Here is a 56,729-nt window from a genome sequence, read left to right on the forward strand (position 1 = left end):
CAGGGCCACGGCGTTGGTGCGGTTGGTGACCAGGCCGCGGGCGACCGAGTTGGGAACGTAGTTCAGTTCCTTGATCGCCGCAAGCACCCTCTCGCGGGCATCGGCACTGACCAGCTCCGAGCCGTTGACGACACGGGAGACCGTGGTGCGGCCCACGCCGGCGCGGGCGGCGACCGTTTTGATCGTTGGACGGCGGTTGCCGGTCATGTACTCCCCCCTCGGCGGCCGCGGCGGCGCTGCCTGCCGCGGAGGTGACCTGCGGCAATTCTGACAGACGCCAGGGCCGGCGGAGCACCCCCGGGTCTCCGGGAGGCGAACGCGGCGCAGGGTCGGTTGCGACAAGTTGCTTTCAAGTTATTGACAGACCGGCCTCCTTCCCACGAGTCTTCGAGTCGCCGGTGGGAACGTGCCCACCAAAATTGGGCACGTTCCCACCCATTGTTCGAGCCGCTGTCTTTCATCGCTGTAGCCGCTGTAGCCATCGCAGTAGTCATCGCAGAACTCGTCACTCCGATGTGTCAGCGCCGTCGCTAGGAGGAGATCCATGGGCACTCTCGGTTCGTTGCGCAGAAAGGCGGTGGCGACGGCCGCGGCCGTCGGCGCTCTCGCGCTCGTCGTCGGCTGCAGCAGCGGTGACGACTCGGCCACCGGTGGTGGCAAGAAGGACGGCAAGGTCACCATCACCATGGGCATGTACGGGGTGATGGGCATCAAGGAGACCGGCCTTCTCGAGCAGTACGAGAAGGAGAACCCCAACGTCGACATCAAGGCCGAGATAGCCGGTGACGAGCAGACGTACTACACCGCCCTGCAGACCAGGCTCGCCGCGGGCAAGGGCCTGAAGGACATCCAGGGCATCGAGATCGGCCGGGCCAAGGAGATCACCGAGACCCAGGCCGACAAGTTCGCGGACTTCTCCGACGTGCCGGGCACCGACCACTTCCTGCCGTGGAAGGAGTCCCAGATCAGCACCAAGGACGGCAAGGTGCTGGGCCTGGGCACCGACATCGGCCCGATGGCCGTCTGCTACCGCAAGGACTACTTCGAGAAGGCGGGGCTGCCCACCGACCGCGAAGAGGTCGCCAAGCTGTGGGCGGGCGACTGGAACAAGTACGTCGAGGTCGGCCGCACCTTCAAGAAGGGCTTCAAGGACGGCGACGTGGCCTACATGGACGCGGCCAGCGGCCTGTTCAACGCCATGGTCTACGGCTACCCCGAGCAGTACTACGACGAGAACGGCGAGCTGATCTACGAGACCAACCCGGCCGTCAAGGAGGCCTGGAACCTCTCCGCCGACGCGGCCGAGGACGGCCTGACGGCCAAGCTCCGCCAGTTCCAGCCGGGTTGGGACCCCGGCCTGGCCAACGGCACCTTCGCCACCGCGGTGTGCCCGGCCTGGATGCTCAGCCACATCAGTGAGAAGGCCGGCGACGCGAACAAGGGCAAGTGGGACGTCGCCAAGGCCCCCAAGGGCGCGAACTGGGGCGGCTCCTTCCTCGGCGTGGTCGAGCAGAGCCCGGTGAAGGAGGAGGCCAAGAAGCTCGTCGCCTGGCTGACCGCGCCCGAGCAGCAGGCGCACATCTTCAAGGAGATCGGCAACATCCCGTCCTCCCGCGAGGCACTGGACAGCCCCGAGGTGAAGAACGCCAAGTCCGAGTACTTCAGCGGCGCGCCGATCGGACAGATCTTCGGGGCCGCCGCCCAGGAGATCCCGGACAAGCAGGTCCTCGGCCGCAAGGACGGCACGATCAAGGACACCTTCTCCCAGGGCCTGGCCCTGATCGAGCAGGGCGACGCCAAGCGTGACGAGGCGTGGAAGACCACCGGGGAGCGCATCGAGAAGGCGGTCGGCTGACTCTCCGCTCCCGAGGCCGACCGGGCCCGCCCGCGTCCAGGACCAGGTCCTGGCCGGCGGGCCCGGCGCCCGGCTCACACATCCGCTCTCAGGAAGGAAGTCCGGTGGCCACCTCCACCACCAAGGCCCTGGCCGGGGACGAGCCTCCGCGGCCCTCTCCCCGCCCGGGCGGCGAGGGCACCGCCCGGCGGCGCGGCGCGCTCTGGCACCGGCTCGACATCAAGGGCGCCCCGTACGCGTTCGTCGCGCCGTTCTTCATCATCTTCGCCGCGTTCAGCTTCTACCCGCTGATCTACACCTCGTGGATCTCCCTGCACGACGTGGAGCTGGCCACCCTCGATGTCATGGAGTGGGTGGCGTTCGACAACTACGTCGAGCTGTGGGGCGACTCGCGGTTCTGGAACGCGGTGCAGAACACGATCACCATCGGCGTCATCTCCACGGTGCCGCAGCTGATGATGGCGCTCGGCATGGCGCACCTGCTCAACTACCGGATGCGCGCCTCGCTGTTCTTCCGGGTCGCCTCCCTGGTCCCCTACGCCACCTCGGTCGCCGCGGCCGCCCTCGTCTTCACCATGATCTTCGAGCGCGACTTCGGCATGATCAACTGGGCGCTCGGCTCGGTCGGGATCGACCCGGTGGACTGGGAGGCCGACAAGTGGCCCGCCCAGGTCGCGATCTCCACCATCGTCATCTGGCGCTGGACCGGCTACAACGCGCTGCTCTACCTGGCCGCGATGCAGGCCATCCCCGCCGACCGCTACGAGGCGGCCTCCCTCGACGGCGCCTCGCGGTGGAAGCAGTTCATCCACGTCACCATTCCCGGAATCCGCTCCACCATCGTCTTCACCATCGTGCTCTCCACGATCGGCGCCACCCAGCTCTTCGGCGAGCCGCTGATCTTCGGCCAGGGGCCCAACGGTGTCACCGGCGGCGCGGACAACCAGTACCAGACGCTGGGCCTGCTCCTGTACGAGGAGGGCTGGAAGAACTACCAGATGGGCCGCTCGGCGACCGTCGCCTGGGCGATGTTCATGCTGCTGGTCCTCGTCTTCGTCGTGCAGCGCGTCATCAAGCGCCTGCGCTCCCGCACGTCCTGACCTGGAGTCGCGATGACCACCCAAAGTCTCCCGGCCCGGACCGACGCCCCGGCCCGGACCTCCGCCGCGAAACCGGCCGGCCGCGGTGGCCGCCGGCTGCTGCGCCAGCGCGCCGGCCGCCAGCACCACGCCGGCCCGCTCGCCTACGTGCTGCTCGCCATCATGGCGATCCTGTCGATCTTCCCGCTGTACTGGACCATGGTGGCCGCGTCCACCGACAACACCCGGGTCAGCCAGACGCCGCCCCCGTTCCTGCCCGGTCCCAACCTGTTCAGCAACCTCGCCCGGGCCTGGGACGAGGCGGCGATGGGCAAGGCCATGGTCAACAGCCTCATCGTGGCCGGGGTGATCGCCCTGTCCACGGTGCTGTTCGCGACGCTCGCCGGGTTCGCCTTCGCCAAGCTGCGGTTCAAGGGGCGCAACGCCCTGCTCATGCTGGTGATCGGCACCATGATGGTGCCGCCGCAGCTCGCCGTCGTGCCGCTGTTCATGATGATGGCCGACCTCGGCTGGTCGCAGCAGCTGCCCGCCGTCATCTTCCCGACGCTGGTGAGCGCGGTCGGCGTGTTCTTCATGCGGCAGTACCTGACGGAGGCGCTGCCGGACGAGCTCGTCGAGGCCGGACGCGTGGACGGGGCGCACTCGCTCAGGATCTTCTTCAGCATCGTGCTGCCCATCGCGCGCCCCGCGATGGCCGTCCTGTTCATGATCACGTTCGTGCACGCGTGGAACGACTTCTTCTGGCCGTTCGTGGTCCTCGACATGACCAACCCGACGGTCCCCGTCGCGCTCACCCAGCTCAGCGCGGGCTACGTGCGCGACCAGTCGCTGATCATGGCCGGCGCGCTGCTCGGCACCCTGCCGCTGCTGGCGATGTTCATCGTCTTCGGCCGCCAGATCGTCAGCGGCATCATGGCGGGAGCCGTCAAGGGCTGACCCGCCGCCCCGCCCGCCCGCCACCCCAAGCACCCCCACCCGAAAGGACTTACGTGGTCACCGCAGCACAGCAGACCCCGTCCGCCCCGGACGCCGCCCGCACCTTCCCGAGGAACTTCCTCTGGGGCTCCGCGACCGCCTCCTACCAGATCGAGGGGGCCGCCGCGGAGGACGGACGCACCCCGTCCATCTGGGACACCTACGCCCGCACCCCCGGCCGGGTCCGCAACGGTGACACCGGTGACGTCGCCACCGACCACTACCACCGCCGGAGCCAGGACGTCGCCCTCATGGCCGAACTCGGCCTGGGCGCCTACCGCTTCTCCCTCGCCTGGCCCCGGATCCAGCCCACCGGCCGCGGCCCCGCCGTACAGAAGGGCCTGGACTTCTACCGGCGGCTGGTGGACGAGCTGCTGGAGAAGGGCATCCAGCCCGTCGCCACCCTCTACCACTGGGACCTGCCCCAGGAACTGGAGGACGCCGGCGGCTGGCCCGAGCGCGCCACCGCCGAGCGGTTCGCCGAGTACGCGGCCCTGGCCGCCGACGCCCTCGGCGACCGGGTGAAGACCTGGACCACCCTCAACGAGCCCTGGTGCAGCGCCTTCCTCGGCTACGGCTCCGGCGTGCACGCGCCGGGCCGCACCGACCCGGTCGCCGCGCTGCGCGCCGCCCACCACCTCAACCTGGCGCACGGTCTGGCCGTCCAGGCGCTGCGCGAGCGGGTCCGCGCCGACGCCCAGGTGTCGGTCACCCTCAACATCCACCACGTCCGCCCGCTCACCGAAAGCGAGGGCGACGCCGACGCGGCCCGCCGGATCGACGCCCTGGCCAACCGGGTCTTCACCGGCCCGATGCTGAACGGGGCCTACCCCGAGGACCTGCTGAAGGACACCGCCGCGCTGACCGACTGGTCCTTCGTGCAGGACGGCGACCTGCGCCAGGCCAACCAGCCGCTGGACTTCCTCGGCGTCAACTACTACACGCCCACCGTCGTCTCCGAGACCGACGGCAGCGGCGCCCACACCTCCGACGGGCACGGCAACAGCCCCCACAGCCCCTGGCCGGGAGCCGACCGGGTCGCCTTCCACCAGCCGCCCGGCGACACCACCGCCATGGGCTGGGCCGTCGACCCCACCGGCCTGTACGACCTGCTGCGCCGGCTGTCCGCCGACTTCCCGCGGCTGCCGCTGGTCATCACCGAGAACGGCGCCGCCTTCGACGACTACGCCGATCCCGAGGGGAAGGTCAACGACCCCGCCCGGATCGCCTACGTCCGCGGTCACCTGGCCGCCGTGCACCAGGCCATCCTGGACGGCTCGGACGTGCGCGGCTACTTCCTGTGGTCCCTGCTGGACAACTTCGAGTGGGCCCACGGCTACAGCAAGCGCTTCGGTGCGGTCTACGTCGACTACCCGACCGGCACCCGCATCCCCAAGGCGAGCGCCCGCTGGTACTCCGAGGTCGCCCGCACCGGCGTACTGCCCGGCGCCTGACCGGGCCGGTGCGGTACCCGACAGCCCGCCCCGCCGGGTGCCGCACCGATGTTCCGCCCCCGTCCTCCACCGTACCGGCCGAGGACGGGGGCGGACGCGCACCCGCCGCCGGCTCAGTCGAGCGGGGCGAGCGTGAGCCTGGCCTCGGCCGGGTTGCCGTCGTGCACCAGTGACTCGTGGTTGCCGACGTCGTCGAAGGCGAACGCGTACGCCTTCCCGTCGGCCATGCGCTCGTGGATGATCCGGGCGTAGTGGTTGGTCACCGGGTCCCGGTAGAAGTCCGCCGCCGAGGGGTCGGGCTGGTTGGGGTTGGTCAGCAGCGTCGAGCGGTTGAAGCCCGCGCACAGGGTGCGGGAGATCGGGCCGCGCACCTGGTCGTTGGGCGCGTCCAGCAGTCGGTGGCAGCCGAAGACGCTGGAGGCGTCGGGCTTCTGGAAGCTGGTGACGACCGCGCCGGAGGTGTTGGTGAAGTTCATGACGTTGCCCGAGACGCGTCCGAAGTACTTGGTGTCCGGACGGTCGCCGAAGGGCGTGACGGTGAGGGTGGTCGTCGCGTACTTCTGCCAGACCCGGTTGATGTAGTCGTCCATGACCGACGCGGGCAGCGCCCCCGTCTCCACCCCGTACAGGGGTGCCAGCGCCCGCAGTACGGTGCCGTCGGGCCGGGTCTGGATCAGCCCGCCCCAGCCCGGCTGGGCCCGCAGCGCGTCGAACACCCCGCGGTAGCCACCGGCCTTGAGCTGTCCGGCGCTGGTCACGCCGCCGTCGGCGCGCTGCACGCCGACGGAGTAGGGCGCGGAGAACATGTCGACCTGGGTGCTGTTCAGCCACAGCCCGCCGTCGTTGAGCGTGTACTCGGACCAGTTGAAGAGGATGTTGCGGTTGGGGTCGCTGGGGTTCTGCACGGCGGGCTGGACCAGGCCGCCCGTGGTGAGCCGGAAATCCAGCTTCTGGCCGTAGGAGAAGTAGATGCGTCCCGACAGCTTCGGGATCCGGATGGTCTTGGTCTGTCCCGCGGCCGGTCCGGGGATGGACGCGTCCGGTGCGGGAGTGGGGGGATTGCCGCCGGCGGGCCAGGCGTGGAAGGTTCCGTTCTCGTCCGCCCAGCCCTGCTGACCGGTCGTCAGCGAGGTGCCCAGGTTGTAGATGTGGACGGCGTCGCCGCGGGCGGAGTTGTTGGTGATCTTCAGGGGGATGGTGGCGGGCACCGCGGCGTCCGCGGGCGGTGCGGCTGCGAACGAGAGCAGGGCACCGGTCAGGCCTGCGGCCGCGGCCACGGCGAGCAGACGGTGTCTGAGTCGGGAAAGCACTCTCCACCTCCGTGCGGGTGTGGGGGAATTGGTCCGTACCGATTCTGAGAGCGCTCTCAGCGTTGCGCCGGGGCGCGTTCATGTCAATGTGCGCGGCGGAAGAACGCGGGGCCGCCTTCCGTCGCCACGGCCGGACCTACCGCGACGCGGCGCGCCCGCCCCGGCTCGTGCCGCCGTTCACGGCGGGAGCGGCCACGGCATAGTGCCGGACTCCGTCCGCACCACGCCGCTCCGCCCCGGGCCACAGGCAGTCCAGGACCGAGGCGGACGGCGGGAACAGCGCGGACGGGACCGACTCGCGGGCGAACCACTCCCAGCGCTCGATCTTGTCGGGCTCGGTGACCCGCGGCGTACCGGCCGCCCGTTCGGTGACGGCCGCGGCGGTCACCCGGGTCAGCCCGCCCACGCCGTCGACGAGCACGGCCAGCACCCGCACCGCCGCGGGAGCCGCGACGAGTCCGGTCTCCTCCGCCAACTCCCGGGCGGCGGCCGTCTCGAAGTCCTCGCCCGCGTCGACCTTGCCGCCGGGCAGCTCCCAGCGTCCGTCGTGACCGAGGCCCAGCAGCACCCGTCCGGCGGGGTCGAGGACGGCGAGGCCGACACCGGTGAGGCTCTGGGCGGCGGGGCGGGCGCGTTCGGGGCGCTCGGCGCCCGGTGCGGAGGAGTTCACCGGCTCATTCCACACCGTGGCGAGCCCCGGCGGCCACCGGGGGCAGCACGGCGGCCGCGTCGTGGAACGCCCGGCGCAGGCCGACGATCCCGTCGCCCGTCCTCGTCGGGTGCACCCGGTTGGTGAGCAGCACGGCGTAGCGCCGCGCGGCCGGGTCGACCCACAGGCTGGTGCCGGTGAAGCCCGTGTGGCCGTAAGACTCCGGGCCGAACACCTCCCCGGCGGGGGAGCCGACCGGGTCGCGGCCCTGCCAGGCCAGAGCGCGCCGCAGCGCCAGGCCGTCCGTGTGGGCGGCCGTCATCAGGGCCAAGGTGTCGGGCCGCATCAGGCCCCGGCCGCCGGCCGCGAGGGCGGCGCCCAGCCGTTCCATGTCCGCGAGGGTGGAGAACAGGCCCGCGTGCCCGCCGACCCCGCCGAGCACCACCGCGTTCTCGTCGTGGACCTCGCCCACCACCCGGCGGCCGCGCCAGGGGCAGTCCTCGGTGGCCACCGCCCGCGCCCGGCGCCCGGCGTCCGGCCGGAAGACGGTGTCGCGCAGGCCGAGCGGCGCGCACACCAGCCGCTCCACCAGCGCGTCCAGCGGCTCCCCGGCCGCCGCCTCGGCGATCAGGCCGAGGACGATGAACCCCTGCGAGGAGTACTGGACCCGGGTGCCGGGCTCCGCGGTCAACGGCAGCAGCCGTACCGCCTCCAGCAGCGCCGCACGGGTGGGGTGATCGCGGTACAGCGGCACCTGGCCGGGTATCCCCGAGGTGTGCGTGAGGAGTTGACGTACCGTCAGCTCCTCCTTGTCGCCGCCCCGGTAGTCCGGAAGGTGCGCGCCCACGGTGTCGTCGAGGCCGAGCGCGCCGCGTTCGACGAGCGCCATGACCACGAGTCCGGCGATCGGCTTGGTGACCGAGGCGAGGTCCCACACGTCGTCGCCGTCCAGCGGCGGTCCGTCCCAGCCACGGGTGCCGACCGAGCCCCGGTCCAGCGGCCCCTCGGGGCCCCCGACGGACCAGGCGGCGCCGGAGAAGATCCGCTGTTCCCGTCCTTCGGTGAGCAGTTCGGCCAGGGCGCTCACGCCTCCTCGCCTCCCCGTACCGTGTCCACCACGCCGAGTACGGGGGTGCGTGCGCCGAGCCCGGCGGACACGGTGCGCGCGGCGGCCCGCACCATCGGCCCGAACACCTCCACACTGCCGGGGTCGAGGGTGAAGGTCAGTCCCGCGATGCCGATGGCACCCACGGCCCGGCCCTCCGCGTCCAGCACCGGAGCCGCCACCGACCGCACGTCCGGCTCGTCGTACTCGTCGTCCACGGCGTAGCCGCACAGCGCGGCCCGCGCGAGCACCGTCCGCAGTACGGCGGGGTCGGTGGGCGTGCTCGGCGTGCGCGCCTCCAGGTCCGGCGCGTCCACGACGGCCTCGGCCTCCCCGGCGGGCAGCGCGGAGAGCATGGCGAGCCCCACGCCGCAGGTGTGGAGCGGCGCCCGGTGGCCGGGCCGGGTGCCCATCCGGTACTCGCGGGCCGGCTCCGACTGCTCCAGGTACACGGCGTCCGACGCGTGGCGCACCGCGTAGAACGCGACATGGCCGGTGCGCCGGCGCAGGTCGGCGAGGGCGGGCCTGGTCAGCTCCAGCACCCGGCTGTCGCTCAGGGCCGCCGCCGCCAGGCCCAGCAGTCGGGGCCCCGGACGGTAGCTGCCGCCCTCCGCGGGCTCCGCGAAGCCGTACTCCGCCATGGTCCGCAGGTGCCGGTGGACGGTCGGCTTGGTCAGTCCGGTGCGGCGTGCGATCTCTCCCAGCCGGTGAGGTCCGCCGGGCTGGACGAGCGCATCGAGCACCTCCATCGCCTTGTCTACGGGGCCCTTCACGAGTTCCTGGTCGACCGACCGGGTGTTGACCGCTTTCACCATGTCGCTTAGCTTAACCCAACCGCATTCCATCTGACGGAACGGAGGTGTTGTTCAATGGAACGAAGTTTTCAGGGGCGCACGGTGGACCGCAGCCGTCCCAGCCGACGCCGGGTCCTGCGGACCGGTGGTCTGCTGCTCGGAGCGCTCAGCGCTCCCGCGCTCCTGAGCGCGTGCGGCACGACCGCCGCCGCGGACCGGGCCGGCAACGTCCTCAGGGTCTCCCAGACGGGCGACCCGAAGACGCTGGACCCGCAGAAGCAGGGCGACATGGTGTCCATGAACGTCCTGATCAACATGTTCGACACCCTCACCACCCGCGGCCGGGACAACCGGCTGCACCCCAGGCTCGCCCTCTCCTGGAAGGCCACCGACGCGCGCACCTGGCGCTTCGTCCTGCGCCCAGGGGTGACCTTCCACAACGGCGAGGTGTGCGACGCGCGCGCCGTGGCGTTCAGCATCGAGCGGCTGCTCGACCCGGCGACCAAGTCACCGATCGTCGAGCTGCGCTTCGTCGAGGGCGTCACCGTCGTCGACCGGCTCACCGTCGACATCCACACCACCGTGCACGACCCCATCCTGCCCGCCAAGCTCTCCCTGTTCGGCGGCGTCGTCGTGCCGCCCCGCCACCTCGCCGACGTGGGCGACGCGGCCTTCGCCGACCACCCCGTCGGCACCGGTCCCTTCACCTTCGAGAGCTGGCAGCGCGACCACGAACTGCGGATGCGGGCCCACCCCGGCCACTGGAACGGACGCCCGGCCGTCGACGGCCTCGTCTTCAGCCCCGCCCCCAACGCCTCGTCCTCCCTGGCCGCCCTGCAGAGCGGCGGCGTCGACCTCGTGGCCGGACTCACCCCGGACGCCGCCCAGCAACTCGACGGCTACGGCGGCATCACCATCGACGGCTACACGGGGATCCGCACCGCCTACCTGTCCCTGAACACCCTGGAACGGGGCCCGTTGCAGGACCGCCGGGTGCGCCAGGCGCTCAACCACGCGATCGACGTCCCGCTGCTCATCAAGGCCGTGCTCGGCGGCAAGGCCACCGAGACGCCCGCACTCGTCCCGCGCGGCTCCTTCGGCTTCGACCCCACCGTCAAGCCCTTCACCCGCTCCCTCGACACCGCGCGGCGGCTGCTCGCCGAGGCCGGTCACCCGCACGGCTTCTCCACCACCCTCACCGCCTCCAACGTCGACGCCAACGTCGCCGAGGCCCTGTCCGGACTCCTGGCCAGGGCCGGGGTGGACGCCCGCGTCAACCTGCTCGACCCCGGCACCTACTCGGCCCGCCTCACCTCCGACAACCGCGGTGCGCTCGGCCCGATCTACCTCGCCGCCAGCACCGTCTGGACGATGGACGGCGCGAGCATCGTCCAGTCCAACGTGCGCAGCGACCGCCGCCAGAGCCGCTGGCACTCCGCCGAGGCCGACCGCCTCATCGACGCCGAGGAGCTCTCCGAGGACCCCCGCAGGCGCGAAGCGGCCTTCTCGGACCTGCAACGGCTGATGCGCCGGGAAGCACCCTTCGTCTTCCTCTACCAGATCGACAACATCATCGCCCGCAACGACCGGCCCCGCTGGACGCCGGGAGCCGCGGGCGTCCTCTCGATGGAGAGCGCGGAGGTCTCCCGATGAGCGCCCTCACCCTGGACGAACCACCCGCCCCGGCGGCCGCCCCGGCCCGCCGCACGGACCGGACGGGCCCGCTGCGAGGGGTGCTCAAGCGCCTTCTCACCGCTTTGTTCGTGCTGTTCTGCACGGCGACCGTCGCCTTCTTCCTCGTCCGCCTGTCCGGCGACCCGGTGAAGATCCTGCTGCCGCCGGACGCCACGGCCGAACAGGAACAGGTGCTTCGGCACTCGCTGGGCCTGGACCAGTCCCTGTTCGCCCAGTACCTCGACTACCTCTGGGGACTGCTCCACCTCGACTTCGGCGACTCCCTCGTCTACGGCCAGCCCGTGGGCGAGATCCTCGCCGACCGGCTGCCGGCCACGATCGAACTGGCCGCCGCCGCGCTCGCGGTGACCCTGGTCGTCGCGATCCCGGCGGGCATCGTCGCCGCCATGCGCCGCGGCCGGGGCACCGACAAGACCGTGATGACCGGCGTCCTGCTCGGCCAGTCCACCCCGCCGTTCTGGGTCGGCATCCTGCTCATCCTGGTCTTCGCCGTCTGGCTGCGCGCCCTGCCCGCCTCCGGCTACGGCACCCTCGCCAACCTGGTCCTGCCCGCCGTCACCCTCGCCGTGTACTCCGTCGCCGTCGTCGCCCGCCTGCTGCGCTCCTCGCTGATCGACGTGCTGTCCTCCGACCACATCCGCAGCGCCCGGGCCAAGGGATTCGGGCCGCTGAAGGTGGTGCTCAGGCACGGACTGCGCAACGCCTCGCTGCCGGTGGTGACCGTCGTCGGCCTGGAGGTCGGCAACCTGCTCGGCGGGGCGATCCTCACCGAACGGGTCTTCTCCTGGCCGGGCGTGGGCCAGCTGACCGTCGAGGCGATCTCCAACCGCGACTTCCCGCTCGTCCAGGCCACCGTCCTGTTCTTCGCCGCCACCTTCGTCGTGGTGAACCTGCTCGTCGACCTCTCCTACAGCTTCCTCGACCCGAGGGTGAGGACGTCCCGATGACCGTCATGTCACCGGCCGCGACAGACGTGACCCCGGACAAGAAGCCGTCCGCCGGCTCCGGATCCGTCGTCCTGCGCGGCCTGCTGCGCAACAAGCTCGCCGTACTGGCCCTCGCCGTGCTCGTACTGCTGCTGTTCGCCGCCCTGTTCGCCCCACTGATCGCCCCCTACGACCCCAACGCCCAGAACCTCCTGCTGCGGCTGCGGCCCCCCGCCTGGCAGGACGGCGGCAGCGGAACCCACCTCCTCGGCACCGACCAGCTCGGCCGCGACATGCTCTCCCGCGTCGTCCACGGCGCCCGGGTCTCCCTGCTCGTCGGCGCCGGCGCCGCACTCCTCGCCGGTGTCATCGGTACGGTCGTGGGCCTGGCCTCCGGATACTTCGGCGGCTGGGCCGACCGCACCCTCATGCGGCTCGCCGACGTCCAGCTCGCCTTCCCCTCGCTGCTGCTGGCCCTCGCCGTCGTCGGCTTCCTCGGCTCCGGCCTGTGGGTCGTGATCGTGGTGCTCGGCTTCACCGGCTGGGTCTCCTACGCCCGCGTCGTGCGCTCCGAGGTGATGTCGCTGCGCACCCGCGACTTCGTCACCGAGGCCCGCGCGATCGGCGTCACCGACGTCACCATCATGCGCCGCCACTTGCTGCCCAACGTGATGGCGCCGCTGGCCACCATCGGCACCCTGCACGTCGCCGCCGCCATCGTCGCCGAGGCCTCCCTCAGCTACCTCGGCCTGGGCGTTCCCAAGGAGACGGTCACCTGGGGCGGCATGCTCGCCGACGGCCAGCTCTACCTGGGCACCTCCTGGTGGGTCGCCGTCTTCCCCGGCATCGCGCTGATGCTGACCTCCCTCGCCATCAACATCACCGGCGACGCCCTGCGGGACGTCGCGGACCCGAAGGCCTACCGCCGATGACCAACGACCGACCGACAACCGGCCCCGGCCGGCCCACGGGGGACGCACCCCGGCGGCCCGCCGACCAGCCACCGCTCCTCGAGATCGACGGCCTCGGCGTCGACTTCCGCCTGGCGGGCTCCGTCGTCCACGCCGTCCGGGACGTCTCCCTCCACGTCCGCGCCGGCGAGACCCTCGCCGTGGTGGGGGAGTCCGGCAGCGGCAAGAGCGCCACAGCGCTCTCCGTCCTGCGCCTCAACCCGAGCCCGCCGTGCGTCTACGCGAGCGGCGAGATCCGCTTCGACGGACGCGATCTGCTGCGCCTGTCCGAGAAGGAACTCGGCCGGGTCCGGGGCCGCGACATCGCCATGGTCTTCCAGGACCCGATGACCTGCCTCGACCCGCTCCAGCGCGTCGGCGCCCAGGTGGCCGAGGTCCTCAGGCACCACACCGGCATGTCCCGCGCCGAGGCCAGGGAGGCCGCGCTGGCGGCCCTCGACGAGGTCGGCATCCCCGACCCGGCCCTGCGCTACCGCCAGTACCCGCACGAACTCTCCGGCGGCCTGCGCCAGCGCGTGATGATCGCGACGGCGCTGGTGGCCCGCCCCCGCGTCCTCATCGCCGACGAGCCGACCACCGCCCTGGACGTCACCGTGCAGCGCCAGATCCTCGACCTCCTGGTCACGCTCCAGCGCAAGCACGACATGGCCGTCGTGCTCATCACCCACGACCTGGCGGTCGTCGCGGAGACCGCCGACCGGGTCGTGGTCATGAACCAGGGCAAGGTCGTCGAGACGGGCGACGTCCTCGACGTGTTCGACCGCCCGGCCGACGACTACACCCGCAGGCTCCTGGCGGCCACCCCGCGACTGGAGGCGGCATGAGCACCGACGCGACCGACACCCCCGCCCCCGCCACCACGCCCGCGCCCAAGCCCACGCCCGCCGGGCCCCTCCTCGAACTGGCCGGCCTGCGCAAGGAATTCGGCGGGCGGCATCCGAACGTCGCCGTCGACGACGTGTCGCTCGAAGTCCGCGAGGGCGAGACCATGGCCCTGGTCGGCGAGTCCGGCTGCGGCAAGACCACCCTCACCCGGCTGCTCCTCGGACTCCTCGAACCCACCGCCGGAAGCGTGCGCTTCGACGGACAGGACCTCGCCGCCCTCACCGCCTCCCAACTGCGCGGCGTCCGACGGCAGATGCAGGTCGTCCTCCAGGACCCCTACTCCAGCATGAACCCGCGCATGCGCATCACCGACATCGTCGCCGAACCGCTGGTCACCCACGACCCCGAGGCACGCGGACGGCGCGCACGGGCCCGCAACCGGGAACGGGTCGGGGAACTCCTGGAGGCCGTCGGCCTGGACGCCGGCATCCAGGACCGCTACCCGCACGAGTTCTCCGGCGGCCAGCGCCAGCGCGTCTCCATCGCGCGGGCCCTGGCGCTCCACCCCCGGCTGCTGGTGCTCGACGAGCCGACCAGCGCACTGGACGTCTCCGTGCAGGCGACCGTCCTCGACCTCCTGGCGGACCTGCAACAGCGGCTGGGCCTCACCTACGTCTTCGTCTCGCACAACCTCGCCGTGGTGGCGCAGGTCGCCGACCGGGTCGCGGTGATGAGCCGGGGGAGCCTGGTCGAGGTCGGCGAGGCGACGGCGGTGCTGCGCGCCCCGCGCCACCCCTACACCCGGCAGCTCCTCGACGCCGTACCGGTGCTCGACCCGCGCCGGGGCCGACGGGCCGCGGCACACGCGTCCGCCCCGAGGGACGAACCGACGGACGAACCGACGGACGAAGCGAGCCGATGAACCGCCCCACGCTAGAGGTGCGACAGCACCAGACCCGCCCCGCCGAGCAGCGCAACGTCGTCGACCGCGGCGGTGCCGACCAGCACCCGCGGCTGCTCGGCCCCCGCGAAGGCGACCGCGTTCCGCAGCCGCTCCTCCACCACGGTGCGGAAGCGCTCACCGCCCTCACGGGCCTCACCGTGCAGGATGAACAGACCCGGCGCGAAGAGCTGCTGCACGTTCACCAGGCCCAGGGCGAGGTTGTGCGCGTACTCCTCCACCACCCGCCCGGCGAGCGGGTCCCCGCTGCCGACCAGCTCGGCCAGCGACACCGCCGCCCCGAGCCCCGCGGCCCGCGCCCCGGCCCGCAGCCAGCCGGTCGTGGCCAGGGTCTTCCAGCAGCCCCGGTTCCCGCACGTGCAGAGCTCGCCGCTGGCCGACACGGTCATGTGCGCGCCGCTGCGCCCGCCGGGCGGAGCCAGCACCTCACCGTCGTAGAGGACACCCACCCCGAGCACCTCGCCGGTCGAGACCGAGGCGAAGGTGCGCCGCCCCCGGCCCGCGCCGAACCAGCGGTCGCCGAGCACCTGGAGCCGCGCCCGGTGCTCCACCCGGACCCCGACGCCGGTGAGGGCGCCCAGCCGCTCCGTCACCGGAAAGCCGTGCAGCGCCGGCACGTCGTTGACCTCCAGGATCAGTCCCGTGCCGGGGTCCACCAGCCCCGCCGCGGCCACGCCGATCCCCTGGACCTCGTGGGCGGCGAAGACACCCGCCACCCCGGCCAGCGCCCCGTCGATGTCCGCGGGGGTCGCGCCGGCCGCGTCGTACGACGCCTCGGTGCGGTCGAGCACCCGGCCGCCCATGGACAGCACGGCCGCCGTGACCCGGCCGGGCACCAGCTCGACGGCTCCCAGCCGACGCGGTGCCGCGGGAGTGGCCGGTTGCCGCGCGGCCTCGGGGACCAGTCGCAACGGAGAACTTTCGTGGACCATGCGCCGACTCTGCCATGGCCCCGTTTCGGAGAGGTAGCACCGTGAGCCAATCGAGACTGACCGAACTCACCTGGCGGGAGGTCCGCCGGGCCGGCGAGCAGGGCATCGCACTGCTGCCCATCGGCTCGCAGGAGCAGCACGCCGGCCACCTGCCGATGGGGACCGACACGCTCCTGGTGGAGGAGGTCCTGGACCGGGCGCTGGCCCTGCTCCACCGCGAGCCCTCCGCACCCGAGATCGTGCGGCTGCCCGCGCTGCCCTTCGGGCACAGTCCGCACCACCTGTTCGCGGCGGCCGTCTCGCTCTCCGCGGCGACCCTGGGCGCCGTACTCGACGACGTCCTCGACTCGCTCGTGACCAGCGGGTACCGCCGCGTCATGGTCGTCAACGGCCACGGCGGCAACGACGAGATCATGCGGCTCGCCGTGAAGCGGTTCGCGCTGCGCGCCCGGGTCACGGTCGCCGCCTGCTCCTACTGGACCCTCACCGCGGGCGAGGACGGGGCCGGGCGGCCGGACGTCACCCCGGGCCACGCCGGCTGGTTCGAGACGTCCCTCATGCTCGCCGCCCACCCCGGCCTGGTGCGCACCCCCGTGCCGGCCCGTACCCCCGTCGAACCGCCCCCGCTGTTCGACCACCCGCCCCACCCCGGCCTGACCGTCGAGCGGCACGGCGAGTGGGAGCGGGTCGGCGGCTCCACCGACGACGCCTCCGGCGCCGACGCCGACCGGGGCGGCCGGCTCCTGGACGACCGGGCGCGGGGACTGGCCCGCGCGATCCGGGCCTTCGACGCGGCGAGCCGGTGACCCCGATGATGCGAGGAGAAGAAATGAAGATCACCGACGTCGACGTGTGGGTCGTCAACCTCCCACTCGTCAACCCGTTCACCAGTTCCTTCGAGACCAAGACCGGGGAGACCCGCACCGTGGTGCGGGTGCGCACCGACGCGGGCGTCGAGGGCTGGGGCGAGACGATGTGGGGCGCGCCGGTCGCCGCGATCGTGCGCCGGATGGTGCCGGACCTGATCGGGACCAGCCCGTTCGCGCTGGAGGGCTTCCACCGCAAGCAGCACATGGTGCCCTTCTTCTACGGCTACCTCGGCTACGCGGCGATCGCCGCCGTCGACGTCGCCTGCTGGGACGCGATGGGCAGGGCCACCGGCCAGTCCGTCACCGACCTGCTGGGCGGCGCCGTCCGCGACGAGGTGCCGATCACCGCGCTGATCACCCGCGCCGACGCGCCGGGAGCGACCCCGGCCGACCTGCCCAAGGCCATGGCCGAGCACGCGGTGCGGGTCGTCGAGGAAGGCGGATTCGAGGCCGTCAAGCTCAAGGGCACCAAGGACTGCGCGGGAGACGTCGCCATCCTGCGCGCCGTCCGCGAGGCGCTGCCCGGCGTGAACCTGCGGGTCGACCCCAACGCGGCCTGGTCGGTCCCCGACTCGGTGCGGGCCGGAATCGCCCTGGAGGAACTCGACCTGGAGTACCTGGAGGACCCCTGCGTCGGCATCGAGGGCATGGCCCAGGTGAAGGCCAAGGTACGCATCCCGCTGTGCACCAACATGTGCGTCGTGCGCTTCGAGGACTTCGCCCCGGCCATGCGCCTGAACGCGGTCGACGTCATCCACGGTGACGTCTACAAGTGGGGCGGCATCGCCGCGACGAAGGCGCTCGCCGCGCACTGCGAGACCTTCGGCCTGGGCATGAACCTGCACAGCGGCGGCGAACTCGGCATCGCCACGGCCGCGCACCTGGCCGTCGTGTCGAGCACGCCCGTCCTGTCGCGGGCCATCGACAGCATGTACTACCTGCACGCGGACGACATCATCGAGCCGCTGCACCTGGCGGACGGCCGGCTGCGGGTGCCCTCGGGACCGGGCCTGGGCGTGAGCGTGGACGAGGACAAGCTCCGTCACTACGCGGGCGTCAACGAGCGGGACGGTGACCTGACCGGATGAGCGAGCCGAACGGCAAGCAGGCGGTGCACACGGACGGGGCGCCCCGACCCGCGGGTGCCTACTCCCAGGGCGTGGTGGCGGGCGGGTTCCTGTTCACGGCCGGTTTCGGCCCCCAGGACCCGGTCACGGGCGCCGTACCGGAGGGCGTCGGAGCGCAGACCGCGCAGGTGCTGCGCAACGTGGGTGCGGTCCTGGCCGCGCGGGGCCTGTCCGCGCGGGACGTCGTGAAGGTCACGGCGCACCTGCAGCACCTCAGGCGGGACTTCGCCGCGTACGACGCGGCCTACCGCGAGTTCTTCGAGGAACCCTGCCCGGTGCGCACCACGGTCGGGTCCGACCTGATGGACATCCTCGTGGAGATCGACGTGGTGGCCCTGCTGCCGGGCCCGGATCCGGACCCGGGCCCGGACCTGCCCGGGTGACCTTCGGTGCCCGCCGGTCCCGCCCGGGGCCTGCGGGCACCGCAGTCGTACGCTGATCAGCACCGACCGAGATCGTGTGGGAGTCGAACGTCATGCCCCTGCTGGAGCCCAAGCCGGAAACCCTTCGCCCAGGCACGCACCGTGCCGCGTCCGCCGACCGGGTGCCCGACGCCGCGGCCACGGGTGCCCCCGAGCCGCTGCGGGCCGGCCTGACCGCCCTGCTCGGCCCCGACAAGGTCCGGTGGAAGGTCTCCGACCTGGTGAAGTACGCCTCCGACGCGAGCCCCTACCGGTTCGTGCCGCAGGTCGTCGTACTTCCCGAGAGCATCGAGGACGTGGCCGCGGTGCTGGCGTACGCGCGCGACCACGGCCGCCAGGTCGTCTTCCGCGCCGCCGGCACCAGCCTCAACGGCCAGGCCCAGGGCGAGGACATCCTGGTCGACGTGCGGCGGCACTTCACGGGCATCGAGGTCCTGGACGACGGCGCGCGGGCCCGCATCCGGCCCGGCACCACCGTCATGCGGGCCAACGCGACCCTCGCCAGGTACGGCAGGATCCTCGGGCCCGACCCGGCCAGCGCCATCGCCTGCACCGTCGGCGGGGTGGTCGCCAACAACGCCTCCGGCATGACCGCGGGCACCACCCGCAACTCGTACCGCACCCTCGCCTCACTGACCTTCGTGCTGCCCGGCGGCACCGTCGTCGACACGGCCGACCCGCACGCCGACCAGTCGCTGGCGCGGACCGAGCCCGAGCTGTGCGCGGGGCTGCTGGCGCTCAAGGCGGAGATCGAGGCGGACCCGGAGCTCGCCGCCCGCATCCGGGCCAAGTACGAGATCAAGAACACCAACGGCTACCGGCTGGACGCCTTCCTGGACGGTGCCACACCCGTCGAGATCCTGCGTGGCCTCATGGTCGGCTCCGAGGGCACCTTCGGCTTCATCTCCGACGTCGTCTTCGACACCCTGCCGCTGGACCGCAGGGTCTCCAGCGGCCTGCTCTTCTTCCCCTCGCTGACCGCCGCCGCGGCGGCCGTACCCCTGTTCAACGAGGCCGGGGCCCTCGCCGTCGAGCTGATGGACGGCAACACGCTGCGTGCCTCGGTGAGCGTGCGGGGCGTACCGGCCGACTGGGCCGGTCTGCCGCGGGAGACGGCGGCGCTGCTGGTGGAGTTCCGGGCGCCCGACGAGGCGGGGCAGGCGGCCTTCGAGCGGGCGGCCGCCCGGGTGGTGGAACGCCTCGAACTGGTCGCGCCGGTCCCCTCGGTGACCAACGAGTTCACCCGCGACGCCAAGGTGATCTCCGGCTACTGGAAGGCCCGCAAGGCCTTCGTCACGGCGGTCGGCGGCTCCCGCCCGGCGGGCACCACCCTGATCACGGAGGACTTCGCGGTCCCGCCGTCCCGGCTGGCCGACGCCTGCGAGGATCTGCTCGGCCTCCAGGCGGAACACGGCTTCGACGCCGCCGTCGCCGGTCACGCCGCCCACGGCAACCTGCACTTCCTGCTCGCCTTCGACGCCTCGAAGCCCTCCGACGTCGACCGGTACGCCGCGTTCATGGACGACTTCTGCCGGATGACGGTGGAGCGCTTCGACGGGTCGCTGAAGGCGGAGCACGCCACCGGACGCAACATCGCGCCCTTCCTGGAGCTGGAATGGGGGCCCCGGGCCACCGAGTTGATGTGGCGGCTCAAGCGGCTGATCGACCCCGGGGGCGTGCTGGCGCCCCGGGTCGTCCTCGACCGGGACCCGAGGGCCCATCTGCGCGGACTGAAGACGATCCCCGGCATCGAGCCCGTCGCCGACCCCTGCATCGAGTGCGGCTTCTGCGAACCCACCTGCCCCAGCCACGACCTGACGACGACCCCGCGCCAACGCATCGTGCTGCGCCGGGAGATGCTGCGGCAACCGGACGGCTCGCCGGTGGAGGAACAGCTCCTCGCCTCCTACGGCTACGACGCCGTCGACACCTGCGCGGGCGACTCCACCTGCGCGATCGCCTGCCCGGTCGGCATCGACACCGGCGCCATGATGAAGGACTTCCGCCACCGCAGGCACTCGCCGCGCGAGGAGCGGATCGCCGCACTCACCGCCAAGCGGTTCAAGACCGTCGAGGCGTCGGCCCGCCTCGCGGTCGGCGCGGCCGAGAAGATCGGCGACCGGCTGCTGGAAGCCGCCACCGGCCTCGCCCGCAAGGCCGTACGCCCCGATCTGGTGCCCGAGTGGCTGCCGGAGATCCCGGGCGCCGCCGCCCGCACCGTGCCGCCCACCTCCCGGGCGGGAGCGAGCGCCGTCTACTACCCGGCCTGCGTCAACCGGATCTTCGCCGGGCCGGACGGCGACGGCATCCCCTCGCTCCAGCAGGCCGTGGTCGACGTCTCGGCCCGCGCCGGCCGGCCGGTGTGGATCCCGGACGACGTGGCGGGCACCTGCTGCTCGACGATCTGGCACTCCAAGGGCTATGCGGACGGCAACACCGTGATGGCCAACCGCATGGTCGAGGCCGCCTGGGCCTGGACCGACGGCGGACGGCTCCCGCTGGTCGTCGACGCCTCCTCCTGCACGCTCGGCATCCAGCACGAGGTCGTCCCCCACCTCACCCACGCCAACCGGGAGCTGCACGCCCGCCTGAAGGTGATCGACTCCGTCGTGTGGGCCGCCGAGGAGCTCCTGCCGCGGCTGACGATCCGCCGAACGACCGGTTCGGCCGTGCTGCACCCGACCTGCTCGATGCGGCACCTGGGCGACGTCGACCAGCTCCGCGCGGTCGCCGAGGCGGTCGCCGACGAGGTCGTCGTCCCGGACGACGCCGGGTGCTGCGCCTTCGCCGGGGACCGAGGCATGCTGCACAAGGAGCTGACGGCGTCGGCGACGGCGAAGGAGGCCGCGGAGGTGACCTCGCGCGCCTACGAGGCCCACCTGTCCGCCAACCGCATGTGCGAGATCGGCATGGACCGCGCGACCGGCCGTACGTACCACTCGGTCCTCATCGAGCTGGACCTGGCGACCCGGCCGGACTGAGGCGGGCGGCCGGACCGACGCGGGCCGCCGGTCGCGAAGAGCTGCTTCCATACGTACTCAACGGCATGCCGTGGGCAGAGATGGTGCCGCACATTCGTTCTGCATATGCGTGAACATATGGCCAAAGGGTCACCCGGGGTGGTGTCCGCGGTTTGGCGGCTCCGTCGGCTCCCGCCGTGCGGGTTCGGCCGTTCGGGCCCATCCTTGAAGCCGGGCCACGAAGCCCACAGACCGACCCACCGGGAGGTCCTGTGATTCTGCTCGCGCTGCTTCTACCAGTCGTGATGATGGCCTTCCTCTTCGCCGCGGACGCGTTGGAGGATCTGATCTTTCCGCCTCCGGCGGCCCCGGACGAGGACGCCCCGGCCCCGGACATCGCCCGGACGACGTCCCCCTGACCGGAGTCAGGCCGCGCGGCGTTCGTCCAGGGGGCGGCGACGCAGGTGCGCCCGCTGGAGCGCCGGGGGCACGAAGACCTGGTCGAGCACGCCGACGTCGGTGCCCGGCGGGACGATCTCGTCGATCCGGTCGAGCAGGTCGTCACCGAGGGTGACGTCGAGGCCGGCGAGCAGGTCGTCGAGGTGATCCATGGTGCGCGGCCCGACGATCGCGCTGGTCACGCCCGGGTGGGCGATGGTGAACGCCATCGCGAGGTGGGTCAGCGGCAGGCCCGCCTCGGCGGCGAGCGGGACGAGCCGTTCGACCGCGTCGAGACGGCGCTCGTCCCCGAGGTGCCGGACGAGTCCGGCGCGGCGCAGCTCGTTCGGCCCGCCCTTGCGCACCCGCCCCGTGAGCAGCCCCTGCCCGAGCGGGCCCCACACCAGCGTGCCCAGCCCGTGGCGCTGCGCGACCGGCAGCACCTCGCGTTCGATGCCGCGGTCGAGCAGCGAGTACGGCGGCTGCTCGGTGTGGAACCGGGCAAGACCGCGCCGCTCGGCGACCCACTGGGCCTCCACCAGGTCGGACGCCGGGGTCGTGGACGTGCCGATCGCACGGACCTTGCCGCTGCGGATCAGGTCGGAGAGCACCGAGAGCGTCTCCTCGACGTCCGTGTCGGGATCCGGCCGGTGGATCTGGTAGAGATCGATGTGGTCGGTGCCGAGGCGGCGCAGCGAGTCCTCCACGGCCGTCATGATCCAACGCCGTGAGGCGCCCCGCCGGTTGGGGTCGTCCCCCACCGGGCGGCTCACCTTGGTCGCGAGGACGACACGGTCGCGCCGCCCCCGGATCGCCTTGCCGACGACTTCCTCGGAGTCGCGGTAGGCGTCCGCGGTGTCGATCAGGTTGATCCCGGCGTCCAGCGCCTTGTGGATGATGCGGGCGGAGTCGTCGGGGTCCGGATTCCCGACCGAGGTGGCGAACATCAGGGCGCCGAGTGCGTAGGGGCTGACCTTGATGCCGGTGCGGCCGAGCGTGCGGTACTGCATGGCGGTCACGCCTTTCCGTGCGAAGGGACCCGGGCAGCGCGCGGCACCGGCGAACCGGGCCGGCGAAGCCCGCCGGCCTCCAGAATCCGGCGCCGCCGCCCGTGGCGGGAGAGACGTCCTCGTCCAGGGACCGGCCGTCCCTGGCTGCGGACGGCGGCGCGGGGCATGGTGGACGGGTGGACAGAACCGAGCTGGCCGACTTCCTGCGCCGCTGCCGTACCCGACTCGCCCCCGCCGACGTGGGCCTCCCGCGAGGTGCGCGGCGCCGCACCCCGGGGCTGCGCCGCGAGGAGGTGGCGCAGCTGGCGGGCATGTCCACCGACCACTACACACGGCTCGAACAGGCCAGGGGATCGCGTCCGTCCCGGCAGATGCTCGCGGCCGTCGCCCGCGCGCTGCGACTGACCGACGACGAACGCGACCACCTGTTCCACCTGGCCGGCGAGGAGCCCTCGCGCGACCGCACGCCCACGGACCACGTCCGCCCCGCCCTGCTCCTCCTGCTGGACCGGCTGACCGACGTGCCCGCCCAGGTGGTGAGCGACCGCGGCGACGTCCTCGCGCAGAACGCGATGGCCAAGGCGCTGCACGGCGACGCGTCCGCCCGTCCCGAGGCGGAGCACAACGTCGTCTGGAGCTTCTTCACGGACCCCGCCGCGCGGGCACGCTTCCCGGCCGAGGACCACGACCGGGCCGCCCGCGCGGCGGTGGCGGATCTGCGTGCCACCCTGGCCAGGCGCCCGGACGACGCACGGCTGGTGGCACTCGTACGCCGGCTGCGCGCCCGCAGCGAGGAGTTCTCCGCGCTCTGGGACAGCCACGAGGTCGCCGTGCGCCGTGGCGGCGTCAAGCGTTTCCTGCATCCCGTCGTCGGCCCGCTGGAGCTGGACTGCGAGGTGCTGCTGAGCCCCGAGCACGATCAGCGGCTCGTGGTCCACACCGCCCGACCGGGCAGCGAGTCGCGCGAGCGGCTGGAACTGCTGCGCGTGGTGGGCCTCCAGAGCCCGACCCGCGGCTGACCGAACGGGCGGGGACCGTCAGCCGTCGCTCGTGGTCACCTTCACCTCGTCGACCACCAGTTGCTGCGGGAAGGTGGTCGAGCCGTCGGGGTCGCCCGGCCAGTAGCCGCCGACCGCGAGGTTCAGGATGAGGAAGAACGGCTTGTCGAAGACCCAGTCCTTGCCGCCCAGGTCGGCCGGCGTGCGGGTCTGGTAGACATTGCCGTCGACCGACCAGGTGATGCTGTCCGGGGCCCAGTCCACCGCGAAGGTGTGGAAGGCGTCCGCGAACGCCTCGCCGTTCGGCAGTGTGTAGGCCGCGCCGATGCCGCCCGAGCCGGAGTAGCCGGGGCCGTGGATGGTGCCGTGGACCGTGGACGGCTCGAAGCCGACGTTCTCCATGACGTCGATCTCGCCCGAGTTGGGCCAGCCGACCTCGCCGATGTCCTGGCCGAGCATCCAGAACGCGGGCCAGATCCCCTGCCCGCGCGGGATCTTCATCCGGGCCTCGACGTGGCCGTAGGTCGCGGTGAACCTGCCGGAGGTGTTCAGCCGTGCGGAGGTGTACTCGCACGTGCCGTACCAGCACTGGTAGTTGTCCGGGTTCTCGCGGCGGGCCTCGATCACCAGGTTGCCCTGGCCGTCGAGCTTCGCGTTGTCGGTGCCGGGTGTGTAGTACTGCCGCTCGTGGTTGCTGACGTTGTCGCCGGTCTCGAGCTGCCACTTGGAGGTGTCGACGCCGGATCCGGCGGGTCCGTCGAAGGTGTCGGAGAACGTCACCGCCGCGGCGGCCTGCGGACCGCGTTCCGCCTGGGCGGGGCTGACCGCGGCGGCCGCGACGAGGGTGGCGGACAGGGTGGCGAGGAGGCAACTGCGGAGCAGTCGTGGGGAGGCCATGTCTCTCCCTTTCGTGGGCCCGCTCCCACGAGGCGGGAGCGGGCGCGGGGGTGTGGGGGGATGGTGGTGCGTCGGTTCGGGCGCGGGTGGGGCCGGCCCGGTCAGTCGAAGGACTCCAGCGTGATCGCCGCGTCCTTGGGGTCGCCGTCGTGCACCAGCGACTCGTGGTTGCCGACGTCGTCGAAGGCGAAGGCGTACGCCCGGCCGTCCCGCATCTGCCCGTGGACGAGGCGGGCGTAGTGGTTGGTGACGTCGTCCTGGTAGAAGCCGGAGTCGTCGGCGTCGGGCTGTTCGGAGTTGGTGAGCAGTGTGGAGCGGTTGTACGCGGCGCACAGGGTCCGCGAGATGGGGCCGCGCACCTGGTCGTTGGGGGCGTCGAGCTTGTTGTAGCAGCCGAAGACCGAGTCGGAGTCCGGCTTCTCGAAGGAGGTCACCACCGCGCCGCTGCCGTCGGTGAAGTCCATCCTGTCGCCGTTCACCTTGCCGAAGAACTTCGTGTCCGGCTGCTCCTTGAACGGGGTCACCGTCAGCGTCTCGGAGGCGTACTTGCTCCATACGCGGTCGATGTAGTCGTCCATCACCCCGGCGGGCAGGTCGCCGGAGCCGACGCCGTGTCCGGGGGCCAGGACCCGCAGCGGCGAGCCGTCGCCCCGGGTCTGGACCAGCCCTTCCCAGCCGCCGCCCTGCCGGGCGAGCCCGTCGGCGACCGCCTTGTACCCGCCGGGCTTCAGCGAGCCGGTCTGCTTGGTGGAGCCGTCGCCCGCGGTCAGACCGACGGAGTAGGGCGCCGAGAACATGTCCACCTGGGTGGAGTTGATCCACAGACCGGAGTCGTTGAGCGTGTACTCGGTCCAGTTGAACAGCGTGTCGTGGTTGGGGTCGTCGGCGTTCTGGACGGCGGGCTGAACGAGACCGCCGTCGGCGAGCCGGAAGTCGAGCTTCTTGCCGTACGAGAAGTAGACCCGGCCGGAGAACTTCGGAAGCTGAACGGTCTTTGACCCGCCGTTTGCGGGGCCGGCGAACGAGGCGTCGGGCGCCGGAACGGGCGGGGCGCCACCGGCCGGCCAGGCGTGGAATGCGCCGCTCTCGTCGGCGTACCCCTGCTGCCCCGAGGCGAGTTCGGTGCCGATCACGTAGACGTAGACCTGTTCGGCGCTGCCCGAGTCGTTCTTCAGGGTGAGCGGGATGGTGTCCGGTACCGCCGACGCCGGTTCGGCCGGCCCGACGACGACGGCCACGGCGCCGATCGACGCCGCGACGGCCAGGGACGCCGTCAGCTTGCGTGGGGAAAGCACACGGTCCTCCTTGGTGTGGGGGACTTGCAGCGTTGTAGTCCTTCCCTGTGCATGTCAACTAGTTGAACGAAATCAATCGGAAGGAGGCACTCCAGGTTCGGAAGGTGAAGCGGGGGGAAGGGGCGCCCGCCGGATGCCCCGCGTGCCGGGGGTGTTGCGGTCGGTGGGTCATAGGCGGCCCTGCCCGGGACCTCGCGCCGGACCGCGGTGCGAAACCGCTCAGGGTGCCAGGGACCAGCGCGGCGCCACTCCGGCGAGCCCGCAGGCGAGGAAGTACAGCGGGAGGGGCGCGGTGTAGGGCGAGTCGCCGTCGGGGCCGTGGACCAGCTGCGGCCCGGCCGGGCGGCCGCCGTCCGGCCGCGGCCGGGTCCAGGACGGGTCGCCGACGGCGTAGTGGGTGCCGGACGGCCACGCGATCCCGATGTCGGATCCGGCGGGCACGATCCACCACCAGCGCCCCTCGTCGGCGAACACGCAGCCGGCACGGGGAAGACGGGCCAGGATGTGCTCGCCGTGGGACGCCGAGGTGCCCACGGCGTCGTGCCCCAGCTCGGCGCGGAGTCCGGCGGGGAGGCTGAGCGGGGCCGGACCCGGACGCCGTCGGCGGGGCGGTTGGGCGGCGGCTCCGGACGAGCACGAGCGGTCACGGACGGTGGCGGCGGACGGACGTGGATCACGGGTGTGCTGCAGGTCCATGGGGGGTGGTCCTTTGGCCGCGACGGACGGCAGGAGAACGTTGTCATGCGAGATCGCCCCATGGGTGGGGCAGGTCTCCAGCAGGACGGTCCGGGTGAGGGGTCGGGAATCGCAGAGGGCGGTGAAGTCACTGTGTCATCCGTCAACAACCCAGCGCAACCGGCAAGTTGAAAATTGCAGCTGACTGGATGCATGCTCCTGCGGCGGGGCTGAGCCCGTGACAGACTGGCGTGTCCGGGCCCGGGCGCGGGACGGCGAAGGGGAGACGGTGTGACCGCGGAGACCGACTGGGGCGGGGCACCTTCCGTGCTGCGGATGATCCTCGGCAGGCAGTTGGAGGAGCTGCGCACCCGCGCCGGTCTCACGTTCGAGCAGGCCGGAGAGGCGATCGGGGTGAGCCACTCCACGATCCGCCGGCTCGAGGCGGCGAAGGTGGCCCGGCTGCGCCTCCCGGACGTCGAGAAGCTGCTCCAGATCTACGGTGTCCGCGACCAGCAGGAGATCGACACCTTCCTGAAGTCGGCACGGGAGGCGAACAAGCGCGGCTGGTGGCACACCTACCGCGACGTCATGCCGGACTGGTTCGCGGCGTATCTCAGCCTGGAACAGGCGGCCCTGCACATCCGCGCCTACGAGGCCGGGTTCGTGCACGGCCTGCTGCAGACCCCGGCCTACGCGCGGGCCCTGCAAAGCGCCGGGAACCCGCACGCCTCCTCGGTCGACACCGAGCGCCGGGTGGCCCTGCGCATGCGGCGCCAGGAGATCCTCACCCGCCCCTGTCCGCCCCGCCTGTGGGTCGTGATGGACGAAACGGTCCTGCGCTGGCCGGTCGGAGGCGCCGAGGTGATGCGGCAGCAGGTGGACCATCTGATCGAGGTGGGCAGGCTGCCCCACGTGACGCTCCAGATCATGCCGTTCGCCGCGGGCCCGCACCCCGCCATGCGGGCGGGCGCGTTCGACCTCTTCCGGTTCCGGGCCCCCGAACTCCCCGACATCGTCTACCTCGGCGGCCTCGTGGGCGCCGTCTACCTGGACAAGGGCGACGACGTGGTGGTCTACCGCGAGGCACTGGACCGCCTGGGCGCCCAGGCGGTGCCGGCCCGAGGCACCGAGGAACTCCTCGGCGCGCTGCGCAAGGAGCTGTGAGGACTTCCACCCGTACCGCACCACCCCACGGAGAAAGGCGAACGATGTCCGACAGCGGATGGCCGGCCGACCGGATCGACACCGAACACGCGCACTCGGCGCGGATCTACGACTACATCCTGGGAGGCAAGGACTACTACCCCGCCGACCGGGAGGCCGGGGACGCGATGGCCGGGGAATGGCCCGCCCTGCCCGTGCACATGCGCGCCAACCGGGACTGGATGAACCGAGCGGTGCGATGGCTGGCCGAGGAGGCGGGGATCCGTCAGTTCCTCGACATCGGCACCGGCATCCCCACCTCGCCCAACCTGCACGAGATAGCGCAGTCGGTGGCCCCCGGGTCACGCGTGGTCTACGTGGACAACGACCCCATCGTCCTCACCCTGTCCCAGGGGCTGCTGTCCAGTACGCCCGAGGGCCGGACGACGTACATCGAGGCCGACTTCCAGCGTCCCGAAGCCGTCCTCGAATCCGACGAGTTCCGCAAGACGCTCGACCTGGGCGAGCCCGTCGCGCTCACCGTGATCGCGATCGTCCACTTCGTCCTGGACGAGGACGACGCGGTCGGCATCGTCCGCCGCCTCCTGGAGCCCCTGCCCGCGGGAAGCTACCTGGCCATGACCATCGGCACCGCCGAGTTCGCCCCCGAGGAGGTGGGCCGGGTCGCCCGCGAGTACGCGGCGCGCGACATGCCGATGCGGCTGCGGACCATCGACGAGGCGCACGAGTTCTTCGAGGGGCTGGAGCTGGTCGCACCGGGCATCGTCCAGGTCCACAAGTGGCATCCGGACGGCACCGGCGAGCAGGGCATCCGGGACGAGGACATCGCGATGTACGGGGCGGTGGCCCGCAAGCCGTGACGGTCCGCAGGCCGTGACGGCCGGCAAGCCGCGATGGCCGGGCAAGCCGCGACGGCCGGGCGGGCCGGGCCGGGCGGCCCGCTCAGATGACGCGGAACAGGTCGGCGGCGGCGTGCACGTCGGTGAAGTCCTCGACGGAACGGAGGTTGTCGCACAGGGCCTCGAGGACCGAGCCGGCCGCCGCGACGCGCGGGGAGCCGACGCCCACGCCGAAGACCCGGAAGCCCAGCCGGCGCTTGGCCTCGTTCCAGCCCCGCATCCACGCCTCGGTGACCCCGCAGTCGTCGTCGGTGAGCATCACGATGTCGCCGCGCGTGCGGGCGGCGTCGTTGAACTCGGCCTCGAGCAGTTCGCCCGCCGCCGACAGGGGCCGCTCGTAACTGGTGCCGCCGCCGAGGAAGGTCTCGGCGAAGTCGAGGGTACGGGCGAGCCCGGCGGGCCGGTCGGCCGGGAAGCGGAAGACCCGGAGCCGGTCGGCGGCGGAGAACACGATGCCGACGAAGTCCCGCCCCGCGTGCCGGGCCTGGTCCAGCAGGGCCAGCGCGCACGCCTTCGCCCAGGCCTCCCTGGTGATGCCGCCGGGCCCCGCCTCGTACATGGAGTGCGAGGTGTCCACGCAGGCGATGACGGCGCCCCGGCCGGTGGACTGTTCCCCCTGGCTGTCGTAGAGCATCAGCTCCCCGGCGGCGTAGCGTGCGGCGAACACCGCCCGCAGTTCCGGCAGTCCGAGATTCGCCAGCTCGGACGGGATGACCCGGGAGAGGTCGTCGCCGAGCGTGACCCCGATCAGCTCCCCGGTGGCGTTCTCCACCTTGCGGGCGCGTTCGCCCTCGGCCATCTGCCGGAAACGGCCGATCAGTTCGGCCCACTCGGCGAGCCGCCCGGTGCGCAGCCGCTCGGCCAGCCGGGCGCGCTCCTCGAACGGCATCCGCTCCAGCTCGCCGGAACCGACACCCCAGGCCCGCATGAGCGCGCTCTCCTCCCGCGCGGCCGCCGCCGACTTCGCCACCGCACCGCGCGCGGCGGCCCGGACGCCGGGAACCGCCGCGGCGAGCGACCGGGCCGCGGCGGAAGCGGCCCGCCGCTCGGCGGTGTCCGCTTCCTGAACCGCCCGCCGTACGGCGTCGGCCGCCGGTCCCGGCACGGTGCCGTCCTCGCCGGCCTCGTCGGCGGCCTGCCGGAGCGCCTCGGCGACGGCGTCCGCCGCGTCCTGGGCCGCCCGCCGGGACTGCTCCGCCCGCTCGTCCCGGTCCCGGGCGGGCCGGGAGTCCTCCAGCATCCGGCGCAGCGCGGTGCCCTGGGCGAGCACGGCCATGGCCGCGGCGTACGGGTCGCCGACCGTCTCCCGGTGCAGCTCGGCGAAGTCCGGTGACTCCAGCAGCGCGGCGACGAGGCGGTGGTTGACCAGCCGGGAGGGTTCCAGCTCGGCCGGCTCGCGCAGGCGAGGGGCGGTCTTGTAGGCGGCCAGGAAGACGTCGGTGAGCAGGTCGGCCGTGTGCGCGTGGTGCTCGCCCAGTTCACCCGCGAGCTCGCGCAGCGCGGGCGACTGCTCGTAGGTGTCGCGCCAGGCCATGCGGTCGAAACGGTCCGCGGCCACGGCCCCGGTGTGCCGCTCGGGGGCGGCGCCCGACCTGGCCAGCCAGGTCCCGGCGCGGTCCGCCAGCACGTCGAGCCGGCTCGCGCCTGCGCCCCCGGGTGCGTCCGGGTCCGTGTCCGTTTCTGCTCCCGTTTCGGTGTACGTGTCCTCGTCCACGGTGCCGTCCGCCGCGGTGCTCAGAGCTGGGCCTGGACCGTGCTCGCGTCCACGCCGAGGGCCTCGGTGAGCACCCGGGCGCGGACGGCGCGCTGGCGGCCGGTGACCCGGTCGATGGCGGTGGTGGAGCGGCCCGCGCCCACCGCCTCCGCGCGCAGTCTCTCCAGCCGCTTGCCCGCCATGGCCAGCTGGTTGTGGGCCTTCTTGATGACCCACTCGCTCAGCGCCTCGCGGGACTGCCCGGCCATGGCGTCCAGCTGGGTCTCCAGCTCCTCGATGGTGTCGGCGAGGTCGAGTGCCTCCTTGGCGTCCGGATTGACCAGGTGCAGTACTTCGCGCTCGACCGTCGGGCGTTCGGCGGGGGAGTTCCACAGCACGTGGGTCAGCACCGACAGATCGCTCTCCGCGACCGAGGGACGTCCGTCGAGGTACGCGGATGCCTGGAGCAGGCCCACCGCCTGCCGCCAGCGGCGGTCGGAGGCGATCAGCTCCTTGCGGCGCAGCGCGGCCCGCAGCGTGCACACGGCGTCCACGATCCCGTCGGGCACCTCCACGGCGGGAACGGCCTCGGCCACCGCGTGCCGCAACGCGGCCAGGTCGACGGTGGTCCGCTCAGGCGTGGCCGGGCGGCTGACGGCGGAGCGGACCAGAGCGGCGAAGTTCGAGGGATCCTCCAGGTACGTGACCTCGAGCCGCACCAGGAGCCGGTCGTAGATGGCGGCCGAGTCCTCGCCGTCGGGCAGCTCGTTGCTCGCGGTGATGGCGCCGATGAGGGGGCAGCGGACGGGCTCACCGCCGCTCTCGGGGTGGTAGATCCGCTCGTTGAGGTAGCCCAGCGTCTCGTTCAGCGCGGCGGTGGAGCACTTGAAGATCTCGTCGATGAACGCGACGTGTGCGGTGGTGGCACGCCCTTCGTAGACCTGGCGGTACTCTCCGCGGGTCAGCGCGGCGACGTCGACGGGCCCGAACATCCTCGTCGGCGCGGTGAACTTGGACAGCAGGATCTCCCAGTAGGACGCTCCCACGATCCGGCCCGTGAGTTCCCTGGCCAGCTCGGACTTCGCGGTTCCCGGCGGGCCGAGTATCAGGGAGTGCTGACCGGCCAGCAGGGTCACCAGCAGCGTCCGTACGACGTCGGCCCGTTCGTAGAAGCGGTCCGACAACTCGTCGCCGATCGCCCGGAGCCGCTCGGCCGTGTCCTGGGCGGCCGGAGCCTCCTGCGGGTCCTGTGGCCCCATGGCCGACTCCTCCTGTGGCGGTCCGGGTGGGCTGGCGGATCAGAGCCTATCCCGCACAAACGTCCACTTTCCCGCCCTCCCCCCGGTCGGTACCTCGGCCCGCGCCGCGGTGGTGCCATCGACCAGACTGTCCGCCATGAGCCACTTCTTCTCGCCGTCGGCCCGCTCCGTGTCGGCCCTGACCACTTCCGTCCTGGCGGCCTGCTGCCTCACCGCGTGCTCCGGGGACGGCGGCGAGGCGCCGGCGGCCATCCGCGTCAACCAGGTGGGTTACGTGGCCGGCGAGAAGAAGTTCGCCTATGTCATGGGCGACCGGGACACCTTGGCGGACGCCGGGTTCGAGGTCCTGGACGAGCACGGCGACACGGCCGGGCAGGGCGCCCTCGGTCCCTCCCTCGGCGGCTGGAACGACACGTACACCGCCGTGCGCACCGTCGACCTCTCCTCGCTGCGCCGCACCGGCACCTACCGGCTGCGCCTGGTCGGCGCGGGCGGCGCGAGCGAGGTCCGCTTCCGGGTGGCGCCGGCGGGGCAGTTGCTGGACCCGCTGCGCGCGGACGGCGTGCGCTTCTTCGGCACCCAGCGGGACGGCGGGGACGTACTGGCCGACGCGACCGGGCGGGAACCCTCGCACCTGACCGACGAGCGGGCGCGCGTCTACGAGCCGGCGGGCACCGGCCGGCCGGCCGAGGTGGGCGGCCCCGTGGACGTGTCGGGCGGGTGGTTCGACGCGGGCGACTTCCTGAAGTTCACGCACACGACGTCCTACGTGGTCGCCCAGATGCTGAGCACCGTCCGCGACACAACGGCGGTGCCCGGACTGCGGGCGGAGGCACGGCACGGTCTGGCCTGGCTGGACAGGATGTGGGACGGGGAGACCGGCACGCTCTACGCACAGGTGGGGCTCGGGTCGGGCGGCCGGGAGGTCCGCGGCGACCACGACGTGTGGCGGCTGCCCGAGCAGGACGACCGGCTCGGCGTGCGACCGGGGGACCCCGACTACCTGATCAAGTACCGGCCCGTCTTCCGCGCCAACGAACCCGGGCAGCCCGTCAGCCCCAACCTCGCGGGCCGGGTGGCCGCGGCCTTCGCCCTCGCCGCGCAGACCGCGGCCGAGGACGATCCGGCACAGGCCCGCGAGTGGCTGGACAAGGCGGCCGCCGTCTACGCGCGGGCGGACACCGGGCCGGACGCCGGGGACCTGGTCACCACCGTGCCCGCGGACTACTACCAGGAGCACTCCTGGCGCGACGACATGGAGTGGGCGGCCGTCGAACTCTTCCGCGGCGCGGACGCCCTGGGCGACGCACGCGCCTCGCGGTGGCGCGGCGAGGCGGTCACCTGGGCCCGCGCGGTCCTGCGCGAGGAGCGCGACGGCACCCTGGGGCCCGCCGACGTCAGCGCCCTCGCCCACGCCGACGTGCTCACCTCGGCGGACCCCGACGCCGACCTCGCGGGCGCCCTGGAGGCGGAACTGAGGCGGCAGGTGGAGACGGGGCGAAAGCGCGCGGCCGAGGACCCCTTCCGGTCGGGCGTCATACCCACCGACTTCGACGCGGTGCCGAACACCTTCGGGCTGCTCGCGACCGCCGAGCTGTACGCGCGCGTCACCGGCGACCACCGCTACGACGACTTCGCCGCGCAGCAGCGCGCCTGGGTCTTCGGGGCCAACGCCTGGGGCACCAGCTTCGTCGTGGGCGCGGGCGACCTCTACCCGCACTGCCCCCAGCACCAGGTCGCCAACCTGGCCATGAGCCGCACCGGCCGCGGCGACATCCTGCGCGGCGCCGTCGTCAACGGACCCAACGACGCGGACCTGCTGAAGGAGCCCGACGCCATCGACGGCAGCCGTCCCTGCTCCTTCGCCCCGGACGGCGGGCCGTGGTCGCGGTACGACGGTCGCGGCGCCGGCTACGTCGACGACGTGCGGGCCTGGCAGACGGTGGAACCGGCGGACGACTTCACCTCGACGGCGCTGTACGCACTCTCCCTCACCGCCGCCCGGTCCTGAGGCGAGAGGGGGGACACCGCCGGTGCCCGGCGCCGGGTCAGGACGTGGTCGGCCAGGTCCGCAGCAGGACGTCCAGCGCGTCGAGGATCTCCGTCCAGCTCTCCTGCGTGCCGGGGGCGCTGTGGCTGAAGCCCCCCGAGGCCTCCAGACCGACGAAGCCGCTGAAGACGCTGCCCAACAGCCGCACGGCATGGGTCTGGTGCGGTTCCGCCAGGCGGTATCCGCGCAGGATCGCCCGTGACATCTGGGAGTGCCGCCCCCCGGCACTGGAGGCCGCCGCCCGGGCGTCGAGGGGGAACTGCGTGGCGGCGAAGCGGCCCGGGTGTTCATGGGCGTAGTCGCGGTAGACGTTCGCGAACGCGGTCAGCGCGTCCTTGCCGGCCCGCCCGGCCACCGCCTCGGAGGCCAGGTCGGCCAGCTCCTCCAGGGCGAACAGTGCGATCCCGGTCTTGAGCTCGTGGGCGTTCTTGACATGCGAGTACAGGCTCGCCGTGCGGACGCCGAACCGCCGGGCCAGCTCCGTCGGCGTGGTGCGCTCGAAGCCGATCTCGTCGGCCGTCTCGGCCCCGGCCCTGATCAGGCCCTCGGTCGTCAGTCCTACCCGAGCCACACCCGTCCTCCGCATCGCTCACCAGGCAGCCGGCAAGATTATGAGCTTGCCCGACATGATTGGGCAAACTAGGTGTCCTGGTCCTCACGGGCCACCGTCATCAGGGCATTGAGCGCGTCCCTGGTGCGGACGAGGTCGGCGATGTGCTCGGTCAGCCGGTCCCGCTCCTGCGCCATGCGCTCCAGCGCGGCGTCGGAACGGGCCTCGCTGGGCGCGTCCACGCAGGGCAGCAGTTCGGCGATGGTCCGGCTGGACAGGCCCGCGGCGTACAGCCGCTGGAGGAACTGGACCCGCTCGACCTCGTGCTCCGTGTACTGGCGCTGGCCCCCGGCGCTGCGCGTGCTGACCAGCAGCCCCTGGTCCTCGTAGTAGCGCACCGACCGGACGCTGACCCCGGCCCGCGACGCCACTTCCCCGATCCGCACGACCTGCTCCCTGCTGTGATCCGCGGCACACCTACTTGCCTCTGACGTCGGTGGCAGGTTCCAGCGTAGCCGTCGTGCCCGAGATCCGGGCCAGTCCCTCTCCTCGAACGCGACCTGCGCACCGACCGCTACGGCGGCCCGGTGGCCCGCGGCCCGACGCGCGCCCGGGGGTCGGCTCGGCGGTGCCGTTAGCATGTTCGAACTCGTGACGAACCGTGCGAGTGACCTGGGTGAGCCACCCATTTGTCCGACCCCCTAGCAAACGGGCCAAACAATTGAAAACCCTACCGACACGAATATCCTCGCGAAGAGACCGCGGCCGTCTGTCCGCCGCGCTGCGTCGGCCGCGGGTCCTGCTGTGGACCGCGGCCGGTGCGGTGACCCTCGGTTTCCTCGTCGCGCTGGAATTCGCCGCGCGCCACTACGGCGTGCGGGGCCCGATCACCGAGCAGGCGCGAGAAGTGGTCTTCGCGCCCGACTCGGGGCCGCTGCTGTACGCCGGCCTCGCGCTGACGATGGTGGTGCTGACCTGGCGGCAGCGCCTGGTCGCGGCCGGTGCCGCGATCGGCATCGACGTCGTCTTCTGGCTGGTGCGCTGGGCGGCCGGCGCCGACATGAACTTCGGCAACGGCGCGTTGTGGGTGGTCCTGGGCTGTGCGGTGGTCGCCGTGACGCGCCGCGAGGGCGGCGAGCGGACCCTGCTGCTGAAGGGCGTGGGGCTGGGGCTGCTGCTTGTGGCCGGCCACAAGACGGGCGACACCTGGCTGCTCATCACCTCGGAGACCCGCAAGGCGGTGCTCGACCCGTACGTGGCCACCGCCGACCAGGCGCTCGGCAACCCCTCGTGGCTGGCCGGCCGGTTCGTCGACGCCACCGAGCCGGTCGGCGGACACCTGCTCCACCTCGTCTACGGCCAGCTGCCCCTGGCCGCCGCCCTCGTCGGGCTGTACCAACTGCGCCACGTGGCGGTCGAGCGCCGGTTCCCGAGCCACCACCTCGTGCGGACCTTCCTCGTCATCGGTCTGCTCGGGCCCGCCGTCTACATGGTCTTCCCGGTCGTCGGACCGGTCTTCGCCTACGGCGCCGACGGCGGTCAGTGGGCGGTGGCCAACCTGTGGCCGGACACGCTGCCGCCGGCCGGCGCGCCGCAGGCGATCCCGTTCGACGACATCACCCCGCGCAACTGCATGCCCAGCCTGCACACGGCGTGGGCCACGACGCTGTTCATCCACTCCCGCAGGGGCTCACGGGGCATGCGCTTCGCGGGCACGTTCTGGCTGGTCGCCACCCTCACCGCGACCCTCGGCTTCGGCTACCACTACGGCGCCGACCTCGTCGCCGGCGTGGTCTTCGCGCTCACCGTCGAGGCCGCGATGCGGGCGTCCGCGCGGGGCTGGGACCGTGCCGCCGTCCGGCTGGTCGCGTCCGGCACGGCGGTGTTCGCGGTGCTGCTGGTGTCCTACCGGTACCTGCCGGTGGAGATGGCCGAGCACCCGTGGGCGGCCGGGCCGCTGCTTCTCCTCGCGATGGCCTCCGTGATCCTCGGGTACCTGCGGACCACCCGGCGGTGGGAGGCGAAGGCCGTGCCGGCGCGGCAGCCGGAACCGCCGCGCCCCGCGGAACCGCAGCCCGAGCTGGTCTGAGGCCCGGGCCGGGGCTCCTCGCGGCAACCGTGGCCGTGCGAGGCGACCGGGCTACTTGAAGTAGTGGCCCTGTTCCAGGTCCTCGACGAGCCCGGGCTGGACGGGCTCCCACCCCAGCAGCTCGCGGGTCAGGACGCTGGAGGCCGCGCGGTTGGCGGCGAGGGGGCCCGCCAGCCAGCCGAAGTGGGCCTCCGCGTCCGCGGCCGGGACCGACACCACCGGCAGGCCCAGCTGCCGGCCGACCACCTCGGCGAGGTCCCGCACCGGCAGGCCCTCCTCCGCGACGGCGTGCAGCGTCGAGCCCGCGGGGGCCTTCTCCAGCGCGAGTCGGAACAGGCGCGCGGAGTCGAGACGGTGCGCCGCCGACCAGCGGTTGGCGCCGTCCGCGATGTACCCGGAGACGCCCTTGCCGCGGGCGATCCCGATGAGGGCCGGTACGAACCCGTTGTCCCCCTCGCCGTGATTGGTCGGCGCCAGCCGCACCACGGAGGAGCGGACACCGCGGGCCGAGAGGGAGAGGGTGAGTTCGGCGGTGACGGCCCGGATGTGCTGGGCGTCGCCCCGGGCGGCCGCGGCCCGGTCCGCGTCGTGGCCGTCGTGTTCGGTCGCCACGTGCCCGGGAATCGCGGGCGTTCCGGACGCGATCGTGAACGGCCGGTCGGACCCGGCGAGCGCCTCGCCGATCACCTCGACGGCCCGCCGGTCGGCCTCGCCGGCGCCCTTGAAGTCGCCCGAGAACGCGATGTCGTGCTTGAAGGCCAGATGGACGACCCCGTCCGAGTCGGCGGCGGCCCGCCGCAGGACGTCGAGGTCGTCCAGGGTGCCCCGGACCACGTCGGCCCCGGCCGCGGTGAGCGCCTCGGCCGAGGCCTGCGAACGGGCGAGTCCCACGACCTGGTGACCGGCCCCGATGAGCTCGGGAACGACGGCTGAGCCGATCCAGCCGGAGGCGCCGGTGACGAAAACACGCATGAGAATCCTCCAGGTATGTCGGTATGCGGCGACTTCGATGACAGCCGCTGTCATCGAAGGTAACATGCGATGTCAGTCACTGTCATGGACTGTCGTCGCCGACCGCCGGGGAACGCACAACGGGGCGTGCGCCGGTCGGCGCACGCCCCGTTGGAGCGGAGAACCGCGGGAGGAATCAGGCCTTGTCCTGCATGGACCGGCGGGCCGGATTGCGCTGCTCGGCGGCCTTGAAGTCCTTCTCGCCCGCCTTCGCACGCACGCCCTTGGCGATGCGCTCGCCGATGTTCCTGTCGATGTTCGACCAGTACTCGAAGGCCCGCTGGAGCACGGGCTCGGTCACCTCGTTGAGGAGGTGGTCCACCACGTTGTCCACCAGCCGGTCCCGGGCCGCGTCGTCCATCACCTCGCGCACCAGCGTGCCCGGCTGCCCCCAGTCGTCGTCCTCGGCGTGGCTGACGTAGGCCGTGCGGGTGATGGACCCGTCCGTCTCCCAGCCGGGCGGTGTGCCGTAGTGCTCGGTGTCGGCGGCAGGGCCGCCCTTGGAGTTCGGCGCGTAGACCGGGTCGGTGGTCTTCCGGTACGCCATCGCGCCGTCCTTGGAGTAGGTGCGGACGTCGACGACCGGGGCGTTCACGGGAAGCTGCTGGTAGTTCGCGCCGATCCGGTGGCGGTGGGCGTCGGCGTACGAGAAGAGCCGGGCCAGCAGCATGCGGTCCGGGCTCGGACCGATGCCGGGGACCAGGTTGTTGGGCTGGAAGGCCGCCTGCTCGATCTCGGCGTGGTTGTCCGTCGGGTTCCGGTCCAGCGTCATGCGGCCGACCGGGATGAGGGGGTAGTCGCCGTGCGGCCACACCTTCGTCAGGTCGAACGGGTTGAACCGGTACCCCGCGGCTTCCTCGTACGGCATCACCTGCACGTGCAGCGTCCAGCTCGGGAAGTCGCCGTCGCGGATGTGCTCGAAGAGGTCCCGCATGTGGTAGTCGGTGTCGGCCGCCGCCATCTGGTCGGCCTCGTGCTGGGTGAAGTACTCGATGCCCTGGTCCGTCTTGAAGTGGTACTTCACCCAGAAGCGCTCGCCCGAGGCGTTGATCCACATGTAGGTGTGGGAGGTGTAGCCGTTCATGTGGCGCCAGGTGCGCGGGATGCCGCGGTCTCCCATGAGCCAGGTGACCTGGTGCGCGGATTCCGGCGAGAGCGTCCAGAAGTCCCACTGCATGTCGTGGTCGCGCAGGTTGTTGTCCGCCCGGCGCTTCTGCGACCGGATGAAGTGCTGGAACTTCATCGGGTCCTTGACGAAGAACACGGGGGTGTTGTTGCCGACCATGTCGTAGTTGCCCTGGCTGGTGTAGAACTTCACCGCGAAGCCTCGCGGGTCGCGCCAGGTGTCCGGGCTGCCGCGCTCGCCGGCGACGGTCGAGAAGCGGGTGACCAGGTCGGTCCGCGTGCCCGGCTGGAAGACGGCCGCCTTGGTGTAGGCGCTCACGTCGTGCGTCACCTCGAAGTGGCCGAAGGCGCCGCTGCCCTTGGCGTGCGGCTGGCGTTCCGGGATGCGCTCCCGGTTGAACTGCGCCATCTGCTCGATGAGGTAGGCGTCCTGGAGGAGGACCGGACCCGCCGGGCCCGCGGTGAGCGAGTGTTCGTCGCTCTCCGCCGGTGCGCCGGAGTCCGTGGTGGTGGCGGGCGGGGTGTCCGTCATGAGACTGCCTTTCGTCGGGGAGTGGCTGACGCCCAGGAGCCGCGCGACTCGAACACGGGGCACGGGACCCTCTTCGCCCTGCCCGGCAGAGCGGTCCCGCCGACGCCCGGGCCGTGCCCGGGGCCCCGGCCCGCGTGGTTCCCGCGGCACGTGTGCCCAGGAGCGGCCGCGTCAATCGGGTGCGGGTGCGGGTGTCGGGGCGGGCCGGGCGGGAGGGAGGAGGGGGCGGAGGCCGTCGGCACGTCGGCCCGTCGGCCGTGCCGCGTCCCGGCGCCGGGACGCACCGCGTGCTCGCCCATCCGTCCAGGCCTTCCGGAGTGCCGTCGTCCGTATCAGTCTCCGCCGCCGCCCGGCCCCCGCAAGCGGAGCGGGCGGCGGGTGCCGCGGCGGGGAAGACGGACCGGCACCCTGTCCCGCCCGTTCCCCCCGACTACCCGCGGCGGCCGGACGGCCCGGCACGCAGCACCCGGCGGACCGCGCCGCGCAGCCAGTGGTGCGCGCCGTCGGCCGTGTGCCGGGGGTGCCAGGCCATGCTGATGGTCACCGGCGGCAGTGGCAGCGGGATGTCCAGGAGGCGCAGTCCGAGGACCGAGGCCTGTTCGGTGAGCGGGCTGGGTGCGGAGTCGTCGTCCGGCGCGGCGGGCACCAGCGCGACGACGTCGGTGCGGGCGGCCAGGGACAGTGCGGCCAGGTGCCCCGGCAGGACGACGGCGACCCGGCGGCTGAGGCCGTGCTCGGCGAGGACGGCGTCGACCGGACCGTCGAACCGGCCGCGCCGGCTGACCCCGACGTGCTCGGCGGCGGCGAACCGCGCCGCGGTCAAGGGCCCTTCGGTGAGTGGGTGACCGGGCCGGACGGCCGCCGTCATCCGCAGGGTGACCAGCTCCTCGACCCGGGTCTCGGGATCCACGTGGTCGACCGCCCCGACCTCCAGGTCCACCCGGCCGTCACGCAGGGCCGGCCCGGCCTCCAGCTCCTCCGCCCGGAACCGCAGCGAGACCCCCGGCGCCTCCTGCCCGGCCAGCGTCAGCAGACCGGCGGCGAGGGCCGCGCCGACCAGGTCGGCGGTCTGGAGGCTGAAGGTGCTGCGCAGGGTGGCGGGGTCGACGTCGGTGGCCGGGGTGAGCAGCGCGCCGAGCCGGCGTACGACGGTGGCGGCCTCGTCCCGCAGGGCCAGTGCCCTCGGGGTCGGCACCATGGTCTGCCCCGCCCGGACCAGCAGGGGGTCCTGGAGGAGCCGGCGGAGGCGGCCGAGGGTGCGGCTCATGGCGGCGGGGGAGGTGTGCATGCGGGCGGCGGCGCGGGTGACGCTCTGCTCGGCCAGCAGGGCGTCGAGCGCCACGGCGAGGTTGGCGTCGAGGACCGGCGCGATCCGGTCTGTGCTGTTCACCAGTGTTATTCCGTTCCGGACAATAATCCCTTGCTGAAGTTCCCATTGTGGCAACACCTCGTGGCTCCGCAGGATGTGGGCGTACCCGAACGGAACGACCCACGAGGTTTTCATGATCGTCATCACTGCCCCCACCGGGAACATCGGGCGCCGACTGCTGCCCCTGCTCCTGGAGTCCGCCCCCGCCCGGGGCGAGGAACTGCGGGTGATCGTGCGCGACCCCGCACGCCTGGCCGACCCGGTGCGCGAGCGCGTCGAGGTGGTCACCGGCTCGCACGGCGACCCCGCCGTCGTCGACCGTGCCTTCGACGGCGCCGACGCCGTCTTCTGGCTGGTCCCGCCGGACTCCTCCCGCACCCCGGACGACGCCTACCGGGGCTTCACCCGGCCCGCCGCGAACGCGCTCGCCGCGCACCGCGTCGGCCATGTCGTCGGCGTCTCCGCACTCGGCCGCGGCACCCCGGTCGCGGCCCGGGCGGGGCTCGTCACCGCGACCCTCGCCGTGGACGACCTCATCGCGGAAACCGGCGTCGCCTACCGTGCGCTGGCCAACCCGTCGTTCTTCGAGAACCTCCTGGAGGAGGCCGGCTCGATCCGGGAGCGCGGCTGCTTCACCGACGTCGTCGACGCCGAGCGCAAGGCCCCTCTCGTGGCCGTCGCCGACATCGCCGCCGTGGCCGCCGGCCTCCTGCTCGACCGGTCGTGGACCGGCACCGGCAGCGTCCCGGTGCTCGGACCGCGGGACCTGTCGCCCAACGACCTGGCCCGCATCATGACCGAACGGCTCGGCCGCCCCGTCCGCTACGAACGCCAGGCGTTCGACGACCTGCGTGCCACCCTCGTCGGCCACGGCCTCGACCGGGAGTTCGCGGACGGCGTCGTCGCCATGAAGCGGGCCAAGGACGACGGCCTCGACGCGGGCGTCACCCGCACCCCGGACACGGCCACCCCGACCACCTTCGAGGACTGGGTCACCCGGACCCTCGGGCCCGCGGTCCTGTCCTGACTCCGCGCCCCCAGTCCCAGCCCACCCCCTCTCACTCACTCTCACTCTCACCCGGAAACAGGGAGCAGCCATGCCCGAAGAGACGGACCGCACCCCGGTCACCGCGTTCATGCTCGTCAAGACCACGCCCGAGTGGCTCGCCCTGACCGTCGAGGAGCGGGTGCGCGCCTTCGGTACCGAGGTCGTCCCCGTCGTCAGGGCCAGGACCACCGGCGTCCGGTCACGCTTTTACGACACGGAGTTCTACTCCGCCCGCGTCACCGACGTGTGGGTCTGGGAGGCCGACGACCACCACGCCTATCAGCTCCTCGTGGACGCCCTGCGCGAGACGCCCTTCTGGGACCGGTACTTCGAGGTCGTCGACCTTCTGGTGGGCACGGAGAACGGTTACGCGCGCACCTACGGAGTCGACGCGGTCACCACCATCTCCACCTGACCGGCGGCGGTCCGACGGCGGTCAGGTGGGGACAGCGGCGTCGGGCGGGACGAGTGCGACCGGGTGGATCACCTCGCCGACGTCGGTGAGAAACTGACGGTGCCCGCGCCGCCGCCGCCGCGGCCGGACGGTCGCGTGGCGCGGGCCGCCCGACCCGCTTCCCCACCGGAGAACCCCCATGAACCACGTCGCGGACCCCAGCCGCTACGACGGCACCATGCAGTACCGCCGCACCGGACGCTCCGGACTCGACCTGCCCGCGCTGTCCCTGGGCTACTGGCACAACTTCGGCGACGACAAGCCGTTCGAGACCCAGCGGCGGATCGCCCGGCGGGCCTTCGACCTCGGCATCACCCATCACGACCTCGCCAACAACTACGGTCCGCCCTACGGGTCCGCCGAGATCAACTTCGGCCGGATCATGCGGCAGGACCTGGCGCCGTACCGCGACGAGCTGGTGGTGTCCACCAAGGCCGGGTGGGACATGTGGCCCGGCCCGTACGGCCAGGGCGGCGGCTCCCGCAAGTACGTGCTCGCCTCGCTCGACCAGTCGCTGAAGCGGACGGGTCTCGACTACGTCGACATCTTCTACTCCCACCGCCTGGACGCCTCCACCCCGCTGGAGGAGACCATGACGGCGCTGGACACGGCGGTGCGGCAGGGCAAGGCGCTCTACGTCGGCATCTCCTCCTACGACGCCGAGCGCTCCCGGCAGGCCGCGGCGATCCTGCGCGACCTGGGCACACCCCTGCTGATCCACCAGCCCTCGTACAACATGCTCAACCGGTGGATCGAGACCGAGGGCCTGCTCGACGCGGCCGCCGACGAGGGCTTCGGCGTCATCGGGTTCACCGCACTGGCGCAGGGGCTGCTCACCGGCCGCTACCTCGACGGCGTGCCCGAGGGGTCCCGCGCCACCCAGGGCAAGTCCTTCGCGACCGGCTGGCTCACCGAGGACACCGTCCGGCGGCTGCGCGCCCTGAACGACATCGCCGCCCGCCGGGGCCAGAGCCTGGCGCAGATGGCGCTCGCCTGGGCGCTGCGCGACCCGCGGGTCACCTCGCTGGTGATCGGCGCCTCCCGCCCCGAGCAGCTGGAGGAGAACGTGGCCGCCCTGGCCAACCCGTCCTTCGGCGACGACGAGCTGGCCGAGATCGACAAGTACGCGGTCGTCGACGGCGACGTCGACCTGTGGCGGCGGGCCCGCACCGGCGACCTCGGCTGAGGCGTCCGGCCCCGGTGCGCACCAGTGCTCAGGGCCCGCCGACGACGCGCAGCACCCGGGGCGGCCCGCCGGCCGGCTCGGGCAGCCGCAGGGGCTCCCGCCCGGGCGTGATGCTGCCGAGCAGTGACGCCCGGCGGGCGCCCGTCCCCGAGGGGATCGTGCCGGGCAGGCCGTTGACGGTCAGGAAGCCCAGGAGGGCGAAGGCCAGTGCCTCCTTGGCGTCGGACGGCAGTCCGAGCGCGTCGCTGGCACCGAGGGCCACCCCGGGCAGCTCCTCGGCGATCATGCCCATCAGCACGGGGTTGCGCGCGCCACCGCCGGACACGACGAGCCGTGTCACGCCGTGCGCCCGGCAGGCGTCGGCCACCGTGACGGCGGTGAGCCGGGCCAGGGTCGCCAGGACGTCGTCGGGCTCCGCGACGGGCGCCGCCGCGAGCGCCCGCAGCAGGTAGGGCAGGTGGAACTGCTCCTTGCCGGTGCTCTTCGGAGCGGGCCTGCCGTAGTACGGGTCGTCCAGCAGCACTCGCAGCAGCGCCGGATCGGCCCGGCCCGCACCGGCCCGGCGCCCGTCCTCGTCGTACGCGGCCGCGCCGTCGGTGAAGTGCCGTACGGCGGTGTCCAGCAGTGCGTTGGCCGGACCGGTGTCGAAGGCCAGCGGCTCGGCGCCGGGGGCGACGACGGTGACGTTGGCGATCCCGCCGAGGTTGAGGGCGGCGGGGACGCCGGGCAGCGCCGCCATGGCCAGGACGTCGGTCATGGCCACCAGCGGCGCCCCCTGACCACCGGCCGCGACGTCCCTGCCGCGCAGGTCGGACACGACCGGCAGACCGGTCGCCTCGGCGATCCAGGCGGGCTGGCCGAGCTGGAGGGTGCCGCGCACGGCGCCGTCCTCCACCCAGTGGTACACGGTCTGCCCGTGCGAGACCACCAGGTCGGCGGCGCCCCCGCACAGCTCGCGCACCGCCCGCACGGCCACCTCGGCGAAGGCCTGCCCGATGCCGGTGTCGAGCCGGGCGACGGTCCGGACGGTTGCCGCCGCCGGGGGCAGGCTGTCCGCGATCAGGTCGCGCAGCCCGTCCGGGTAGGGGGCGGAGAGATGGCCGAGCGGGCGCATCACCAGGGCCTCGCCCCGCAGTTCGAGGTCCGCGGCGGCCGCCTCGATGGCGTCGTAGGACGTGCCTGACATCAGGCCGATCACACGCACGATGTACTCCTGCGAGGGTTGAGCGGGACGGGGACGGGGGTCAGTTCCGCCCGGCCGTCGTGGTCAGCCGGTCGGGTCCGGCGCCGGGGTCCTCGTCGAGTGCCGGGCCCGCCGAGGGCTCCGGCGCCCGGTGGAACAGGCTCAGCACACCGCCGACGAGCAGGGTGATCAGTACGCCGATCGGCACCAGCCACTGGGCCGCGATCGCCTGGGACACGGTGGTCCCGCCGGTGGTGACGTCGATCTTCACCCCGCGCACGATGTACGTCATCACCCCGATGGTGACCAGGAAGGCCACGACGGAGTCGACCTCGTTGGCCCGTTTGACCAGCCGCCCCAGCAGGAACGCGCCGAGCAGCGCGCCGTAGGTGTAGCCCGCGATGGTCAGTCCGGTCAGGTACACGTTGCCCGTGCTCGCGCTGAACGCGCAGGCGAAGACGGCCATGAGCGTCGCCCACACCAACGTCATCCAGCGGGCGAGCCTGAGCAGCGCCTCCTCGGACGGCGTACTGCGGAAGAAGCTGTGGATGATGTCGGCGACCGTCGAGTTCGACATGGAGTTCAGCGCCGAGGACAGCGAGCCCATCGCGGCGCCCAGGATGCCGGCCACGAGCAGGCCCGAGACCACCACGGGCAGCCCGTGCAGGATGAACTCGGGGTAGAGGTTGTCCGAGCTGGACAGCCCCAACTCCGCGAAGGACTTGCCCTCGTTGTACGACCACAGCAGCGCGCCGACGAGGGAGAAGGCGGCGAACTGGACGGTGACGAAGACACCCGAGGCGATCATGGCCTTCTGGCCCTCGCGCAGCGTCCGCGTGGCCAGCACCCGCTGGACGATCAGCTGGTCGGAGCCGTGCGAGGCCATGGCGAAGATGGCGCCGCCGATGATGGCCGTGGGCAGGGCGAACGGACTGGTGAGGATGTGGGCGAGGTCGAAGTCGGTGTCGAAGAGTGTGAACTTCCCGGCGTCCAGGGCACGCGCGTAGCCGTCACCGCCGACGTGGGCGGAGAGCACCGCCACGGCGAGGACCGCGCCGCCGAGGTAGAGGACCATCTGGATGGCGTCGGTCCAGATGACGGCCTTGATGCCGCCCAGGTACGTGTAGACCACGGTGATGAGCGTGATCACGATGATGATCACGCGGTAGCTCGCGTGCACACCGAACTCGTCGAGCAGCAGCTTGATCGGGATGGCGGAGGCGAACAGCCGCACGCCCTCGGCCATGAGCCGGGTGAACACGAAGGTCACCGAGGCGAGCCCCTGCAGCTTCAGGCCGAACCGGTCGCCCAGGTACTGGTAGGCGCTGACGAAACCGCCGCGCTTGTAGAGGGGGATCAGCACGGTGGCCACGACGACACGTCCGACGACGTAGCCCAGGGCCAGTTCGACGTTGCCGAACCCCTGGCCGCTGTAGGCGCCGCCGGGGACGCTGATCACCGTGAGGACACTGGTCTCCGTGGCGACGACCGAGAAGGAGACCGTCCACCACGGCATGTGGCCTTCACCGACGAAGTAGTCCTTCGCCGACTTCTGCCGGCCTGCCTTCCGCAGGCCGATCCAGGCGATCCCGATCAGGTAGACCACGATCACCACGAGGTCGAGCTGGCGCACACTTGCTCCTAGACACTGGCCGGTGGGGTCGCCGGCGTGGGGAGAGGGGGGTTGGCGGTCGTCCGGCGGACCCGGACGACGAGGGAGGTGTGAGGGGTCGCGCGGTCCAGCGCCAGCAGGCGGGCCCCGTCCAGGGGGTCGCCGAGCGCGGGCGTGAGCCGCACGGGGAGTCCGGAACCGGTGAGGGCGGCGGTCAGCGGTGCCATCAGGGCCGGGCCGAGACCGGTCAGCCCACCGGTGACGGCCGTCGGCAGTGGCTCGCCGCCGGTGGTGATGCGGCCGGCCGCCGCGAGCGCGGTCTCGGCCAGGTCGGCGGCCGCGTCCCGGACGATCGCCGAGGCGACGGCGTCCCCCGCCTCGGCGGCGCGGGCCACCTCGGGGGCGAACGCGGCGGCCGTACGAGCGGGATTGCCGTCCCGTCCGACGGTCGCCGGCAGCCGTTCCAGGTCGCCGAAGAGGCCGACGGCGGCGTCCAGCAGCACGGTGTCCGGGCCCCGCCCGTCGTGGGCCCGCAGGGCCGCGCGCAGTCCGGCCGTGCCGATCCGCGCGCCGCTGCCGTCGTCGCCGAGCAGTGGGCCCCAGCCGTCGACGCGTGCGTACGTCCCGTCGGTGCCGATGCCGACGGCGACCGCCCCGGTGCCGATCGCCAGTACCACCCCCGCCCGGCCGCCGAGCGCGCCGGCGTGGGCGGTGACGGCGTCGCTGGTGACCGCCGCCTCCTGGACGGGCAGGTCCTCCAGAAGGGCAGCCACCAGGGACCGGGCGGCCGCGGGTGCCGAAGCCGCTCCGGCGGCACCCACGAGGACGGACTCCGGCCGGTCGCCGCCCGCTTGTTGAAGGAGCGGCTCGACGGCGGCGCGCACGGCCGCCCGGGCCGCGGCCACCCCGTCGGGTGCCGCCAGACCGGGAGCACCGGCCACGGAGCTGACAGCCCGTGACGAGTCGGCACTGCTCCACAGCATGGCGCGGCAACCGGTCTTCCCGAGATCTACCGCCACTACTGAAGTCATACGGCTTGCCCTTTGCCCGAGTGACCCGGCACGTCGAGAGCCACCGGGTCGTCGGTGACCGGTGCGGATCGCCGTCCGAGTATGGGAACGCCGCCCTCCGGATGTCAATAAGTAACGTCCTGTTGTTTGGGGCGTAACTTTTTGACGCCCTCGGGCCGCCCCATTACCCTGTGTTCACCACATCCAGGAGGGGCCATGGTCCGCCAGTCCTCGTCCCGCGTGCCGGAGCCGTCCGCCCAGGACAGCCCGCTCGCCGACATCCTCACGCGCGTCCGCGCCGCCCGGCCCTCCCTGGCACCCTCGGAACGGCGGGTGGCCGACGCGGTCCTCGCCGACCCGGGACAGGTCGCGGAACTGTCCATCCACGCGCTGGCCGAGCGGGCGAGCACCTCGGCGGCCACCGTGATGCGGTTCTGCCGCACCATCGGCACGGGCAACTACCCCCAGTTGCGCCTGGCACTGGCGGCCGCCGCCGCGCGGGAGCACGCGCTGGGCGGCGAGCGGGCGGCGCAGGGCGGCACCGACATCAGCCCGACGGACTCGCTGGACCGGATAGTCAGCAAGATCATCTACAACGAGGTACGGGCCCTGGAGGACTCGGGCGCCGCACTCGACGTCGACGCGCTGGGCCGGGCGGTGGACGCGGTGGCCAAGGCCCGCAGGATCGACATCTTCGGCGTGGGGGCCAGCGCGTTCGTCGGCCAGGACCTGCACCAGAAGCTGCACCGCATAGGCCGGATGGCCTTCATCTGGAGCGACCGGCACGCGGCGCTCACCGCGACGGCCCTGCTGGGGCCCGGCGACGTGGCCCTGGCCGTCTCCCACTCCGGGGAGACCGAGGACACCACCGAGCCCCTCCAGGCCGCGGCCGAACGCGGAGCCACCACCATCGCCCTGACCAACGACCCGGGCTCCACGCTCGCGACCGGCGCCGACCTGGTGCTGACGACCTGCGCGCGGGAAACGCCGTTCCGCTCCGGCGCGACCGTCAGCCGCATCGCCCAACTGGCCGTCATCGACTGCCTGTTCGTCGGCGTCGCCCAGCGCTCCTACGACGCGGCGACCACCGCCCTCGAAGAGACCTACGGAGCCGTCCAGCGCCGCCGGCGCCCCACCCGCCGCACCGGGTGACGGCGCGTCACGACCGCACGGTCCGCACGCCTCCTATTCCGGGTACCCGCCCCCGCGCAGGCTCGTCACCAGCTCGCGCGGCAGGCCGTGGGTGTCATGGAGGTAGTGGAAGTCCTCCTCTCCCAGCGGGCCCCGGAACCGGGGCCGGGCCAGCACGTTCCGGCCGCGTTCCAGGAGCCGCCGGAACCGGCGCTCCTCGTCCACCAGCAGGCGCCGCAGGAGGCCGGGGTCGCCGTCCTGCCGGAAGTGGTCCAGGGTGTGCGTGATCAACTCGTCCGGCAGGTCACCGAGCCCGCGCGAGGGGTCGTCCCGCCACAGCACGGTGAGCAGCCGCCGCACCAGGCGCCGCAGCACGTAGCCCCGGCCGGTGTTGGACGGGCGGACGCCGTCGCCGAGGACCACGACGGCCGACCGCAGGTGGTCGCAGACCACCCGGAACGACGGTTCGTCCAGCGGCCACAGGGTGGGCAGCAGCCGTCGCCACGGCTCGAAGACGTCGCACTCGAACACCGACGACTTGCCCTGCAGCAGCGTGGCGAGGCGCTCCAGGCCCAGGCCGGTGTCGACGTTGCGCTGCGGCAGCGGCACGAGGCGGCCGTCGTCCAGCCGCCGGTGGCGCATCATCACGTGGTTCCACACCTCCACCCAGCGGTCGTCGCCGGTGGGCGTGGACCGGGGTGGGGTGTCTCCGCTCCACAGGAAGATCTCCGAGTCGGGTCCGCACGGGCCCACCGGCCCGTTGGACCACCAGTTGTCGTCCACCGTCGGCTCCACGGGAACGCCGCGCTCCTGCCACAGCCGCAGCGACTCGGTGTCCGGCCCCACCTGCTCACCGCCCCCGTACACGGTGGCGTGCAGCAGCCCCGGGTCGACCCCGAAACCCTCGGTGAGCAGCCGGTGGGCCCAGTCGAGGCTCCGCGAGCCCTCGTAGTCGCCCAGCGACCACGTGCCGAGCATCTCGAAGACCGTCAGATGCGTGCTGTCCCCGACCTCGTCCAGGTCCGTGGTGCGCAGACAGCGCTGTACGTTGACCAGCCGCCGGCCCAGCGGGTGGGGGCGGCCCTCCAGGTACGGGGTGAGCGGATGCATGCCGGCGCTGGTGAACAGCACGGGATCGCCCGGCTCGGGCAGCAGCGTCGAGCCGGTGATCCGGCGATGGCCCTGATCCTCGTAGTACTCGACGAACGTGCGCAGGACGCCCTCGGTGTCCATGGGGTGACTCCTTCGCTTGGAGGCGGGAGAGGCACCGGAGAACGGAACCGCGCGGTCCTCGCACCTGGGCGAAGGTGGCGGAGCGCCACGTGAACCACCGACGAACCGTTTCCGGTCGCCGGTGGGAAAGGGGGAAGGTCAGGCGGCGGCAACCGGCGAGCTGGTCGCTCGCGCGGTCGCGAAGATGTTCCTGCCGATGACGTTCATGCCACGAAGATAGCGCCCCGGGCGCGGTCGAGCACCCGGATATTCCGCAACCGCGACGCCCCGCCCGGGAGTCCCTACCTTGGTAGGGACAGCGCGCACCGACGGATACGGGGGAGCAGCATGGCCGACTTCCATCCCTTCAGCAAACGAGAGTCCCTCACCCGGACGCTGCTCACCTCGCTGTGGGCGCTGATCCCCGTCCTGACCCTCGGACTCGGGACGCTGCCCCTGATGATCCACGCGACGGTGCGCACGAAGAGCCCGGCGCAGGCACTGGCCACCGTGCCCTACGGCGTGGCGGCCGCACTGTTCATCACCTTCGACCCGGACGTGTCCGCCACGTACGAGGTCGTGTTCAGCGCCGCCATGTTCTTCAACATCCTCGTCGGGGCCGGGCACGCGTTCGCGATCCGGTCCCGGGTGTGGAAGAGCCCCGACGCCGAGCTGCTGCGCCCGCTGCAGAACCGGCAGCGTGCTCTGCTCGCCGCGCACCACGACGAGCGGGCGGCGCGGGAGACCGCGCGGGGCATCGCCGCCACCGACCCGCGGCAGGCGCTCGAACTGCGTATCGGCCGGGTCGACCTGGCCGACCGGGCGTTTCCCGACGGCGGTCTCGTCGACGTCAACAACGTGCCCGCCGGCGTCCTGGCCCGCCACCTGACCCTGTCCGACGAACGGGCCGCGGCGGCCGTGCGCATGCGGGCGGCGGTCGGCGGCTTCGCCTCCGCCGAGGACCTGTCCGTCACCATGGACCTGCCGCCCCGGCATCTGGACGCCGTCGAGGACCGGCTGCTCTTCCTGCCGCCGCAGGAAGGGGCGGGCCCCGGCCGGGAAGACCCGTCCAGCCGGACCGGCGCACGGACCCCGCGGTCCCGTCCGTCCTCGTAACACCCCGGCTCTCACCCTGCATCGGTTTCGTCACGGCTCGCCACCCGCCCGTCGGCGGCGCGGTGCACGGCGGGCACGATGGGACGGTACGACGGCATTCACTGCCGTGAACGCGGGACACGGGGGACACATGGACTGGGGGAGACGGACACGGGTGCGGGTACGGCTGGGCGGCGGCGCGCTCGCCCTGGCCGTCCTCGCGACGGGCTGCTGGGGCGGCGGCGACACCGACGGCACCGGCGGGCCGTCCGCGAGCCCCGAGACATCCGGGCAGCCGACCCCGTCCGGCGACCCGGGCCCCGGCCCGACCGTCGACACGTTCCTGGACTTCGTGCCGGACCCGGACCGGCAGCCGAAGAACCGGGCACAGGCCCTGAGGATCGCCCGCAAGGTCGTCGCGAAGCCCGCCGACTGGGGAGCCGGGTACGTGAAGGGCAGCGACTACAAGAGCGGCCCTGGGCGCTCCTCCGAACTGGACGAGGACTGCGTGTGGGAGCAACGCCCGCTGCCCGACTCCCAGTTCGTCGCCGTCGTCCGGCGCAGCGAGCTGCCCGCGAAGGGCGACGCCGGGCCGCTGCGGGTCACCGCCGTCGTCACGGTCCACCGCACCGAGGAGAGCGCCCGCTGGGAGATGGCCCGCACTCTGGAGGAGCCGCTGCGCTGCCCCGACCAGCGACTGAACACCACCGAAAGGATCACCGGACTGCGCTCCGGCGGCGATCTGTCACCGGACCCGAGCGGGACCGGCGACTACCTCCAGGAGACCGGCCGGATCCACAGCGACCTGCCCGGCAGTCCGCACCCGTACATCTGGGACGTGGCCCGGATGGGGGTCGTCACCTTCGCCGTCTCGGTGAAGGGCGGCACCGGCCACGAGGAGCAGGAACTGCAGTCCACCAGCTCGAAGGTCATCGGGTACATGTCGGCCAGGGTCGAACTGGAGACAGGGGTGCGCAAGTGAGCCAACCGCTGCTCCCGGACGACCCGGCGACGATCGGCGGCCACCGCCTGCTGGCCCGGCTCGGAGCGGGCGGCATGGGAGTCGTCTACCTCGCACGGTCCGCCACCGGAGCGCCGGCCGCGATCAAGGTCGTCCTGCCGGAACTCGCCGACGAACCCGACTTCCGGGCCCGGTTCCGCCGCGAGGTGGCGGCGGCCCGCCGGGTGGTCAGCCCCTGGGCGGTGCCGGTGACCGGCGCGGGACCCGACGACCCCACGCCGTGGCTGGCGACGGCCTTCGTCCCCGGCCCCTCGCTGGGCGAGGCGGTCCACCGCTCGGGGCCGCTGCCGACGCACAGCGTGCGCGCGCTGGGCCGGATGCTCGCCGCCGCACTGCGCGCCGTGCACGAGGCGGGGATCGTCCACCGCGACGTCAAGCCCGGCAACGTGCTCCTCGCCGTCGACGGGCCCCGGCTCATCGACTTCGGCATCGCCCGGTCCACCGGCCACACCGCGCTCACCGCCACCGGCCTGGTCGCCGGGACGCCCGGCTTCCTCTCCCCGGAACAGGCCGAGGCCCGGCCCGGTGCGCTCGGCCCGCCGAGCGACGTGTTCTCCCTCGGCTGTCTGCTCGCCTACGCGGCCACCGGACGGCTCCCGTTCGGCGAGGGCACCGCGCAGGCCGTGCTGTACCGGACCGTGCACGACGAGCCCGACCTGGCGGGCATCGCCGCCGACGACGGCGCAGCGCCCCGCCCCGCCGCCGATCCCGCGGCGGCCGGTGAACTGCTCGCGCTCCTGCGCCAGTGCCTCGCCAAGGATCCCGCGGCCCGCCCCCGAGCGGGGGAGATCGAGGCCCGGCTGGCGGGGGATCCGCCGTCCGGCGGTGCCTGGCTGCCCCCGCACGTCGTACGGGACATCGCCGACCGCTCGGCCCGCATGCTGGCGCTGCCCGACATCGACCGCACCGTCGTCGACCGGCCGGGCGGCGCTGTGACCCCGCCGCACACCGGCCCCGGCCGACGCTCGGTCCTCGCGCTCGGCTCCGGCGGCGCGGTGCTCGCGCTGGCCGGGGGCGGTGCCGCGCTCTGGGCCGCGACCCGCGACGACGGCGCCGCACCCGCCGGGGAGGAGCCCTGGGCGGTGGGCGTGCACGCCGACCTCAGCGGACCCGGGAAGGCGGCGGGCAAGGCCCACGAGCAGGGCGTGCGGCTCGCCGTGGAGCAGTACAACGCCCGGGCCGGCAAACCCTTCGCACTGCGCCTGCGGACCGCCGACGACGGCGGCTCGCTCCGGCGCGCCCAAGCCGCCGCGCAGGCCCTGGTGCGCGACCGGCGCGTGCTCGCCGTGGTCGGACCGACCACCGACGCGTGCGTCGACGGCGCCGTCGCCGCCTACGAGGAGGCACTGCTGCCGATGCTCCTCGTCAAACCCGGAGCCTTCCGGCTGGTCGGCGGCCGCCACCGGGTGCCGCTGCACTGCCGGCCGCTGGTGTACGCGCTCGGGTTCGGGCTCGCCGTCCATCTGACCCGGCAGGAGAAGGTGTCCTACCCGGGGCTGATGCAGGACCGCACGGCGGACCCCGTCGCCTGGCAGATCACCCAGGGTGTCGCCGACGGCATGCGCAAGGCGCGGACCCGGTTCTACCCGCGAGTGGTCCCCGCCGGCCTGGACGACCTCGGCCCGCAGGTCACGGACATCCTGCACGCGAAGGTCGACTCCTTCGTCTACGCGGGACCGGCCGAGGGCGCGGCGGGGGTCGCCCGCGGACTCGCCGCCGCGGGGTTCGACGGGCCCCGGGTCGGGCCGGAGGACGTGGCCGAGACCGTCTTCCTCGACGAGGCCGGTGCGGCCGCCGAGGGCTGGCTGCTCGGCACGTCCTTCGTGGACCCGCAACGGCTGCCCGCCACCGCGTCGTTCACCCGCGCGTTCCGGCGCCGCTTCGGCGCCCCGCCCGGCCGGTACGCGGTGGAGGCGTACGACGCCGCGAACCTCGCCATCGACCAACTGGTGCGGGGCGTACGCGACGGCCGGCCCCCGGAGCGCGCCCGGCTCACGACGCTGCTGCGCGCCGCCCGGTACCGCGGCCTGACCAAGACGTACGTGTTCAACCGGGAGAACGGCCGGTTCGAGGGCGAGGTCTGCTACCTGCACCGGGTCGAGAACGGCGAGTTCCGCTTCCTCGGTGCCGTGCCGGGAGGGGACTAGCCGGTGGGCGAACGAGGGCCGGCGGTGCGGCCGCTGCGTCGGGGCGACCCCGTCGAGATCGGTGGCCGGGTGCTGCTCGGACGGCTCGGCGCGGGCGGCATGGGCGTGGTCTACCTGGCCCGCTCGCCCGGCGGCGGCCTGGCGGCGGTGAAGCTGGTGCGCGCGGAACACGCCGCCGACCCGGCCTTCCGGGCGCGGTTCCGACGCGAGACCCAGGCCGCCGCACGGCTGTCCGGCCGCTGGCTCGTGCCGCACGCCGACGCCGATCCGGAGGCCGCGGTGCCCTGGCTGGCCACGGCGTTCGTACCGGGACCGAGCCTCGCCGACGCCGTCGGGCGTATGGGCGCGCTGCCCGAACACACGGTGCGCGTGCTCGGCGTACGGCTCACCGAGGCGCTGGCCGAGGTGCACACGGCGGGGCTCGTGCACCGCGACGTGAAACCCGGCAACATCCTGCTCGCCCTCGACGGTCCGCGGCTGATCGACTTCGGCATCGCCCGCGCCGACGGCGTCACCTCCCTGACCGCCGGTGGCCTGGTCATCGGTTCTCCGGGGTTCCTCTCGCCGGAGCAGGCACAGGCACGGTCCGGCGAGGCCGGGCCGCCCAGCGACGTGTTCTCCCTCGGCTGCGTCCTCGCCTACGCGGTGACCGGGCGGCGCCCCTTCGACGCGGGCACCGTGGCCGGCACGCTGTTCCGCACGGTCCACGAGGAACCGGATCTCACCGGCTCGCCACCGCACCTGCTCGGGCTGCTGCGCGCCTGTCTGGCCAAGGACCCGCGCCACCGGCCCGGCACCGACGCCGTACGGGAGCGACTGGCCGACGGGCTCCCGGCGGGGGCGTACGACGGCTGGCTGCCCGCGCCGCTGCCCGGCGTCATCGCCGAACGCACCGCGGAGGTCCTCGCGCTTCCCGACCCGGCACCGCCCGCGCCCGCGACCCCCGCACGGGACTCCCCGGTGCGGGCACCCGGCGCGGACACCGCGGGGGACACCACCGCGAGCCGGGGGACGACCCGCCGCCGGATGCTCCGGGCCGGTCTCGGAGCCGGGCTCGCCACGGCGCTGACCGGGGCCGGACTCGCCGCCCGGCGCCTGCTGGGGCCCGGCGCGGACGACGGCGGTGCCGCACCACTGCCCCGCTGGACCATCGGGCTGCACGCCGACCTGTCCGGCCCGTCGAGGGTGCTGGGGCAGGCACAGGAGCGGGGCGCACGACTCGCGGTGGCGCACTACAACTCCACCGAGGGCCGCCCGTTCGACCTGGGCCTGACCGTCCTGGACGACCGGGGCGACGCCGACCGCGCGGCCGAGGTGGCCTACCGGTTCGTGGCCGACACCAGGGTCGTCGCCGTACTGGGCCCCACCACCGGGACGGGCTTCGCCGCGGTCTCGGAACGGTACGAGCGGGCACTGCTGCCCATGGTGACCGTCTCCGCGCGCCCGCTGCTCCTGTCCCTGGCCTCACGGCAGGCGCTCTTCCAGCTTCGCGCCGACAAGGTGGACGCGGCCGACGGCTTCCTGCGCTACCTCGGCACCGTGGAACGGACCGCACACACCGCCCTCGTCGACGACCGCGCCGCCACCGGCGACGAGGACTGGGGCCTGGTCGAGCGGATCCGGCAGACTCCGCCGGGCGGCGGCCGGGTCAGCGTGCACCGGGTCCCGGCGGGCCAGGACGGAGCGGGCGAGGCGGCCCGGTCGGTACGGGAATCGGGCGCCCAGGCGGTGATCTACGCCGGCACCTCACCGTCCCGCGCCGCCCGCTGCGCGCGGGCCCTTCGGGCGACCGGCTTCGAGGGCACCCGCATGGCACCGGAACCCGTCCTGTATCCCGAGCCGCCCGAGGAGGGGGAGTCACCCGCCTTCCCCTTCCTCCAGGAAGCGGGAGACGCCGCTCAGGGCTGGCTGTGCGTGACCGCGTACGCCGACGCGACCCGGCTGCCCGGGGCGCGTGGGTTCACCGCCGCGTACGCCGAACGGTTCCCCGCCGCACCCGCGCCCGGACCGGCCGCGCCCTTCGCCCTGGAGGCCTACGACGCCCTGCTCCTCGTCGGTTCCGCGCTGCGCCGCCCCGCCGACGGCGGTCCGGAACGCGGCTCGACCGCGGCGCGACTGCGCCGGGCCCGGTACGAGGGCCTCGCCAAGACGATCGCCTTCGCCCCGGACACCGGGGAGTTCGAACGCGCGGCCGGTCTCTACCTCTACCGCGTCGAGGACGGCACACCGCGCTTCCTGGGCAACTACCGCGACGTGACGGAGCCCGCCTGACCCGGCGCAACGGGAGAGTCTCCCGCCCACACGGCAGGGGTGCGGTCCGACCACGGCTGCGCCTGTTCGAGCTGGCCGGCGAGGCGGAACAGGAGCCCTTCGAGGCCGTAACCGGCGGCGAACTGCATGCCGACCGGGAGTCCCGTCCCGGTGTCGGCCGTCACCGGCACGGACATGGCGGGTGTGCCCGCCACGTTGAACGCCATGGTGAATGGGGAGTGGTCGTTGAGCCGTTCGATCCAGCCGAGGCCGTCGAGCGCCTCCGCGCCCGCGCCGTAGGCGCCCAGCGCCGGGGGCAGCTCCGGCAGGGTGGGGGTGAGCAGCAGGTCGTAGGTGTCGAAGCAGCGGGCCAGGCCGCGGGCGACGCGGTTGCGGATCGCGAGGGCGGTGACGAACTGGGGGCCGCTGACCCGGTGCCCGTAGCGGTGGGCGGCCAGCGTCGCCGGTTCGAGGGACGAGGAGTCGACGGGCCGGCCGAGCGCCGCCGACAGGTCGTCGACCGAGGCCGCGACATTCGCGGTCGACAGCCGCGCGTTGGCCAGCACGAACTCCTCCCAGTCGGCGCCGAGGCCGACCGCGGCCTCCTCCGTGCGGTGTCCGAGGGATTCGAGCAGCCGCACGGTGCGCTCCAGCGCCTCGGCCACCGGGGCGGCGGTGGGGCGCCCGCCCCAGGCCCGGGCGAGGACCCCGATCCGCAGCGAGCCCGGCGGGCGCGTGACTTCCTCCGCGTAGGGGCGGGACGGCTCCTCGGCGAAGTAGGGGTCGCCCGGCTCCGGGCCGCGTATCAGGTCCAGCAGTGCCGCGCTGTCCCGTACGGTGCGGCTGACACTGCCCTGCACGGCCAGGCCGTTGAATCCCTCGTCGAGAGCGGGGCCCATGGAGACCCGGCCGCGGGTGGGCTTCAGCCCGAAGAGGCCGTTGTACGCGGCGGGGATGCGCAGCGAACCGGCGGCATCGGTCGCGTGCGCGAGGGGGACCGCTCCGGCCGCCACGGCCGCGGCCGCGCCACCGCTGGATCCACCGGCGCCGCGCCGGGGGTCCCACGGATTGCGGGTCGGGCCGTACAGCACCGGTTCCGTGGTGATGCTGTAGGCCAGCTCCGGTGTCGCGGTACGCCCTAGGGTCACGAGTCCCGCGCGGCGGAAGCGCCGCATCAGGAAGGAGTCGGAACGGGCGACGTGCCCGGCCGCGAGCCGGCTGCCCAGCTCCGTGCGCCGGCCCGCCATGGCGACCCCGAAGTCCTTGATCAGGAAGGGCGCGCCGGCCAGCGGCGTGCTGCCGGGGGCGGGCCGGTCGTCGGCCGGCCAGGTCTCCACGACGGCGTTGATCCGCGGATTGACCCGCCGCACCGCCTCGTGTGCGGCGGCCTCCA

Annotated in this window: 49 protein-coding genes (2 of these 49 only partly in view); 27 read left to right on the forward strand and 22 right to left on the reverse strand. The window is 73.0% G+C overall.

Annotation, left to right across the window (positions count from 1 at the left end; translation table 11 throughout):
- A protein-coding gene (locus ACH4D3_RS11925) for a LacI family DNA-binding transcriptional regulator (RefSeq protein ID WP_398319976.1) crosses the window boundary here: on the reverse strand, window positions 1–207 show its 5' end (the start). The gene continues 807 nt to the left of window position 1, outside the view; the window shows 207 of its 1,014 coding nt (coding positions 1–207); the start codon lies at window positions 205–207; its stop codon lies off the left edge, out of view.
- Between the two features lie 337 nt (window positions 208–544).
- Here ACH4D3_RS11925 and ACH4D3_RS11930 point away from each other — a divergent pair, with 337 nt between their 5' ends.
- From ACH4D3_RS11930 to ACH4D3_RS11945, 4 genes are all read left to right on the forward strand, one after another.
- Window positions 545–1,855: an ABC transporter substrate-binding protein gene (locus ACH4D3_RS11930; RefSeq protein WP_398319979.1), complete on the forward strand. Its 1,311-nt coding sequence runs from the start codon at window positions 545–547 to the stop codon at window positions 1,853–1,855.
- A 104-nt stretch (window positions 1,856–1,959) separates the two neighbouring features.
- Window positions 1,960–2,955 carry a sugar ABC transporter permease gene (locus tag ACH4D3_RS11935; RefSeq protein WP_361009039.1) on the forward strand — a complete coding sequence of 332 codons (996 nt, stop codon included), beginning with the start codon at window positions 1,960–1,962 and terminating at the stop codon, window positions 2,953–2,955.
- Between the two features lie 12 nt (window positions 2,956–2,967).
- The gene (locus ACH4D3_RS11940) at window positions 2,968–3,891 is read left to right on the forward strand and encodes a carbohydrate ABC transporter permease (protein WP_398319982.1); all 924 of its coding nucleotides are present in this window, start codon (window positions 2,968–2,970) and stop codon (window positions 3,889–3,891) included.
- Window positions 3,892–3,944: 53 nt separating this feature from the next.
- The gene (locus ACH4D3_RS11945) at window positions 3,945–5,384 is read left to right on the forward strand and encodes a GH1 family beta-glucosidase (protein WP_398319985.1); all 1,440 of its coding nucleotides are present in this window, start codon (window positions 3,945–3,947) and stop codon (window positions 5,382–5,384) included.
- 113 nt (window positions 5,385–5,497) lie between these two features.
- Here ACH4D3_RS11945 and ACH4D3_RS11950 read toward each other — a convergent pair whose 3' ends face one another.
- From ACH4D3_RS11950 to ACH4D3_RS11965, 4 genes are all read right to left on the reverse strand, one after another.
- Window positions 5,498–6,694 (reverse strand): glycoside hydrolase family 64 protein, encoded by a 1,197-nt coding sequence (locus ACH4D3_RS11950; RefSeq protein WP_398319988.1) that lies wholly within the window; start codon window positions 6,692–6,694, stop codon window positions 5,498–5,500.
- A gap of 136 nt (window positions 6,695–6,830) precedes the next feature.
- Window positions 6,831–7,364, reverse strand: coding sequence for an NUDIX hydrolase (locus ACH4D3_RS11955; RefSeq protein WP_398319991.1), 534 nt, complete (start codon window positions 7,362–7,364; stop codon window positions 6,831–6,833).
- 4 nt (window positions 7,365–7,368) lie between these two features.
- Window positions 7,369–8,430, reverse strand: a complete 1,062-nt coding sequence (locus tag ACH4D3_RS11960) for a serine hydrolase domain-containing protein (RefSeq protein WP_398319994.1) — start codon at window positions 8,428–8,430, stop codon at window positions 7,369–7,371.
- A complete protein-coding gene (locus ACH4D3_RS11965) occupies window positions 8,427–9,263 on the reverse strand; it encodes an IclR family transcriptional regulator (protein ID WP_398319997.1) in 837 nt (278 codons plus the stop codon). The genes ACH4D3_RS11960 and ACH4D3_RS11965 overlap by 4 nt, the downstream gene beginning before the upstream one ends.
- A 54-nt stretch (window positions 9,264–9,317) precedes the next feature.
- On the opposite strand from ACH4D3_RS11965, the gene ACH4D3_RS11970 reads away from it, so the two are divergent.
- Genes ACH4D3_RS11970 through ACH4D3_RS11990 form a run of 5 tightly spaced genes read left to right on the forward strand, consistent with a single transcriptional unit; the run spans window position 9,318 to window position 14,581 of the window.
- Window positions 9,318–10,895: an ABC transporter substrate-binding protein gene (locus tag ACH4D3_RS11970; protein WP_398320000.1), complete on the forward strand. Its 1,578-nt coding sequence runs from the start codon at window positions 9,318–9,320 to the stop codon at window positions 10,893–10,895.
- Complete coding sequence (locus ACH4D3_RS11975) at window positions 10,892–11,884, forward strand: ABC transporter permease (protein WP_398320003.1); 993 nt, start codon at window positions 10,892–10,894, stop codon at window positions 11,882–11,884. The genes ACH4D3_RS11970 and ACH4D3_RS11975 overlap by 4 nt, the downstream gene beginning before the upstream one ends.
- The gene (locus tag ACH4D3_RS11980) at window positions 11,881–12,795 is read left to right on the forward strand and encodes an ABC transporter permease (RefSeq protein ID WP_398320006.1); all 915 of its coding nucleotides are present in this window, start codon (window positions 11,881–11,883) and stop codon (window positions 12,793–12,795) included. Before ACH4D3_RS11975 ends, ACH4D3_RS11980 begins: the two co-directional genes overlap by 4 nt.
- On the forward strand, window positions 12,792–13,658 hold the full coding sequence (locus tag ACH4D3_RS11985; RefSeq protein ID WP_398320009.1) for an ATP-binding cassette domain-containing protein: 867 nt from the start codon (window positions 12,792–12,794) through the stop codon (window positions 13,656–13,658). Before ACH4D3_RS11980 ends, ACH4D3_RS11985 begins: the two co-directional genes overlap by 4 nt.
- Window positions 13,655–14,581 carry an ATP-binding cassette domain-containing protein gene (locus ACH4D3_RS11990; protein WP_398320012.1) on the forward strand — a complete coding sequence of 309 codons (927 nt, stop codon included), beginning with the start codon at window positions 13,655–13,657 and terminating at the stop codon, window positions 14,579–14,581. The genes ACH4D3_RS11985 and ACH4D3_RS11990 overlap by 4 nt, the downstream gene beginning before the upstream one ends.
- Window positions 14,582–14,592: 11 nt before the next feature.
- Here ACH4D3_RS11990 and ACH4D3_RS11995 read toward each other — a convergent pair whose 3' ends face one another.
- Window positions 14,593–15,531: an ROK family protein gene (locus ACH4D3_RS11995; RefSeq protein WP_398321094.1), complete on the reverse strand. Its 939-nt coding sequence runs from the start codon at window positions 15,529–15,531 to the stop codon at window positions 14,593–14,595.
- Between the two features lie 62 nt (window positions 15,532–15,593).
- On the opposite strand from ACH4D3_RS11995, the gene ACH4D3_RS12000 reads away from it, so the two are divergent.
- From ACH4D3_RS12000 to ACH4D3_RS12020, 5 genes are all read left to right on the forward strand, one after another.
- Window positions 15,594–16,358, forward strand: a complete 765-nt coding sequence (locus ACH4D3_RS12000) for a creatininase family protein (RefSeq protein ID WP_398320015.1) — start codon at window positions 15,594–15,596, stop codon at window positions 16,356–16,358.
- A gap of 23 nt (window positions 16,359–16,381) precedes the next feature.
- Window positions 16,382–17,509: a mandelate racemase/muconate lactonizing enzyme family protein gene (locus ACH4D3_RS12005; RefSeq protein WP_398320018.1), complete on the forward strand. Its 1,128-nt coding sequence runs from the start codon at window positions 16,382–16,384 to the stop codon at window positions 17,507–17,509.
- Window positions 17,506–17,931 carry a RidA family protein gene (locus tag ACH4D3_RS12010; RefSeq protein ID WP_398320021.1) on the forward strand — a complete coding sequence of 142 codons (426 nt, stop codon included), beginning with the start codon at window positions 17,506–17,508 and terminating at the stop codon, window positions 17,929–17,931. The genes ACH4D3_RS12005 and ACH4D3_RS12010 overlap by 4 nt, the downstream gene beginning before the upstream one ends.
- A gap of 92 nt (window positions 17,932–18,023) precedes the next feature.
- Window positions 18,024–20,951, forward strand: coding sequence for an FAD-binding and (Fe-S)-binding domain-containing protein (locus tag ACH4D3_RS12015; RefSeq protein ID WP_398320024.1), 2,928 nt, complete (start codon window positions 18,024–18,026; stop codon window positions 20,949–20,951).
- 251 nt (window positions 20,952–21,202) lie between these two features.
- The gene (locus ACH4D3_RS12020; protein WP_398320026.1) at window positions 21,203–21,349 is read left to right on the forward strand and encodes a hypothetical protein; all 147 of its coding nucleotides are present in this window, start codon (window positions 21,203–21,205) and stop codon (window positions 21,347–21,349) included.
- Between the two features lie 6 nt (window positions 21,350–21,355).
- Here ACH4D3_RS12020 and ACH4D3_RS12025 read toward each other — a convergent pair whose 3' ends face one another.
- Window positions 21,356–22,378 (reverse strand): aldo/keto reductase, encoded by a 1,023-nt coding sequence (locus ACH4D3_RS12025; RefSeq protein ID WP_398321097.1) that lies wholly within the window; start codon window positions 22,376–22,378, stop codon window positions 21,356–21,358.
- A gap of 176 nt (window positions 22,379–22,554) precedes the next feature.
- Here ACH4D3_RS12025 and ACH4D3_RS12030 point away from each other — a divergent pair, with 176 nt between their 5' ends.
- Window positions 22,555–23,397, forward strand: coding sequence for a helix-turn-helix transcriptional regulator (locus tag ACH4D3_RS12030; protein WP_398320029.1), 843 nt, complete (start codon window positions 22,555–22,557; stop codon window positions 23,395–23,397).
- A gap of 18 nt (window positions 23,398–23,415) precedes the next feature.
- Here the strand turns inward: ACH4D3_RS12030 and ACH4D3_RS12035 are convergent, their stop codons facing one another.
- The 3 genes from ACH4D3_RS12035 to ACH4D3_RS12045 all read right to left on the reverse strand — a co-directional run bounded on the left by ACH4D3_RS12035 (window position 23,416) and on the right by ACH4D3_RS12045 (window position 26,264).
- The gene (locus ACH4D3_RS12035; protein WP_398320032.1) at window positions 23,416–24,273 is read right to left on the reverse strand and encodes a family 16 glycosylhydrolase; all 858 of its coding nucleotides are present in this window, start codon (window positions 24,271–24,273) and stop codon (window positions 23,416–23,418) included.
- A 101-nt stretch (window positions 24,274–24,374) separates the two neighbouring features.
- Window positions 24,375–25,568, reverse strand: a complete 1,194-nt coding sequence (locus ACH4D3_RS12040) for a glycoside hydrolase family 64 protein (protein ID WP_398320035.1) — start codon at window positions 25,566–25,568, stop codon at window positions 24,375–24,377.
- 219 nt (window positions 25,569–25,787) lie between these two features.
- Window positions 25,788–26,264 (reverse strand): hypothetical protein, encoded by a 477-nt coding sequence (locus ACH4D3_RS12045; RefSeq protein ID WP_398320038.1) that lies wholly within the window; start codon window positions 26,262–26,264, stop codon window positions 25,788–25,790.
- A 270-nt stretch (window positions 26,265–26,534) separates the two neighbouring features.
- Between ACH4D3_RS12045 and ACH4D3_RS12050 the strand changes: the two genes are divergently transcribed.
- Together ACH4D3_RS12050 and ACH4D3_RS12055 are read left to right on the forward strand one after the other, a co-directional pair.
- Entirely contained in the window at window positions 26,535–27,410 is an 876-nt protein-coding gene (locus tag ACH4D3_RS12050) for a helix-turn-helix domain-containing protein (protein WP_398320041.1), read from the forward strand.
- A gap of 44 nt (window positions 27,411–27,454) precedes the next feature.
- Window positions 27,455–28,270 (forward strand): SAM-dependent methyltransferase, encoded by an 816-nt coding sequence (locus ACH4D3_RS12055; protein ID WP_398320044.1) that lies wholly within the window; start codon window positions 27,455–27,457, stop codon window positions 28,268–28,270.
- An 82-nt stretch (window positions 28,271–28,352) separates the two neighbouring features.
- Here the strand turns inward: ACH4D3_RS12055 and ACH4D3_RS12060 are convergent, their stop codons facing one another.
- Complete coding sequence (locus tag ACH4D3_RS12060; protein WP_398320047.1) at window positions 28,353–30,023, reverse strand: VWA domain-containing protein; 1,671 nt, start codon at window positions 30,021–30,023, stop codon at window positions 28,353–28,355.
- 20 nt (window positions 30,024–30,043) lie between these two features.
- On the reverse strand, window positions 30,044–31,261 hold the full coding sequence (locus ACH4D3_RS12065; protein WP_398320050.1) for an AAA family ATPase: 1,218 nt from the start codon (window positions 31,259–31,261) through the stop codon (window positions 30,044–30,046).
- A 136-nt stretch (window positions 31,262–31,397) separates the two neighbouring features.
- Between ACH4D3_RS12065 and ACH4D3_RS12070 the strand changes: the two genes are divergently transcribed.
- Window positions 31,398–33,272 carry a glycoside hydrolase family 9 protein gene (locus tag ACH4D3_RS12070; RefSeq protein ID WP_398320053.1) on the forward strand — a complete coding sequence of 625 codons (1,875 nt, stop codon included), beginning with the start codon at window positions 31,398–31,400 and terminating at the stop codon, window positions 33,270–33,272.
- A 37-nt stretch (window positions 33,273–33,309) separates the two neighbouring features.
- Here the strand turns inward: ACH4D3_RS12070 and ACH4D3_RS12075 are convergent, their stop codons facing one another.
- Entirely contained in the window at window positions 33,310–33,882 is a 573-nt protein-coding gene (locus ACH4D3_RS12075) for a TetR/AcrR family transcriptional regulator (protein WP_398320056.1), read from the reverse strand.
- A 68-nt stretch (window positions 33,883–33,950) separates the two neighbouring features.
- Window positions 33,951–34,307, reverse strand: a complete 357-nt coding sequence (locus tag ACH4D3_RS12080) for a MerR family transcriptional regulator (RefSeq protein ID WP_398320059.1) — start codon at window positions 34,305–34,307, stop codon at window positions 33,951–33,953.
- 275 nt (window positions 34,308–34,582) lie between these two features.
- Here ACH4D3_RS12080 and ACH4D3_RS12085 point away from each other — a divergent pair, with 275 nt between their 5' ends.
- Window positions 34,583–35,950 carry a phosphatase PAP2 family protein gene (locus tag ACH4D3_RS12085; RefSeq protein ID WP_398320062.1) on the forward strand — a complete coding sequence of 456 codons (1,368 nt, stop codon included), beginning with the start codon at window positions 34,583–34,585 and terminating at the stop codon, window positions 35,948–35,950.
- A 51-nt stretch (window positions 35,951–36,001) separates the two neighbouring features.
- Here the strand turns inward: ACH4D3_RS12085 and ACH4D3_RS12090 are convergent, their stop codons facing one another.
- The 3 genes from ACH4D3_RS12090 to ACH4D3_RS12100 form a co-directional block, all read right to left on the reverse strand.
- The gene (locus ACH4D3_RS12090) at window positions 36,002–36,922 is read right to left on the reverse strand and encodes an SDR family oxidoreductase (RefSeq protein WP_398320065.1); all 921 of its coding nucleotides are present in this window, start codon (window positions 36,920–36,922) and stop codon (window positions 36,002–36,004) included.
- 175 nt (window positions 36,923–37,097) lie between these two features.
- Entirely contained in the window at window positions 37,098–38,618 is a 1,521-nt protein-coding gene (locus ACH4D3_RS12095) for a catalase (protein ID WP_398320068.1), read from the reverse strand.
- A gap of 430 nt (window positions 38,619–39,048) precedes the next feature.
- Complete coding sequence (locus ACH4D3_RS12100; protein ID WP_398320071.1) at window positions 39,049–40,008, reverse strand: LysR family transcriptional regulator; 960 nt, start codon at window positions 40,006–40,008, stop codon at window positions 39,049–39,051.
- A 112-nt stretch (window positions 40,009–40,120) separates the two neighbouring features.
- Here ACH4D3_RS12100 and ACH4D3_RS12105 point away from each other — a divergent pair, with 112 nt between their 5' ends.
- From ACH4D3_RS12105 to mgrA, 3 genes are all read left to right on the forward strand, one after another.
- Complete coding sequence (locus ACH4D3_RS12105) at window positions 40,121–41,014, forward strand: NAD(P)H-binding protein (RefSeq protein ID WP_398320074.1); 894 nt, start codon at window positions 40,121–40,123, stop codon at window positions 41,012–41,014.
- A gap of 70 nt (window positions 41,015–41,084) precedes the next feature.
- Window positions 41,085–41,450 carry a darcynin family protein gene (locus ACH4D3_RS12110; protein ID WP_398320076.1) on the forward strand — a complete coding sequence of 122 codons (366 nt, stop codon included), beginning with the start codon at window positions 41,085–41,087 and terminating at the stop codon, window positions 41,448–41,450.
- A gap of 178 nt (window positions 41,451–41,628) precedes the next feature.
- Window positions 41,629–42,675: an L-glyceraldehyde 3-phosphate reductase gene (gene mgrA / locus ACH4D3_RS12115; RefSeq protein ID WP_398320079.1), complete on the forward strand. Its 1,047-nt coding sequence runs from the start codon at window positions 41,629–41,631 to the stop codon at window positions 42,673–42,675.
- A gap of 28 nt (window positions 42,676–42,703) precedes the next feature.
- On the opposite strand, the gene ACH4D3_RS12120 is transcribed toward mgrA, so the two are convergent.
- From ACH4D3_RS12120 to ACH4D3_RS12130, 3 genes are read right to left on the reverse strand one after another with little or no spacing between them, the layout of a single operon-like run.
- Window positions 42,704–43,879, reverse strand: coding sequence for an anhydro-N-acetylmuramic acid kinase (locus ACH4D3_RS12120; protein ID WP_398320081.1), 1,176 nt, complete (start codon window positions 43,877–43,879; stop codon window positions 42,704–42,706).
- Between the two features lie 40 nt (window positions 43,880–43,919).
- Entirely contained in the window at window positions 43,920–45,491 is a 1,572-nt protein-coding gene (locus ACH4D3_RS12125) for a sodium:solute symporter (RefSeq protein WP_398320084.1), read from the reverse strand.
- Window positions 45,492–45,499: 8 nt separating this feature from the next.
- Window positions 45,500–46,501, reverse strand: coding sequence for an N-acetylglucosamine kinase (locus ACH4D3_RS12130; RefSeq protein WP_398320087.1), 1,002 nt, complete (start codon window positions 46,499–46,501; stop codon window positions 45,500–45,502).
- Window positions 46,502–46,696: 195 nt separating this feature from the next.
- On the opposite strand from ACH4D3_RS12130, the gene ACH4D3_RS12135 reads away from it, so the two are divergent.
- The gene (locus ACH4D3_RS12135) at window positions 46,697–47,632 is read left to right on the forward strand and encodes a MurR/RpiR family transcriptional regulator (protein WP_398320090.1); all 936 of its coding nucleotides are present in this window, start codon (window positions 46,697–46,699) and stop codon (window positions 47,630–47,632) included.
- A 33-nt stretch (window positions 47,633–47,665) separates the two neighbouring features.
- On the opposite strand, the gene ACH4D3_RS12140 is transcribed toward ACH4D3_RS12135, so the two are convergent.
- Window positions 47,666–48,844, reverse strand: coding sequence for an alanine--tRNA ligase-related protein (locus ACH4D3_RS12140; RefSeq protein WP_398320093.1), 1,179 nt, complete (start codon window positions 48,842–48,844; stop codon window positions 47,666–47,668).
- 327 nt (window positions 48,845–49,171) lie between these two features.
- Between ACH4D3_RS12140 and ACH4D3_RS12145 the strand changes: the two genes are divergently transcribed.
- The 4 genes from ACH4D3_RS12145 (at window position 49,172) to ACH4D3_RS12160 (ending at window position 55,357) form a co-directional block, all read left to right on the forward strand.
- Window positions 49,172–49,939 (forward strand): hypothetical protein, encoded by a 768-nt coding sequence (locus ACH4D3_RS12145; protein ID WP_398320096.1) that lies wholly within the window; start codon window positions 49,172–49,174, stop codon window positions 49,937–49,939.
- 130 nt (window positions 49,940–50,069) lie between these two features.
- Window positions 50,070–50,900, forward strand: a complete 831-nt coding sequence (locus tag ACH4D3_RS12150; protein ID WP_398320099.1) for a hypothetical protein — start codon at window positions 50,070–50,072, stop codon at window positions 50,898–50,900.
- Window positions 50,897–53,086 carry a bifunctional serine/threonine-protein kinase/ABC transporter substrate-binding protein gene (locus tag ACH4D3_RS12155; RefSeq protein WP_398320102.1) on the forward strand — a complete coding sequence of 730 codons (2,190 nt, stop codon included), beginning with the start codon at window positions 50,897–50,899 and terminating at the stop codon, window positions 53,084–53,086. Before ACH4D3_RS12150 ends, ACH4D3_RS12155 begins: the two co-directional genes overlap by 4 nt.
- Window positions 53,087–53,089: 3 nt before the next feature.
- Window positions 53,090–55,357 carry a bifunctional serine/threonine-protein kinase/ABC transporter substrate-binding protein gene (locus tag ACH4D3_RS12160; protein WP_398320105.1) on the forward strand — a complete coding sequence of 756 codons (2,268 nt, stop codon included), beginning with the start codon at window positions 53,090–53,092 and terminating at the stop codon, window positions 55,355–55,357.
- Here ACH4D3_RS12160 and ACH4D3_RS12165 read toward each other — a convergent pair.
- Window positions 55,330–56,729, reverse strand: partial view of an amidase gene (locus ACH4D3_RS12165; protein WP_398320107.1) — the 3' portion only. 82 nt of this gene lie beyond the right edge of the window; the window shows 1,400 of its 1,482 coding nt (coding positions 83–1,482); its start codon lies beyond the right edge, outside the window; it ends in the stop codon at window positions 55,330–55,332. The two genes, ACH4D3_RS12160 and ACH4D3_RS12165, sit on opposite strands and share 28 nt — an antisense overlap.

The sequence above is a fragment of the Streptomyces sp. NPDC018026 genome (genome assembly GCF_044327745.1).
Lineage (GTDB): Bacteria > Actinomycetota > Actinomycetes > Streptomycetales > Streptomycetaceae > Streptomyces > Streptomyces rubrogriseus.

What these genes read in the sequence shown, in the direction of transcription:
- ACH4D3_RS11930 (WP_398319979.1), top strand. Translation starts at nt 545, where the DNA reads ATGGGCACTCTCGGTTCGTTGCGCAGAAAGGCGGTGGCGACGGCCGCG.
- ACH4D3_RS11940 (WP_398319982.1), top strand. Translation starts at nt 2,968, where the DNA reads ATGACCACCCAAAGTCTCCCGGCCCGGACCGACGCCCCGGCCCGGACC.
- ACH4D3_RS11965 (WP_398319997.1), bottom strand. Translation starts at nt 9,263, where the DNA reads ATGGTGAAAGCGGTCAACACCCGGTCGGTCGACCAGGAACTCGTGAAG.
- ACH4D3_RS11970 (WP_398320000.1), top strand. Translation starts at nt 9,318, where the DNA reads ATGGAACGAAGTTTTCAGGGGCGCACGGTGGACCGCAGCCGTCCCAGC.
- ACH4D3_RS11975 (WP_398320003.1), top strand. Translation starts at nt 10,892, where the DNA reads ATGAGCGCCCTCACCCTGGACGAACCACCCGCCCCGGCGGCCGCCCCG.
- ACH4D3_RS11980 (WP_398320006.1), top strand. Translation starts at nt 11,881, where the DNA reads ATGACCGTCATGTCACCGGCCGCGACAGACGTGACCCCGGACAAGAAG.
- ACH4D3_RS11985 (WP_398320009.1), top strand. Translation starts at nt 12,792, where the DNA reads ATGACCAACGACCGACCGACAACCGGCCCCGGCCGGCCCACGGGGGAC.
- ACH4D3_RS11990 (WP_398320012.1), top strand. Translation starts at nt 13,655, where the DNA reads ATGAGCACCGACGCGACCGACACCCCCGCCCCCGCCACCACGCCCGCG.
- ACH4D3_RS12005 (WP_398320018.1), top strand. Translation starts at nt 16,382, where the DNA reads ATGAAGATCACCGACGTCGACGTGTGGGTCGTCAACCTCCCACTCGTC.
- ACH4D3_RS12010 (WP_398320021.1), top strand. Translation starts at nt 17,506, where the DNA reads ATGAGCGAGCCGAACGGCAAGCAGGCGGTGCACACGGACGGGGCGCCC.
- ACH4D3_RS12015 (WP_398320024.1), top strand. Translation starts at nt 18,024, where the DNA reads ATGCCCCTGCTGGAGCCCAAGCCGGAAACCCTTCGCCCAGGCACGCAC.
- ACH4D3_RS12025 (WP_398321097.1), bottom strand. Translation starts at nt 22,378, where the DNA reads ATGCAGTACCGCACGCTCGGCCGCACCGGCATCAAGGTCAGCCCCTAC.
- ACH4D3_RS12035 (WP_398320032.1), bottom strand. Translation starts at nt 24,273, where the DNA reads ATGGCCTCCCCACGACTGCTCCGCAGTTGCCTCCTCGCCACCCTGTCC.
- ACH4D3_RS12045 (WP_398320038.1), bottom strand. Translation starts at nt 26,264, where the DNA reads ATGGACCTGCAGCACACCCGTGATCCACGTCCGTCCGCCGCCACCGTC.
- ACH4D3_RS12055 (WP_398320044.1), top strand. Translation starts at nt 27,455, where the DNA reads ATGTCCGACAGCGGATGGCCGGCCGACCGGATCGACACCGAACACGCG.
- ACH4D3_RS12065 (WP_398320050.1), bottom strand. Translation starts at nt 31,261, where the DNA reads ATGGGGCCACAGGACCCGCAGGAGGCTCCGGCCGCCCAGGACACGGCC.
- ACH4D3_RS12070 (WP_398320053.1), top strand. Translation starts at nt 31,398, where the DNA reads ATGAGCCACTTCTTCTCGCCGTCGGCCCGCTCCGTGTCGGCCCTGACC.
- ACH4D3_RS12090 (WP_398320065.1), bottom strand. Translation starts at nt 36,922, where the DNA reads ATGCGTGTTTTCGTCACCGGCGCCTCCGGCTGGATCGGCTCAGCCGTC.
- ACH4D3_RS12095 (WP_398320068.1), bottom strand. Translation starts at nt 38,618, where the DNA reads ATGACGGACACCCCGCCCGCCACCACCACGGACTCCGGCGCACCGGCG.
- ACH4D3_RS12105 (WP_398320074.1), top strand. Translation starts at nt 40,121, where the DNA reads ATGATCGTCATCACTGCCCCCACCGGGAACATCGGGCGCCGACTGCTG.
- ACH4D3_RS12110 (WP_398320076.1), top strand. Translation starts at nt 41,085, where the DNA reads ATGCCCGAAGAGACGGACCGCACCCCGGTCACCGCGTTCATGCTCGTC.
- mgrA (WP_398320079.1), top strand. Translation starts at nt 41,629, where the DNA reads ATGAACCACGTCGCGGACCCCAGCCGCTACGACGGCACCATGCAGTAC.
- ACH4D3_RS12130 (WP_398320087.1), bottom strand. Translation starts at nt 46,501, where the DNA reads ATGACTTCAGTAGTGGCGGTAGATCTCGGGAAGACCGGTTGCCGCGCC.
- ACH4D3_RS12135 (WP_398320090.1), top strand. Translation starts at nt 46,697, where the DNA reads ATGGTCCGCCAGTCCTCGTCCCGCGTGCCGGAGCCGTCCGCCCAGGAC.
- ACH4D3_RS12140 (WP_398320093.1), bottom strand. Translation starts at nt 48,844, where the DNA reads ATGGACACCGAGGGCGTCCTGCGCACGTTCGTCGAGTACTACGAGGAT.
- ACH4D3_RS12145 (WP_398320096.1), top strand. Translation starts at nt 49,172, where the DNA reads ATGGCCGACTTCCATCCCTTCAGCAAACGAGAGTCCCTCACCCGGACG.
- ACH4D3_RS12150 (WP_398320099.1), top strand. Translation starts at nt 50,070, where the DNA reads ATGGACTGGGGGAGACGGACACGGGTGCGGGTACGGCTGGGCGGCGGC.